This window comes from Bacillus sp. 03113, from assembly GCF_006546985.1.
Taxonomy (GTDB): domain Bacteria; phylum Bacillota; class Bacilli; order Bacillales; family Cytobacillaceae; genus VATK01.
Map to the genome: position 1 here is coordinate 1 of NZ_VATK01000026.1, position 43,785 is coordinate 43,785.

Sequence of the window (43,785 nt, forward strand, 5' to 3'; positions counted from 1 at the left end):
CCAAACCCCTTCAACGTAGTTCATCGTGCTATCTTTCTTTCGAGAGACTACACTCACTTAAGCTTGAGAGCAATCAAACCTCCACAACAAACCAACTGTTACGATTTGTTATGGTTTTATACCAGCTGTTGATAGCTCCTTGTATTATCGTTATTAAATAAACCTGCTTCTATAGTTTAAGAACATTCCTTCACAATCTCTACCTAATTTTAACATAATCTTCTTCATCGTTATGCCACAATCTGGCCCTAAAATGCAAAATGAGCGCCAATTCCTAAAGCGCCTTTTAATTGAAGATCGAGTAACACTCATTTTAGCTAAATAGCAGCATGTAATATTGCATAAAAGCTTTACGTTAGTTCAAGAAAAGTGTACCTTTCAGCAAAAATCCAAAGGGTACACTTTTGTGTGCAGTATTTTTCTTTTCTTAGATGGTAATGCGTAAGCATGTTACACGTTAGTTTGCTTATACTCTACGAATCACTTTTTTGTTTTTTTCATTTTAAATTATTTGATTGAGTGTTACCTGCAATCTAAAAAGGAGTTGGAATGAACGCAAAGTGAGGTAATATCTTAAAGTTTGATTAATTTATTTTCTTATCGAATGTTCTTGTGCGAGCCGTCGCAGTTGGGTTGCTTTTGAGATAGTCCACAAGTGCAATCATTTAATCCCTTTCCATTGAGAATTTGCTGCATATATTTTTCAACCCTTGACACTCGAGTTTTGGATTGTTTGGGTGCAGAAAAATGAAGAATGTATGCTCTTTGTCGTCCCGGTGTCAATGCTTCAAAAGCAGTTTTCAAGGCAGCGATTTCATCGAATTTATTTTGAAGTTCTTCAGGAATTGTGAATTCTGTATTCTTTTTAATATTCACTTCCAAACCGGCTTTTTCAACTTCAATGGCTTCATAAATATAGGCTTTTAAAATGGTTTCCATTTCAACTATTTCTTGAACATTGGTGAACCTAATCTGGCGCGCCGCCTGTACATTCTCCGTTTGTTGGACTAGAATCCCATGGGCATCCTGTAACAAGGCACCTTTGTGAAACAAAAGTGCACAATATTCTTTAAATCCATGTATTAAAACTATGTTTTTTTTCTCAAACGTGTAACAAGGATGCATCCACTTAAATTCTTCGGTCAGCTCACAGTCAAGAACGATATTTCTCAACTTCTCATATTCTTCCTTCCACTTTTTGGCTTTACTTAAAAATTCATCAACCTTAGGATTCAGTCTACTATTTGTCATCAAGCAACACCCCTCTTCAATTTTTCGATCAGCTGACAGTCAAGAATGATCATACTCGATTTTTCCAATTTCTTCTATCACTTTTTGGCTTTACTTGAAAATTCATAAATTATTTATGTTTATGCTACCACGTCTTGTTTAAGTAACCTGCCGTTTTCGTTTAAGTACATTTTTTCACAATCACTTCCTAATTTTATCATAAGAATGACAAACATCGTTGTTAAACCATATGGCCCTAAAATGAAAATAAGCGCTCATCCTTGTTACGAAGCGCCCGATTGTTGAATAATAGAATTAGAATATTTTTCTTATATCATTCCATCCATAAACAATTTCATTAGGCTGTTTCCCTAAGATTTCTATTATTATTTTGTCAATTTCTTTTGCCCCAAGCGTCTCATAAAACTGTCTAGATCTATTCGCTTCTAAAACTAAAACAATCATTGAAAAAATATCTTGTTTAGTTAACTCTTTAATAATAGGTACCAATAACAGCTTTCCAATACCATTTCTTTGGTATTCATTCAATATATAGATTACATATAATTCCCCCATATAAGTTGGATAGTTCCCGGTCCGTTCTATTCCACCATTTGAGAATCCAACGATTTTACCCTCATCGTTTTCAGCAACGATAACACCTGATTTCAAGATTATCGCTCTCCATTTTTGCTCTCTACTTTCATATGTCATCTTATTTAAATAAGCATCCGGAACGATATTTTTATAAGTCGTTTTCCAGCAATCGACCTGTACTAGAGAAACACCTTTAGCATCATTTGATACAGCTCTCCTTATGTTCATAGTTCACCTTGGTGTATTTGCTAACCTGTTCTTTAATTCAATTTAAAAGTGCACTTCTCCTTCTTGAAGAAATGCACCCTTTAAGTACGCTGGTGCAGAAAATGGTGCAATGCCTTGTCAGATTCCACAGCCTTAATTTGGTACTAATAGAACAGTTGTAACAATATTCTTATAAAAGAAAACAATAAGAAGGAGTGTAAAGTCAGATGATAAAAGTTAAAGTTAGTTTACGGCCCATTGTTAGTAAGATAAATTTACCCACTGTTTTGAAAACAACTATACCTCCGGGTGACTCAATTGAAAGATTATTTATTGCAACCCAGGTAGGAGAGATCTTTTACATAGGAAACGGAGTTATAAGGACTTTTTTAGATATTCGCCCGCGAATCATAAAGCTAGGTGTTTCTGGTGGTGGATATGATGAACGGGGATTGCTAGGGCTAGCGTTTCATCCCGAATTTTATGATAACGGTCTGTTTTATCTTCATTATTCAGTAGCTGGAACACAAGGTCCAGGTGCTCTTCCTAATTTAAAAGCTGCAAGACAAGGTCTAAATGCTCTTCCTGAATTTTTTAAGCCTAATCCGTGTGACCCCAGAACCTTAAACTTAAGGTGGATAAATAGAGAAATTCAATATGATCATATTGATACAGTTGAAGAATGGATTTTACAATCGAATGGTCAACCTCAAAAACGACGGACATTACTTAACTTAAGAAGACCATTTTTTAATCATAATGGTGTCAATAGTTTAAACTTTTCACCTGAAACAGGAAAACTTGTTTTAACAACCGGAGATGGTGGATCAGGCTATGATCCATTTAATTTAAGCCAGGATGATATGGAAATCGCCGGTAAAATAATTGAAATTGATGTAGTTAAGAATACATTTACCAATAATCCACCCATAGTCACACGTTTTAATGAACTTCCCGCACCTATTCAGGAAACGCTTACAGTAATTGCCAAAGGGGTACGCAATATACCTGGCATTTCATTTCAAAGGTTTTATAATCAGTATATCAAATATGTGGGAAATGTCGGACAGGATCTGGTAGAGTCAATTTTTTCATTCGTTCATTATAAACCAATACCGGTTACTCAGCTTATTCAAGCTTCTTTAATGAATTCTGAACCTGACCTAGAAGGATTTATTAACTTTGGCTGGCGAGGGTGGGAAGGTGCTTTTCCTACTTCGATTATAAGGGGCTGCTCTGCAAATCCGACTTTGGATGAGAAAACAATTGCTTATTACAATGAAGCGGTAAAAACTTCAGTGCGGCGTCTTCAGCCTCTAACTAGTTATTTTCATAAAGATCCCCGACCCGATAAGTTTGGAGGAACTGCACTTACAGGAGTCCAGTCATATATGGGAAATGGAATTCCCGATTTAACGGGAAGCGTTGTGTTTACCGATTTTGCCCGGGATGAAGAATCTCAACCTCCGGTTAGAGGGGCTCTAGCTTATACCAAGGTAAGAACAGATTGTAAACTAAATGATTTTAGTGTTGTTGAAACCGATTATAATTTTGGGTCTCAATCAGCTTTTTATTTTAGTTTGGGAACGAATCTGAATCAAACCAGACTATATTTAGGGGTTTATGGCTCTATGAATGTGACTGATTTTAACCAAGGTACTGTTTTTGAAATTGTTCCATGATTCATAACTATAAAATTCGACTTAATACCAGATAAATCTCTTTCTTGGATTTAATTGAATCGAAAAATAAAACAAACAAGAGAGCAATCATGCTCCCTCGTTTGTTTATTTTTCCGGGTATTTAAAAGCTAAACACCTTGATTTCATCCCAAATATTTGTATTTCTCTTACAATAGAACGGATATTATCTTGTTTGTCCTCGTGAGATAACTCTTCGTCATTGAAGAAGTTATATTCCTCCGGCTTTCTTGTACAAGGTTCTGCCGTATCTGGCTCTCACTAACTTGTTGAGCATTCAATCGCTCTTATATACCGGTTCACATATTCCTCTTATGGGAGAAAATTTTAAAACCTAAAATCTTTTATCTGAAACAGCAAATGCACAAACATGGACGGGTGCCATTCTCCCTTTGGCGTTCCTACTTATCGCGCGGAATTTATAAGAGATTTGGAGAGTCTAAGTTATAATGGTCTTTAATTTTTTAAAAAAGAATAAAGCCATCTCAACCCATAACCAGTTATAAAGGAAAGAAAATAAAAAAATACTTCCTGCTGTAAGGAGTGAAAAGGAATCGGATACGGCTGGACCAAGAACGGGAAAGTGGAAAACATATAGTAGACTCATAATTCCTATCGTTAAGAGAATGGCACCAATAGAAATAATGCTTAATCTCTTCTTGAAAAAGGAAAAAGCTGCGCCTATACCAATCCCTAACAACCCTGTTGTAAAAGGAAAAACGACTAGTTCACTTGGAAACAGAATAAATAGCAACAGGTTGGTAAGAAAATAAGACATCACTCCCATATGAAGGGAAAACATGGCACCAATCAGAATGGGTAAAGTGGCAAATGGGCTGATAAAATATCCGATCCCTGGTAAAAAGCCACCTGCTGCTTGAAGTACAGTAGCCATACAGGCGAGCAAAGATCCTAAAACAAGCCTCTTCACTTTTGTATGTTTACGAAATTCTAATTGGGCAAATCGAACATCATCTGAAATTGATTTAAAAAAATACATCGGTCCACCTCATTCAAAACGGTTTTTATACAATACAATATATTAACCATTGATTAGAGGTGGAACTACCCTATGATAATAAGTAGATGAAATAATTCCCTACTAATCTAACTATTTTTTGCTTCTAAACAAAAGTGCACACCTATTCATAAGGTTTATCATATTTCCAGTTAAGAATGTCTGTTGCCAATTTCTCATTCATATTTCTAATAACTAATATCATTCTATATCCCTCTTTTGACCTAAGGGCTTCATAAAACCGCCTTACCCCTTTTTTAACAAATCTTACGTTAGCTCAATTGCAGTTATTTCTCCAATTTCTAGAAGGTATAATAAATTCCCTGCAAAAACCGCCATCTTCTTAAAGAATGGCGCTCTCTAGTTTAAGTTCAGTTCTTCACAAACTTTCTTTTCAAATTAAATTTGGTCCGCCTTATAATCGTATAACATCATAAGGGATAACTACCTTTTTTGTTTAAATTATCCCATACTTTTTTAAAGCAAACTCAATACCGTCTTCACTAGATTTTTTTGTAACGAAATCTGCAACATTTTTCAATTTTTCATTTCCATTCCCCATGGCTATACCAAGTCCCACTAATTCCAACATGTCTATGTCATTCTCACCATCACCAAAAGCAATAGCCTCCGATTTATCAATACCAAAATACTGTAGAACCTTTACTATGGCTAAAGATTTAGATACCTCTTCTTGTAAGACATTCACCACAAAAGGATGCCATCTTTTAAATGTTAGCTGCGGAAATTTATGAATGTATTTCTCTATAGTTTTATCAGTTGCAAACAGGCACATTAGAAATACCTCTTCATTATAAATCAGTTGATTAATGGCAGGATATTCATGCAATGACAAAGTTTCTTTCAAAGCTTTTAATACACTATTATCTTTTATACCATTCATGCTAAAATCTTCAGTGTAGTATGACAGAGCGTGGTTCTCTGTGAGTGCAAATTCAACCACTTCTTGAACTATGCTTTTATCCATAGGTATTTTATGAATAACCTTTTGCTTGTGTTTCACATAGGCTCCGTTTGCTGTGATGAAGGTATCTATTCCCAATTCCCCAATTTCTTTGCACATAGATAACGGTCTTCCCGTTGCAGCTACAACCTTTATTTCTTTACTTTTTAATGATTTTATAGCTTCTTTAGTTTTCTTTGAAATACTACCATCCTCATGATGTGTAATAGTTCCATCAACATCGAAAAATACAATTTTGTTGTCCATAAACTCCCCTTCAAATCATTCATATGATGTAGCTAAAAAGTGCTTTTGGGATGGTTTTACTATTATCTATTCTACTTGAAAGCTTCAAACTCCTTGTTCAACCTGCTCTATTGCTTAAACCCAATTATTTCAAACTTGAGCGATCAACTCAATCTTTTTTCGCAAAAAAAGGAGCTTACCTTATTACAGATAAGCGCCCTTTTGCTGAAGATCGTTAATAAAATCATCCGTTAGTCATTTAACAAATTTCACACTAAAACCACACCTTATGCATCCCTTTTAGAAACAGTTCAGTGATGGGAAATCCAGAACTCTTCCCTATAACAGAATCAATTCCGCAATAAGGGCAAACTGCTGTATCCTCATCATCCCACCATTCATCAATTTCATTAGGGTTAAATATTTTCAAACAATAAAAACATCCGCATATGCTATCCTTTTCTAAGTCTTTCCTATTATGACTACTAAATCGATGTGCTTTTTCAAAGTTTTTTTCCATTACTATTTCTCCCTTTTATAATAAAAACAAAGAAAAAGATTTACCTTAGTAACTCGTTATTAAACTCTTGCGCCCGTTTGTTGATTGTTTTACTGTTTGTTGACTTCACTTTTTTCCTGAAAAGCAACCAACCTCTTGCCTTTGGGACAAAGGTTGACTTTGCCATCCGTGTTAGTTGGAACGACAATTTTCCGCCAAACTGCGCTCCTCTCAAGCATCAACTTTACGTTTCACTGCTTTAGATTGAAAAATCGGATGACCCGCCAACTCCTCCAAATGCTTATCCTTTTCTTCCTTTGGATAAATGTAGTTATTCTTCCCTACTCCTGCTAATAAGCCATTAATCCTTAAGCTCATCTCCACTTGATTGATGCTGTCGTTATCAAGTAAATCCCCAAAGTGATAAACATTTTCGCATACCTTGTTCATTCTAGATACAGATGTTCTATCTTTTGTTTTGGAAAAGGTAATATGAGGAGAGTGTTGCAAAAACTTCTCGATCACTTCATCCTTGATACACTCCGCTTCAAATGTTTCCCGGATGGCCTGTACGATTAACTTACCTATAGTTTTCATATCCTTTGCTTTTTTACTTAACAAATCCGGAGAATGATTTAACAACCCACGATTCTCAATGAGAACATCGTGGATTGTCTCAGTCGCAAAAGCTACCGAAAACATATGCTCTACTTCAGGTGCATATATATCATGCTCAGATGTCAATCTTTACACAATCATATTCTCACTGAGTTGCCATACCCTGCTAAGCCATTTCATTTTTTCTTTTTAGAATATATGAAATTTAATATATATTCTATAGTTACAAATTGTTGACATTGTAACTTCACGATGTATAATAACGATAGAGGTTACGAATATTATATTTTGTAACTTGCCGATATTAAAAGAAAGGACGATGCAATGCTTAACACAACGAATGGAACAAATGTAGCGCTTGTAACAGAAGGTTCTGAAAGGATTGGTCGGGCAGTTATAAGGAAATTGTCTGATGCAGGTTTTGCAGTTACCGTTCAATACGCTGGCAATTAAGTGAATTTGTAGAAAAAGTATATATGGAGGTTTTAAACTTATGTTATATAGAAAGCTTGGTCAAAACGACTCATCGATATCTGCATTAGGACTTGGTTGCATGGGGATGTCTGATCTTTATGGTACAGCGGATCGGAAAGAAAGCATCGCTACTATTCATGCTGCACTGGAAGCTGGAATTACCTTGTTCGATACTGGCGATTTTTATGGGGTCGGTCACAACGAACTTCTTTTAAATGAAGCGTTAAAAGGAACAAAACGTGATAAAGCATTCATTTCTGTTAAATTTGGTGCTATGAGATCCCCAGACGGAGGATGGGTAGGTGTGGATAATCGCCCCCAAGCTGTGAAAAACTTCTTATCTTACACATTACAGAGATTAGGTGTTGATTATATTGATCTATATGAACCATCACGAGTCGATCCAAATGTGCCAATTGAGGAAACAGTAGGAGCAATTGCCGATATGGTAAAAGAAGGCTACGTTAGGCATATAGGTCTTTCTGAGGCAAATGCAGACACGATCCGTCGTGCTCATTCAGTACATCCGATTAGTTGGTTACAAATCGAATATTCACTCTTTAGTCGTGGGATTGAAAAAGAAATCTTGCCAACTTTACGTGAACTTGGTATCACCCTTTCGGCATATGGTGTTCTTTCACGTGGATTGTTAAGTGGAAAGTGGTCCAAGGATCGTCAGGGCACACCTGATTTCCGTTCTTTTTCTCCTCGCTTTATGGGTGAAAACCTAGATAGAAACTTAGCTCTTGTAGAGGCTTTACGAGAAATTGCTGAGGAAAAGCAAACGACAGTGGCACAACTTGCCATAGCTTGGGTTCTTTCTAGAGGTGAGGATGTAATCCCATTAATTGGTGCTAGGAAACGTTCACATCTACAGGATGCTCTGGGAGCAGTTAGTCTTCAACTTAGCCAATCTGATATTGAAAAAATTGAAGCTGCTGTGCCTTCAGAAGCTGTTGCTGGGACACGTTATGCAGCTGAACAAATGGGATTGCTTGGAGTAGAATAAGGATAGCTAATCATTATTTAATGAAATAAACTATGAGATACGGCGGAGCATATGCTTCGCCGTTTTGATTCTCTTATGTAATATCTAATAATCCCTTGTAGTAATTGGAGTAAGTATAATTAAAAATCCTGTATTTATGGGTTTCTTTTGTGTTATTTTCAGCCTTTGGAAAACCCAGCAGCCTCTTACCGTTTCCATATTTAGATTTAATTAATTTGGTAGGTACCTCTTACCTCACTGGGTCATCATATATTAAATATTTTTATAGAACTTATGTAATAAGTTTTGTCTTTTTTTATTACTCATGTAATATCGACTTAAATCACGTCCCAAGTGAAGATTATTCACTTGGGACATTCCTCGCTTTTAGTATAAGGTAATCTCTAAATTGACTGTTAGTCTAGACTAATTAGTGCTATCTTTGCAAATCAAATGCCATACCTTTTCAAATAATTCTTGATAATTATCTTGATCCCAACGATCCGCAAAATAAGGATTATGAAAATAAACAAATGCAGTCAAGATAGCCTGTCCCTCTCCCTTGCGACCGCTAATGGCTTCTATTTTTTCCGCTAATTGTTTTAAATGACTATTGACTAACGTTTGTGTACCCTCCAAATAGTCAGTGTATAAAAGAAACATTCGTTTATCATTATGGTGAAGGTTTTTCTTTGTATTGGATAGAAGCCAAAGCCAATCATGGAGGGCAGATTCACCATCCAAATTTGTTGGAGCCTCCCATACTAATAAGTCTTCTGAAGTGGTGTTTAACCATCTTAATGCGAGTTGCTGCAAAAGATCCTCTTTGTTTTTGTAATGTTTATAGAAAGCCGCATGGGTTACACCCAAGGCTTTAGCTATTTCTGAAAGTGTAATTTTTTTTACACCCTTTTCCATGATCATTGCTTCTGCAACGTTAAATATCTTTTCCTCTGTGAGTATTGCCAATTTGATTTTCCTTTTCATTTTTCTTTTTAGTATACACGAAATTCAATATATATTCCATAGTTACAAACTGTTGACATTGTAACTTTATGATGTATAATAACGATAAAGGTTACAAACATTATATTTTGTAACTATAAATTTTAAGGGAAAAGGGCGATGTTATGCTTAACACAACGAATGGAACAAATGATCTAAGAGTAGCGCTTGTAACAGGAGGTTCTGGAGGAATTGGTCGGGCAGTTGTAAAGGAATTGTCTGATGCAGGTATTGCTGTTGCCGTTCATTATGCTGGCAATAAAGCGGGTGCAGATACTTTAGTTGCAGAAATAGTTGAGAAAGGCGGTAAAGCAATCAGTGTTGGTGGAGATGTAGCAGATGAACATGCCATGAAAACCGTTTTTGATACAATCGAAGCAGAATTCGGCGGTATCGATGTGGTAATCAACACTGCAGGAATTATGATTCTTAGTCCAATTGCGGAAATAAAATTAGATGATCTAGATAAAATGCATCGGACGAATATTCGTGGTACGTTTGTAATCTCACAGCTAGCTGCACAGCGCGTACGTGAAGGCGGTGCCATTATTAACTTTTCTACTTCAGTTACTCGTACACAGTTTCCTAATTATGGAGCATATACGGCAAGTAAAGCTGCAGTTGAAGCAATGACGATGATCCTAGCCCGCGAATTACGTGGAAAAGATATCACTGTTAATGCTGTGGCCCCTGGGCCAACAGCAACACCATTATTTTTGGCTGGAAAAGATGAACAAACAATCGACAAACTTTCTAAAGCAGTACCACTTGAACGTCTTGGTACACCAGAAGATATTGCCGAAACAGTAGTATATTTAGCGACATCAGGACGTTGGATTAATGGACAAATTATTTTTTCAAATGGCGGCCTTGCATAATTACAATTAGGAGGAATGGAAAATGTATAGTGAAGAAAAAAAAGTCATAGTTATAACAGGAGCTTCAAGTGGGTTCGGTGCACTTACCGCTCGGACACTTTCAAAAGCTGGACATATTGTCTATGCTGGTATGCGTGAAACAAGTGGACGTAATGCTCCTCAAGTAGAAGCTGTTAACAATTTTGCCTCGGAACATAGGGTAAATATTAAAGCGATTGAAATGGATGTGAATTCACAGAACTCTGTTGATTCAGCAGTTCGTGAAATTTTAGCAGAAAATGGTCATATTGATGTTTTAATCCATAATGCTGGACATATGGTCGTTGGTCCAGCAGAAGCGTTTACTCCTGAACAACTAGCCAAAATATACAATATCAATGTGTTATCGACTCAACGTGTTAATCGTTCTGTGCTTCCCCACATGCGGCATCGTGGAGATGGCTTGATTATTTGGGTGTCTAGCTCAAGTGTAAAAGGTGGAACACCACCTTACTTAGCGCCATATTTTGCCGCAAAAGCAGGTATGGACTCATTAGCGGTATCTTATGCGGCCGAACTGGCACGATTTGGAATAGAGACTTCAATCGTGGTGCCAGGTTCATTTACTAATGGAACGAATCATTTTCTTCACGCTGGTCATCCGCAAGACAAAGATGTACAACAAGAATATGATGCTAAGTACAATGGTTTAATGGACCAAGTAAGTAAAAAGCTCGCTGCACTTTCCCCAGAAAACGCTGATGTATCCATGGTATCAGATGAAATTGCACGCATTGTGTCTCTACCAAAAGGTGAACGACCATATCGAGTACACATTGATCCAGCGGACGACGGTTCAGAAGCAGTTTCCGTAGTTGCTGATCGAATTCGCACAGAATTCCTTACAAGGGTAGGCTTAGACGATCTAATTACTCTGAAAACAGGTAAGTAAACTCATCTCACATAGAGAAGAACCCCATCCGTTTTGAAAAAAGATTAATCAAAACGGATGGGGTTAATTATAGTTACTTTTATAAAAAAGTTTGATCATTTTCTATCTGTGTTGCTCCACAATCGCGCCCGATTCTGGAATAAGCAGTTACCTACTATTAGCTTGTTTTGATGAATAAGATTAACATATTTCTTTTAATGTCTATTTAACATAAGCCTCGTTATAGGAATTAAAAAGCCTATTGTAGATTTAAAATAAAGTCTGACTGTTTGTAATAAAGTGGCACCGTTTCATTCCTTTTCGATCAAAGAATTCTAAGTGAGTTTTAATCAAATTTTATTTTAAATCATCACTTTGCAAAAATTTTTTTGTCTCCTGAACAATATAATCGGATTTATAATAATGAATCATGTGACCGCAATCAAGTTGAATCAGTTTGATTTTATCCGATTGACTGGCAAAGTTGCGTTCAGACTGCACCCATTTATCTCCAAGGCCTGTACTATCGCCGTTTGATGAAAACAGTAACATCGGAATATTTGGCATACCGCCTTTCTGTACTTTTTTTGCGTTGCTACTGATAGCTCTTGACTCCGCAATTACATCGTCATTCAATGTCATCTTATATGTAAGATATTTATTCTGAGCAATTTCAGCTTTGGTTAATCCCCGTTCACTGACCGGATAAAAAATCGATATTCTATGCAAACCCATATAAGTCATTACCTTCAGAAATTCGGGCGAAGAAAGCAATTTGATTGGAAAAAGGTTATGAGGATTAATCTGATAGCACTCCGGTACAGACATATCCAAGCCAACGATAGCTGAAACTTCATCAGGATAATGCTGCGCCCAGTATAACGCCTCAAGACCGGACATGGAGTGTGGTAGCAATACATAAGGACCATTTTCTCCTGCAAGCTTCAGTGCCTCACGGTCTTCTTTTGCCATTGTAGAGATATCTCTGGGCAGACCGCTTACATCTGAATATCCATATCCGAATTTTTCGACAACAACAATACGGTATTCATCTGACAATTTAGAATACAACGTCTTATAATCATATACAGGTGCAGCAATACCATAGGCCGACATAATGATTAAAGTGGGCTTGTTTCCTTTTTCACCCTCAGCATAAACATGCATTTTATGCCCATCTACCGAAACAAAAGATCTATTTGGGTTAATTAGACTAGCTTCTTTGGACAGCATGACATGATGATAAATTGTCATGGTTAACAAAAATAAAGCAACAATGCCAATCACATATAAAAGTACTCTTACTATAGTTCTCCTGAATTTTTTCATACAGTTCTCCAACAATTTTTAGTAGATTCCCACTTCCAATATATCACAAAATGAAGGCTAACTACTGTTTTAAACTCCACTCAGTAGCCTACTATACTAATAAGGTACGGTCTATTTAGACATGTTCATAAAGCTTGTCATATCAACATTTAATTGCTTATCGTTGTATAATTGCTGCGATGTATAGTGTAATACGATACGACTTCCAAAGCACACCTTTATTACTAAACAAAGGTTTTAAAGTAAAAGAGCTTGCAGGCAGGATTATATTATTGAATTTGCATTTGATATTCATTTCTAGTTTGCATAATCACTCACTGTATGCAGTTAGCAAAAACGCCAAACTCAAGTTCAAAAGTTGGCGCTTGTTCATTTTTTATCGTTTATGCATGATTTTATACATCGTTGATTTTCAATGTTTTTAGCTTCTGAAGAAGCCTGGCATCTGTATAAAAAAGTGGGGTTATATACAACTTCTTATTCAAGATAATGGCCCTTATCTATAGTATCAGCTCAAAAAAGTTGAAAGAATGCACCTTTTATCATTAATTACATGTAGTCATAGATACACGTTTTAAGGGCTTGACTTGAGCCCCCTGTGGGTACAATTGATCCTGTGAAGGATGTAGGATGTAGCAGTTTTCCATCATGCAACGAGCCTATCTATCGTACCTACCGCGCTTTCGCTTACTGTCCTTGAAGTTTAGTCTGGAAGAAGACCACTTCCACACTAAACTTCAAGGTTGTTTCTTTCTCCAGTTACCCTAGTCCATTTCCCCATACCTTTGAATACGTTGAATACATAAAAAATAACTATATATAATGTTTCCACAAAGTTAGAAATCTGGTCATTTTTGTATCATTACATACGTTAAATACGGTAAAAAAACATACTATAGATAAGGGGCGCTTTAACGGAGCAACGAAAAAAGCCTAATTTCTCAACATTTATTGAGAAATTAGGCTTTTTAATATGGCTATTTCCTTAACGTTGTAAATCCGCATTTTCCTGACGCTACCCCATAATGAACAAGTCTCAGATGGTAGGATTGGCTTCAAACGTATTATTGCACCAAAATATTTCCTTGCGTTTATTTTGATTTTTATTGCCTCATTTAGTTTGGCAGCTTTTGAATCGTTCTTTAGTCTATTTGTGGACCACAAATTTCAATTTAAACCATCCGATATAGCCATTACTATCACAGGTGGTGCAATTTTTGGTGCAGTTTCACAAGACATATTATTTGATAGACTTATACGAATTTGGGGAGAAATTAAACTGATTCGATACAGCTTAATATTATCGGCATTACTTGTCTTTTTAATGACCGTTGTTCATTCATATTTCTCTATTTTACTTGTTACATTTATTGTTTTTGTAGGATTCGATTTATTCCGACCAGCAGTTACTTCTTACCTTTCAAATATCGCCGGGAACGAACAAGGTTTCGTTGGTGGAATGAACTCTATGTTTACAAGTTTAGCGAACATTAGTGGACCAATTCTAGGGGGTATATTATTTGATATAGATATTAACTACCCTTACTACCTTGCGACTGTGATACTAGCTCTGGGAATAGTTATAACATTGTTCTGGAAGAAGCCAGCAAATAATTCTTCTAACGAAGTGAGGGCTAATGTAGCTAATTAATCAAATTGAAATAAAGACGAAAATTGTGAAACATTGTACTTAAATTAAAGTTCAACAAGAAAAAGTAGTTAAGATCTTCAACAATCGGGCGCTTTTCCGGAGTAAAAAAAAGCCCAATTTCTTAATTTCAATGCTGAGAAATTGGGCTTTTTTATTTTTCCTTATAGTGCAAAATAACACTTAAAATAGAAGCAAAATACCTCCTAAAGTGACAACGATTTCAAAAAATGACAACAAGGTATACCCTGTTGTCATTCGAGTTACTTATATACACTTACACTTGTGCCTATAAGTATAAATGTAAGATGTCCCCATTAAGGGATTTCTCCACTTGATTAAGAACTTATGTTCTAATATAGTATTGTTTAAGATGTTTTTAATAAAAATGCGGGAGTGTATTTTATGGTGAAAATGAGTGCAGCAGATAGAGAAATTTTCGAACAATCTATTTATTTGCCAATGGTCTTGTCTGTTTTGGAATATGATCGAAAAGTGACGGAAAAAACTCCATTTAAACTTAGAATTATTTATTTAAACCTTATAGAACATACCATGAAATTAGTTCAGAGGGATTTAAAATTAATAAAAGATAACATGCGCTTAAATAAAATGAAAACGGTTAAAGGAAAAAATGATGGTATCTTTACTAAATATGAATTTTATTACAAGGGTTATCATGAAGTACATCGCTACTGGAATGCTAATTTGAGAAATAATACAGAAAAATTGTTAAGGGCATATTTTATAGAATATAAAAATAATTAATAAGTACAATAACTTTATGGATGCGTAAAATTTTCAAACTAAACAAAAGCTGCAGCTGCTGTCGGAGCTTTTTTATCAAGTTTTTTACCAGCTGCAGTATTTTCTATATTGGGGTCCTACCAACAAAACGCGGAAAATACGTTTTCCACGTTTTGTTGGTAGGACCCCTTATAGAAAGTGGTAAAGTTCATAAACCAACGATAGAATCGATTTATGGATGATCGATGTTGATTAATGGTAGAGTGGCTTATCCTTTTTGACCAGGTAGTCATAACTCCTTCATTTTCCATTCATTTGATTATGACTAGAATTCCATGAGTTAATCACCCAAAATACCATAATTCATCATAATCTTTAATAGAATACGACAAGTCCATTTAAAATCGTTGGTAACTATTTTTAACTTGACTCCAGAAAGTTTATTATCTAAACTAAAAATGCGCTTAGACGAATGACAGGGCTAAATTTTTTTGGTTATTTAGTTTAGTTATTAAACAAAATGGAGATGGGGAAATGAAGATACCATCTAGAAATTTGACCAGAATGATTCTGTATTCCGTTATGTAAATGATTCTATCAGCTATTCATCATTACTGTGCGCCCACTATTTATCAATCACCTTGGAGACTTCATGTTGTTCAAGTGAGTATCGTCGTGATTATTTATAGCTTGTGGTACTTGTTGTTTGCCGCAAATGGCAAAATACTTTATTTACAAAAATTGATTTCCATCTTTTTGGTCGTTAGTTTCAGTTGCCTGGATTGGCATTTTTGAAGGTGGTTACAATTATTTTGTCAAAAACATTGTTTTTTTGATTGGAGTGTCCGAAATATGAAACAGAAAAAAGTAGATCGTACAAAGTCAGGTAGCCAGCATCTAGGCCAATTAATTATGCTGCTCCAACGTTTAGAAAAACATCCACATACGTTTGGAGAGGCGGGTCCTTTGACACCGACTGAGATTCATACTATTGATGCGATTGGCGTGGAAAGAGGTGTGCTAATGAGTGAACTCGCCAATCGCCTTCAGGTAACCAAGGGAGCCGTTACGCAAATTATTATCCGTTTGGAAGACAAGAACTTAGTGGAACGAACTCCAAATCCAACCGATTCAAGAAGTGTGATTGTATCTTTGACCAAAAAAGGCAAAAGTGCCTTTCGAGCCCATGAAGAGGTGCACTTACATTTCTATCGAGAGTTACGTTCGCAATTAAATGATCAGGAGATTGAGATTTTTGAGAAGTGCATAGAGAAGCTGTGTACCCATTTACGAAAGTAATTTTTTTACCTTTTTAGTTTAGTTTCTAAATAAATTAGCGATGTAAAGATAGGTACTAATAGAAGTTAGGTGGGATTTGATTGAGAGAAAAAATCATTGTGGTCGGTGGGTATGGTCAGGTTGGCAAAGTGATCTGCGATGAATTAGGAAAGATTTATCCATATAAGGTGTACGCTGCTGGACGTAACTTCCAGAAGGCAGAACAGTTCTCGATTCATACAGGGAGGAAAGTTTTACCTCTACAACTTGACGTGAATGAACCGATAGCTGGCGATTTTTTCCGTGATGTTTCCATGGTTGTCATGTGCTTGGACTTACAAAATACCAACTTTGTTCAAGCGTGTGTTAAGCATCAGGTTGATTATATTGATATTACGGCTGATTATTCTGTGATGTCAAAAATTCAAGAGATTCGTCCTACGGAATCGACAGTTGTCCTAAGTGTCGGGTTGGCACCTGGAATAACCAACATGCTAGTGAAACAAGGAAAGAATCAATTGGATCAGGTCGATTCTGCAGATATTTATATTTTGTTAGGTTTAGGGGAGGTACATGGACGTGCAGCGATTGAATGGACAGTGGATAATCTGAGTGCTGATTATTCTGTCATCCACCAAGGAAGCAGAAAACAAGTGACCAGTTTCTCTGATGGAAAGAAGATGAATTTTCCAGCGAGATTAGGACAAAAAACAGCTTATCGGTTCAACTTTTCTGACCAACACGTTTTACCTCAGACGTTGGGTATTCCCTCTGTTTCCACTCGTCTATGTTTTGATTCAGCGATGATGACAAGTTTAATAGTGAGTTTAAAACGTACAGGGATTGTACGGTGGCTAGAGCAGCCCTTGATCCGAGAAAAGGTAGTGGATCTCTTTGAAAAATCGCAATGGGGATCACAAGTATATGTAGCAAAGGTAGATGTTACAGGGCAGTTGAACGGTCAGAATGTACGCTATCAAGGTTCGATTCACGGAGAAAAAGAGTTTGTTGCAACAGGAAAAGTTGCGGTCTATGTGGCGAAAAATATCTATGCAGGGCAACATCCACCTGGTGTATTTCATATGGAAGAGCTGTTCCAACCTACTGATTTATTTACTGATTTAAGAGACATGGTCACATTGGATGAAAAAATACTGGAGGTATAGACAAATGGAGATGAGAAAAATGGGGAAAACAGTCCCTGGACCTAAAGAGATCCCTTTTATCGGTAATCTGCTGGAAGTAGGTTCAAAGCCGCATGAATTTTTTAAAACTTGTGTAGAAAAGTATGGTCCGGTTGTTCGCGTACGGTTGGAAAAAGACCGCGATACGTATCTGTTAAGTCGTCCACAGGATATTCAGTATGTCCTTAAAAATTCACAGAAGTTATTTGCAAAAGGGTATCACCGGGATCGGATTCTTAGTATGGTGCTAGGCAATGGTCTGGTCACGAGCGAAGGAGATTTCTGGCTCAGACAACGGAGATTATCGCAGCCAGCGTTTCATAAACATCGTATTGAGAAATATGCGGACACTATGACTCACTATGCTAGCCGAATGCTTCGTAACTGGGAAAATGGCCAAATGCTTGATCTTCATAAAGAGATGATGCAATGTACCATGGAAATTGTTGCTAAAACACTTTTTGATATAGATCTGCAAGAAGCCGAGCATCAGGGGTCAAATCAAGTTGGTAAAGCGCATGATCAAGTTTTTCACGAATATGTTAATCAGTATACAAGCATTACTCGTATGTTGCTTGAAATGCTCCCTTTTTCTCTGCCTACTCCTGGAAATAAACGACTGAAGGAAGGTATTCGCCAATTGGATCAGGTAATCTATGAGATCATTGAGCACCGAAAAAAAGAGAATCGGGATCGGGGTGATCTTCTTTCTATGCTGATTGCAGCACAAGATGATGATGGAAAAGGGATGACTTCTACACAATTAAGGGATGAAGTGATGACGTTATTTCTTGCTGGTCATGAAACAACGGCTAATGTTTTATCGTGGACTATCTATCTACTTGCTCAACATGCAGATGCGGAAGAAAAGTTAGTTACAGAGTTAAAAAATGTGCTACAAGGGGTCCTACCAACTAAAAGCTAAAAACATACGCTAAGGAATTGTACAGAAAATGAAGAATTACTGAACACCCTATTAGTAAAGGATTTATAAGGGGTTATTCCTTTTTGAAATGTCCAATAACCCATTCCATAATCAATGTTCAACAACTGCAAAAATATTAAGTTTTTTAACACATTTGATGTCTTAGCGTATAAAAACATACTAAATTGCTTGTCGAATTTTGCTTAGCGTATATTATCAAGACCTAAATTGTATAAAGTCATAAAAAATAAAGGATGATACATATTAGTCATGTATAATATGTATCATCCTTTTACTTCTTGTTCAATAAATGCGCCCGATTACGGAATAAACCCATTTAACAGCGCTTGATTGCTAAAAGATACTATATCTGATCTTACTTTTGCTCCACTAACATCAGTTAATTCAAGGTACCCTGTTGTATTTGAAAAATCCTTCTCTCTAAATTCAGAGTACTCTTCTTCTCCTTCATATTTAAAACCCATATTTACTTTTAATATATCATTTGGAGGTATCTTAATATATTCATCATACTCTAATCGTCTCCATGAATTGTCTACAGTATTAAAAAAGCTATTGTGTTCGAACTTATAAGATTCACGTTCATTTTCAATTAATACTAATTTTGCTTCTTTTACCATGTTTATGTTTTGACCAGTATTTAATATATGAGCATTAAACCCTAAAGTTTTAATTCCTTTTTGACCAACAGCTGGAATTAATGTAAAAATTGTATTTTTTGATAAATGAATTGCTAATCTATACGGTGGAATCACTATTTTATCTCTTTCACTGTACATTAAATCTAAATCATATTTAGTCGCTGCATTTATACTAGTACCTTTACGTACAGGAATAAAATGATGTCTATTATTAAAAGATTTTATTACATGTGGTTTATTTTGTGATTTTGGGATATGGACAATAATAATATTCTTTCCTTCAACTTCTTCTTCATAAAACTCAACATCCATTGGCTCAATAACCTTTTTATATATTAAACCAATTATCTTAGAAGGGTCATCATAATTACTTTGCGGAAAAGGTGAATTAAAAAGGTCTCCATTTTTCCCATCTAATCCTATAATTATATACCCATCATCACCTTGTGTATTAGCCATAGCTGTTACATCCTTTATAAATTCTTCTTGTCCCTTATTTTGCGAAAAATCCCACCACTCTTTTTTTAATTCAATCTTTGGGTTTTCTACAGTCCCACCGTTTTTTTTATTATTCGACTATACATTTTAATTTCATCAACATATAGCATATTCTCACCCTTATAATCTATTTTTCATAGTTTTCCATTTCTGCATTTTGTGACAAATAACCTCTATTTTTACGGATGAAGAAATTATAAAATCACTTCTCCACTAGCTCCTTATTTCTTTCATAATCTGGACCGATTGTTGAAGTTCAGTGGCTGCTGAAGATGGCTCGCATTTATTGAAACCTAACACTCTTTAGTTGATTTATATAGGTAGAAACAAGTTAAATCCATTTCCTTAAAAGCCTTAGCATATAAGGTTCCTTTAAATATCTTGTAATATTAGTTTTATTATTTAGGTAATCCTTAATTTGAAGTTTCCTGTTCGGTATTAAAAATAAAGGCACTTTTTTTGGATAAAACCAAGCCAACTTTGAAGTCTCTGTTCCATTCTCAATTGCTTTTCCACCTACAATTTTAGCTATAAATAAATGCTGCGTGTCCTGGTATTGAGGACGATGGTACTCCCCAACTTTTTTTACTATACTAATCTTATATCCAGTTTCTTCTTGCGTCTCTCTGATTGCGCATTCTTCTAATGACTCTTCGTTTTCTAATCTACCACCTGGAAAATCCCAAATTGGGTAGTCTTTTCTTTTAACTAATAACAATTTATACTCTTTATTTACAATAATTGTAAAACAGCCTTGTGTATTCATTTCCCTCTCCCAAACGATAATTTACTTTATTTGTTAATTCTTCAAATCCCTTAACGATTCCTTTTTCTTCAGTAAACTAAACTGCCACTTTAATTTAAGTTTATTCCTTCGCATTCTTATACCAACATTATCATTAATATCCATTTTCGTTTAGATGTCTTACTCAATTAAATGGCCCTTATACGTAAAAGAGCGCTACCCTTTTTCAAGGATAGCGCCCTATTCTTGAATAATCAACATAACTTCTATTAGCTGATATTACAGAATAAGAAAAGCACATTTCTTTGTCTGGCTATTTTATTGTCTTATATATTTTGTTCATTTTTATTTTGAGAGAATACTTGCGAAACGTGTTAACGTTTCATCAATATTATTTACTGAAATATCTTTATGAGTAACAAACCGTAGCACACCTGGACTGAATTCAGATACAAGCACTCCTTCTTTTTTCAAATTATAAATTAGTTCTTGGGGAAGCTTTTTAGTTCCTTGTACGTTAACCATTACAATATTTGTTTGCACAGTTTGAAAATCAACGAGAACACCGGGCATTTCAGCAAGTCCTTGAGCTAATTGCTTTGCTTTTTCATGATCCTCAGACAATCGATCTATCATAGTTGTCAATGCCACTAAAGCAGGGGCAGCGATGATTCCAGCTTGCGGCATAGCTCCTCCTAGTCTTTGGCGCCAAATCCGTGCTCTAGCAATAAAATCGTCTGATCCCGCCAGAATAGCTCCAATTGGAGCTCCTAGACCTTTGCATAAGCAGATCTGCACGGTATCAGTATAGCGTGCGTATTCATGTACTGGAATGGAAGTCGCAACGACAGCATTGAATAATCTGGCTCCATCGAGGTGTATATTAGTTCCTGAATTTTGGCATATAGAATACAGATCCTTTATGTTTTCTAAGGGTACAATCGTGCCACCAGATCGATTGTGTGTATTTTCTAAGCAGACAAGACTTGTATGTGTCGCCTCGCCAGGCATTCTAATTGCTTTACGTACTATTTCAGGTTCCATGACACCCTTATCACTAGGGACAGGACGAGTCTGTACACCAGCAATAATCGAATGAGAGGCTGCTTCGTTTACAAAGATATGAGAAGTCTCCTCTACAAGAATTTCTGAACCAGGAGAGGATTGAGATAAAATAGCAAGTTGATTCCCCATTGTACCTGATGTAACAAGCAAAGCAGACTCTTTACCTAACATTTCTGCTGCTGTTTCCTCCAAACGATTAACGGAAGGATCTTCTCCAAAAACGTCATCCCCTACTTCCGCATAGTACATTGCTTTACGCATTTCTTCTGTTGGTCGCGTTCCAGCGTCAGTCCGATAATCTATATACATTTCTTTAACAGCCTCCTCTATGTATTAACTTTTAATCTACTTAATTAATCATTTTCTATGTGTTAACTGTTTTCATCAACAAATAAATTAGCTGAGATCAACGTTTACGTATACTCAAACACGCCTGATAGTTGCATGAAAAATGAGGTTTTATGCAACCTCGTATTCCATTAAAATGGCCAATTTAAAAAGGATGCTTTTAAGAATGGCGCCCGATTGCAGAAGAACATTTCAAAGACCTTATTGAAGAAACGCTCCAGTTAGTTGAATAAATAACCTGAAATTATCTCTTTTCAAAAGCTAATTTCATTCCTAGGGTTATCAACATAAATCCTGTTAATCGTTGAAATGCAGAAAGAAATGATGGTTTATTGAACCATACTCGAATGTAATGAATCAAATTAACATAGAAAAATAACCATATAAAAGTTATTAAAACTGGTGTTATCCCTATGATAATCATCTGTAATAAAGTATGCTCGTCAGGTACGATAAATTGAGGAAAAATGACATAAAGAAAATAATGGCTTTAGGGTTAAGTACATTCGAGAACATTCCTTGCAAGAAATAAGAACCTTTAGGTGTTTTCTCCGAAGTGGTGGTATCTGAGGTTAAATTTGGCTTCTTCGAAAAGAGTGTAAATATCCCCATCAAAATAAGAAATGCAGATCCAGCATATTTAATAATTTTAAAAAATAAAACAGAGTTAGCAATAATAGCAGATAAACCAAGAAGCGCAATTGCTATATGAATTGTAATACCTGCACAAACACCACCAACAGTTTTAAAACCTACTCCTTTTCCCTGAACGAGTGTATTTTTAGTGACTAATACTGTATCAGCACCAGGGGTAAGTGCAATCAGTAAGGTTGTTATTACAAATAAATAATAATGATCCATATTAGCTCTCTCCCTCCATTACACTTAATCATCCTAATATTACCATGAAAGAGGGTTACTTAATTAACCTGGCTCTTAAAAGGAAAGAACACTACCCTTGTTCAAGGATAGCGCCCGATTGTTGAAGATCGTTTTTCTTATTGAACTAACGCATCTGTTCGTTAAGTGTAACTTTTCACAATTACTTGATATTATATAGGTGAATAGAAAGATAAATTAAAATTTAGTTTAGTAGTTGTAAAAGTAGGTTATTTATATTATTCTATTATAATTTTCCAAAAAGGAGAGTTTATGAAAAAGATTATTGTTTTTGTATTAACGATATTTATATTATTCTCAGGATTCGCAACACAAAGTTATGCGTTGTCTGATTCGAAATCTGCGGCAATACAAGCGTTGCTAGATGATGCCTCTCGTATATCAGGTGTGCCGGGAATGTCAATCTCAATACTTGCTGATGATGAAGTGTTCTACTTTTCTTCAGGGTATGCTGACCGTGAAAAGGGGTTGTCTGCAAGTGAAAATACACTCTATGAGTTAGCCTCGGTCAGTAAAGCTTTTACCGGTATGGGTATTATGCTGTTGGAAGAGCAAGGGCTGCTCTCAATGACTGACCCTGTCCAAAAATATTTACCTTGGTTTACGTTAAAGTATCAAGGGAAACCTGTTGATATGCAAAGCCTTACACTAAATAACTTTCTTCACCATACCAGTGGTCTAACAAATATTAGGCATACTCAAAGTATTCCACAAGGCAATACACCGGATATGTTGCAAAAGACTGTGGAAATGCTCGTAGATGCTGAATTGGCGTTCCCTCCCGGTGAACAGTATAACTATGGAACCGTTAATTATGACGTATTGGGTTTGGTTATTGAGATTGTGTCGCGACAAAGCTATGAAGACTTTATGAGGGAACAGGTATTTCAGCCGTTAGGTCTTCACCAGACGTATGTTTATAAAGAAGATGCTCAAGCCACTGGACAGTTGGCACAGGGCTACCGTTCTTCCTTTTTTATGACAACTCCATTTAAAGCTCCGGATTATGCTGGGAATAAGCCCGCAGGCTACATCATTTCTAATACAAAAGATATGGCGCGTTGGATGGGCATACAGATGGGTATTGTGCAGGACATACCCGAAATATTTCACACGGTTATCGAAAAATCACATAGGGGTGATATGTCTGTTTCGGCTGTCAACGATATGTATTATGCGGCAGGCTGGTCGGTAAACGCCGACCAAACGATTATAGAACACACTGGGGGCAATCCAAATTTCAGAACCGAAGTAGTCATACTGCTAAATGAACGAACAGCCGTCTGCTTGCTGAGCAACGGCGCAAATACCAATATAAACCTGGTACTAAAAGTTAAAGATATATTAGACGGCAATCTAACTCAGTCATATGAAATAAGCGGCACACAGCTTTTGGATATCATTTTGTCGTCTATCACTATTATTCTTTGCCTATTGGCCGTTCTCCTATTTCTCTTAGGATTACGCAGAAGGAAAACGAATGAGCGGCAGCCAATGACAAAAAAGAGAATAATCGTAACAGTTATTTTCCTGATCGCTACGATTGCCCTGGGTATACTGTGCTGTGCTTTCGATTGGTCAACGATACTTATTTGGCAAACATATAGTGTTCTTACAGCTTTGATTTCGTCAGCATTATTAACAGCAAGCATTACATGGTTTGTATACATTCACCGATAAAATAACTCGCTCCCAAGATAAACATAATGTTAAGTAATTAAATTTCAATTTATCGGTATGCTTAATTTGAAAAACATAAGACACTTCGGTGTCTTTTTTAATATCATCGACAATTTTCCCAGTCAAACCTAATTACTATTGCTTCCACTAACCTGCTCCGTTCGGAATAAAGATTTTTAAACAACTAATATTATTTTTTAAATGACTTTATTGTAAATTAAACAACAATATTATTTTTGCACAAGCGTCGTTAGATAACATTTCTTAAAAGACTGTTATTATAGTGATAGGTAAGCTTTTGAAGTTATCGCCAGCTTTTCCCCCACTTCACACCGTACAGGCGAGTTTCCCAGCATACGGCGTTCCAACTAATCCAACTCATTCAATATTTTTATGTATATGCAAAAATGAAATATAGAATCAGATAGCTTCGTTCAGACATTGCTTGCGCAATTTATTAACTTCTATAAGTTGCTTTTCATTTAACTCAAGTGAGTTTAAAAGCACTTGTATTTTCTCTTGATCTCTCAAATGTATGAGAAGATGAACAGATTTGTGCAATATCGTTAAATTCCCGTATGAATCATCTTTTGTGAGATGGTACGGTGTCTTATGATGACAATGCCAATCATTCAGTCCTAATTCAATTCCTGTAACAGCACATTTCCCGTATTGTGCGATAAATCGGCTAATCCGGTTATCGTTATATTCGATGGACCGACTCGGTATAAATTGTTTCATCACATGAGCGAGTGTTTGTTTATTAATCGCTCGCAAGTTTTGATGAATTTTGTTTCTACCTTCGGTAGTATAGTTACAGATAGTTTGAGAGAAGTTAAAATTAACCTTACAGCGCTGGGCATGGATTGGGACAAGTACCATTTCTTTTATTTTGTGGAGCTTACAGTCATAGCCCTTATACCGTTTCTGTAAGGATTTCGTGAAGTCCTGAAATGTAGCTTCTTTTTTCAATTCTTTTAAACGATTGTATAATGCTTTATGAAGACGATTGTTCAGCTCACATAAGTCTATTGTGATGCGCGACGCTGCAGAATAATAATTCTGTATACCCATTATGACCAGATTAAATCGCCAAACGTTTTCGACTGTTTGGTGTTTCTGAATTGCCTTTATAGCTTGTTTTACCTTTATTTGCGCATTTCCAAGTGCCTTTTTTGTCATATGCGAACGAGCCACATAGAGTATTCTTTTATTCGTCTTTTTCCGATGTGCCTTAATACGAAAACCTAAAAACTCTGACGAGTTCTTCTTTAGGTTGACCACTTTCGATTTTTCTTCACTGATGTCAAGGCGAAGCCTTGTTTGAAGAAACTCCTTTACTGCATAATACATCTTAATCGCTTGTGAACGAGTGCGACAAAGGATTTTAAAGTCATCTGCGTATCGTACGATATAGCAATGTTTTAAATTCGATTGTTTCAGTGCATTATATCTACCAATCTGTGATTTATATAGCTTTCGAGTTTCAAAACTTTCCCATTGATTACTAACCAACCAATCTAGTTCATTTAATACAATGTTAGATAAAAGAGGTGATAAAATACCCCCTTGAGGTGTGCCTTTGGTTGGGAAGCCGTCCCCAATAATTTCAGCTTTTAAAAGACGTGAAATAATGGAAAGCAGTGCCTTATCACGAATGCCAAGTGACCACATTTGTTTTAGTAATTTGGCATGATCTACATTGTCAAAAAATCCTTTTATATCAACATCTACACAGTGATATAAGCACGCACGATTGATAAGCGTTTCAAACCTAGCTTTCGCATGATGTGTATTGCGATTTGGTCTAAAACCATAGCTATGTTTATAGAACCTTGCTTCACAAATCGGCTCAAGCACTTGCAAGATACACTGTTGAAACAATCTATCCCAAATAGTCGGAATCCCTAAAGGACGTGTTTTTCCATTTGCCTTAGGAATGAAGACCCGCCGAACGGCTTGGGGTGTGTAATGTTCAAACATTCGTTGTATCGTCGATATAACTTCTGATACAGATAATCGCTTTATATCTTCAATCGTTAGTCCATCATATCCAGCCGTTTTACTGCCGGTATTTCGTTTAATATTCCGATAAGCTAACCGAATATTTTCATCGGATTGCATTAAATCGAGTAATCCATAAAAATTTTGACCATTAGCACTTTGAGCATATAAAGAATCAAAATGATATTGCATATCATAATACTCATTGTGCCTCAGCTTCTTTCGTTTTAACAAGTCGGTGGCTCCTTTTGGAGCTGAACCTCTATTAGTCTTACAAGAACCTTATTAATCGTCTAAGACCTGTCTTGCATGGTTGAATGAATCTTTTATTAGTCTAGTGGCTATCCCTCCACGTTCATTACACGCTTCAACAGTACTGTGCCACCACTTTCACTGATATGACGAAAAGTTATACAGTCGCTATTCTCACGACTATTTTCCTTTCCAACGCTTCACCGAGAGTAAGCTCTCCACGTTATCAGCTTACAACGTTGAGTTACATCTATTATGAAACAAACTTAGGTGCTTCCTATGAGCCTGTTAGCATTGCATGTGCCTGTAACACAAGATGGATTTTTATATTGTTGATTCTTACTCACCCACAGCTAACCCTACATTTAGTAGTAAATACATTTCTGTATAACGCCAGTCTAGACCCGTACATTCAGAAGTTCGTCAGCAATATACTATCCTATTATATTTCATCACATTCTCACCCTATTTGTTCAACCCAAGCACCATGATTTACACCACCCCATCGGGTAGGCTTTCGTCAGCCGGACTGTTACGGTAAATTCTCACGCCTATTAGCCGAGCTCATAACACGCTTTTCCTTACTGAACAGCGTGCTATTCGACGCAGGGGGAGTCTTTCAGAGCGTTACCTCCTCATTCGACTCCTCGACATAACCCTTCAGTTTTAGAAATCTAAAACTGCCTGACCTTTACCGAAATTGTGTGACCACATTTCATTTAAGTCAGGAACATTTCGCACCAACAATCTGGCCCTTTAACAGAACAACTTATTGTCACTCAACAGTTCCTTAATCGATTTTTCAATTCTGATGTTCTTTTTCTTTTGGACATAAAAACCCCTTTAGATAATCATATCTAAAGGGGCAAAACGGTGATACTTTATTACAAACGGTTTAGCTTTTTATCAAATCTACACTTTATTGAAACTTTGTAATAAAGTTTGATTAAATTAATGCTATTAACCTTGATATGAGAGCAAATCTAAAGAGCATGGTTAAAAAAAAGTTTGATCAAAGCATCCTCTTATTTAATGTGGCAGGTTAACTTTGATGCTAGTATGGTTCCATGGACACAATTTAGTTAAGTGTTAAAATGATTAGTCCTTAATTTGACTAGGATTGAAATTAACTCAATTGTATCTATTTTATGAATGTATCGGACATCCATTTATAAAATTTTTCTTTCTCTTCAAATTGTGGATAATGAGCTGAATGCTCAAACGAAATAAATTCTTTTTGATTATCTTCAATCATATCAAAATATTTTTTTGCTGCATTAGAGGAAGTCATGTAGTCATATTTACCCATTACAAAATAGCATGGTAATTTAAGTTTTGTTACTATATTAGGTAATGGATTTTTTAATACTTCCTTTAACAAAATATTTTGAGAATAGGATAAACCATAGTTATAACGGATTACATCCAATAAGTTATACTCACTACTGAATAAAATACCTATGTTATCACCATCGGGGTTATCAATAAGTCTTGAAGCCCCACCATATTTCATAACATAATTTCGTGGGGTAAACGTATCACCATTTTTGATTTTTTCAGTTAACCCTTGTAAATATAAAACATCATCTTTATTGCCAGCCTTTTTAGCCTGATTAATCTTTGATCATAATTAACAACCGTAAAATTATTTTCTAATAAGTCTTGGTATTTATCGGCATATGGTATTTCTGGACATCCAGGTCCTCCATGTACAAAAATAATAACTGGATTATCCCTATCTTTGCCGCGTATCATAATTTCGTGACTACTTCCATTTATCTTTACTTGTTCTAATACACTAATACTGTTATTACCTTTAATATGCGGTGTCCATGTGGGAGAAAAAAGTGCTATTATTAGTAATATTATAACAATTACTCCAGTATATTTAAAAATTTTTATTAATTTTTTGATATTTTTCATTTAATTCTGTTCCTCCAAAATATTGCCACTGTAATGCTTTTATCTTTCATATTTTAGCCTGAAACTTAGTTATAAATGATTCTATATTATTGAAAAGTCTTGTAAGTTTTAAAATATCACTCTTTATAATATCTACATAATAATAATTCTTTGTACCTTCTCGAGTAACTCCAATTATATTTGCATCTTTTAGCACCTTTAGATGGTGTGAAACTACTGGACGAGATAAGTTAGTCTTTTTGGTAATTTCTCCAACCCTAATCCCTTTCTCACAGTCACATTCACCTTCAATCAGAGCAATAATAATAGATTGACGTGTTTCATTTCCAATCGCTGTTAATTCTTTTTGACAATCACTATATTCTTTCGCTAATTCTTTCAACCATTTTGAATATTTTTCCCTATTCATATTAACTCCTCTGTTTAATGATTTAATCTTACGAACCATAGTATCATAAATAAATCTAAAAATAATATTGGGAAAGAAAATCGAGACAATAAGAAGAGTTTAAAATAATAGAAATTCGGATGTAATAAAAAAACGTACTTAATGTAGTCGCAAAACAATAATGTACACTCCACCTTCCCTTGCCATTCTTGCATTTCTCCCATTTTCCAATTTCTGTAGGCAAACAAAAACGGTAAATACTTTTCACTCTTTTTCTCCTATTTTTTGTAAGAACCCTGATTTTTTAGGAAAATATAATTAGTAAATAGATTTACAGGAATTAGGATATTAAAAAGTAGGTGTTCCTGCTTTTTCTCCTGCCTTTTTTCTCTCTTTTCTTCTTGCTTTCTTTCTTCAAATCGTTGATTTTTCAAGCTTTATCAGACTTTCCCTCTGCTCTTCTTCTGCTTTTTTCAAGCTTTTTAGAAACAAAAAGCACGAGGAAAACTGGATGGAGAGTCCAATTTTCACTCGTGCTATTTACCGATTCTGTTTGACCATTTTACATTTAGTTTTGCTAATTACCGTTTTTGATTTGCGGTAACAACGTTATCGATTACTTTAATTGTGATCGATAACGTGTGCTTTTTAAACAGCTTTATTGTAAATTAAACGACTTTATTTGTAATTAAATAACTTTATTGTCACTCGGCAACAGGTGTAGCTTTAAAATAATGTTTGATCAAAAGTATCCCGCAAAACTTCATTTTAGGGCAAATAAAAAGAATCCGTTTTGAAAAAAGTTTGATCAAAATGGATTCTTTTCTTGTGAATTAGTATACATTTTTCATAAAAAAGTTTGATCATTTTATTGCCGTAACCTTCAACAATCGCGCCCGATCGTGGAAGATCGATATCAGTAAATAGTGAATTAAAATTCAATGGGAGTTTGCCTAATGGAATTGTCCATTTTTTTAAAATAATACAGCTTACGGTAAAACTATTTTAACTAATTTTTCCTTCAAAAACCAAATTAAACATTGTGATTAACTAATCTTTCAGTTATAATACCATTTGGTAATTTAATAATAAAATCTATTTGAAATTGTGGATTTTTCTAGAGGTAACTCTACTTTTCGCCACACGATTGTCTTATGACAGTTGTGTGGCTTTTTGTTTTTTAAATTCAATAAAAGAGGGTATTTATAGTGAAGAATTGGCATTATGCTTTAGTTGTATTTATCGGTGGATGCTGTCTTGGGATTCTATCTACGTTTGTGAAGCTTGCTTACTCTGCTGGTTATTCAATGGTCGAGGTAACTGGTATTCAAGTTTTGTTTGGTACATTGATTATTTGGATTGTGACTATTTTTGTAAAAAAGACAAGAACTAATTTGATTCAAGCCCTTAAAATTATATTAGCCGGGATACCGATGGGATTAACAGGGTTGCTTTATTATCAATCTTTACAAACGCTCGATGCCTCACTGGCCATAATTTTTTTATTTCAATTTATCTGGATTGGCACATTGATCGAATGGATTTTTTATAAAAAGAGGCCATCCTCAGGCAAGATTCTTTCAATTGTGATTCTTCTTTCAGGATCCACTTTAGCAGCCGGACTCTTTGTAGAAAGTGTAAAATCTGTATCTTTGGAAGGTGCCATTTGGGGAATACTTGCTGCTTCTACCTTTTCAATATTTATATTTTTCAGTAGCATAATCGGTAATAATGTGCCTGCTATTCAAAAAAGTGCTCTTCTTTCGACTGGGAGCATGATTGTTACTTTTTTATTATTCCCTCCAGTATTTCTGTTTGATTTACCCACCTTAATAGGTTTAACCCCTTATGGCTTGATTCTGGGTATATTCGGTGTCGTTTTGCCACCGTTATTCTTTTCGATTGGAATGCCACATGTTGGACCTGGACTTGGAACGATACTCACGGCTTCCGAACTCCCTGTTGCTGTTATCATGTCAGCATTTGTATTATCAGAAGATGTAAGTCTGTTACAGTGGATTGGAGTATCTCTTATTTTAGTAGGAATTATAATTGGTAATGCCACAAAACGGGTGATAGATACAGTTATTTTAAAAACTCAGGACAACATGACATAAATCATATCAACCTGAAATTTATGCAAAACGAGCCTTAGAAACGATTCTGGAGGCTCGTTTTTCTTTGACTATTTCTCATTTTTAAAAATTTTTACTTTTGCAGTTCCCTATACTCAAGAAAAGCGCCCGATAATGGAATAAGCATAGTGCCTAAATTTTTGTTTTAACAAATTAATGATGGAATAAGCGAATTCCTGAGAATGCCATTACAATACCATATTCGTTAGCCGCATCAATAACTTCCTTATCCCGTAATGATCCACCAGTTTGTAAAATATATTTTGCACCACTTTGTGCAACACGATCAATATTATCTCGAAAAGGTAAAAATGCGTCCGAAGTAAACGATATTTCTTTTAGTCCATTTAAATATTCTCTTTTTTCGTTATGAGAAAGCTTATAAGGTACTTCATCAAAACACTCTTCCCAAGCTTTTCTTTCTGGTAATGTAAGATCATCACAAAGCCACTTATCTATTGCATTATTTTGTACAGTATTTAAAACTCCTTCACGAAATTTCATTGTAAGAGCTATTGGGTGTTGCCTTAAGTACCAGTTTTCTGCTTTTGTTGCAGCTAGCCTTGTACAATGAATACGAGATTGTTGTCCTGCTCCTACACCAATCGTCTGCCCATCTTTCGCAAAGCATACAGAATTGGATTGCGTATACTTAAGTGTTATTACCGAAATTAATAGATCTCTCTTTGCTGAATAGGGCAAAAATTTGTTTTCAGTCACTATATTGTTTAATATCTTCTCTGTTATTAGCACATTGTTTCTTTCCTGAACAAGGTTAACCCCGAATAATGTTCTTTCTTCTAACGGCTCAGGTTCATAATCTGGATCAATCTCAATAATAAGGTACTTTCCTTTTTTCTTAGACTTTAGGATTTCCAAGGCATCATCATCAAAAGCAGGTGCCACAATCATATCAGAGACTTCTCTCTTTAAAATTTTAGCAACAGAAAGATCAACTTTATCACTTAATGCAGCACAATCACCAAATGAAGACATTCGATCTGTTCCTCTTGCCCTTGCATAAGCAATTGCAAGAGGTGATAAATCCATATCATCAACAAAATAAGACTTAGCTAGTTCCTTACTTAATGGATTATATACCGCTGCTCCTGAAGGACTTACGTGTTTAAAAGAGGCTGCCGCAGGTTCTCCTATTGCTAATTTTAGTTCCCTAACAAGTTGATAAGAATTAAAAGCATCAAGTAAGTTGATGTAGCTTGGCTCTCCATTAAGAATTTTAAAAGGTAACTTTTCAGGGGATTTAACCTTTGCATTACCTTGATTGGGATTAATACCATACCGCATTATTACTTCTTCCATCTATACCTTCACCCTTTCATACAAATAAAAAAAGCGTTTGATTATTTCAAACACTTTGCCCAGGCGAACGGCTTATAATATCAATGTGTTCCCTCGTGGTAACCCACGTTTAATCGCCAGTACACATTGTAAACTTATTTTGTATAAATTTTACCAAATTGACCTTCTAGCTTCAAGAAAGTAATATTTATTATTTGAATTATTTGAGACATAAGACTTTGTAACCTTGTTAAACTAAACTTCCAATACACGAAAAAAAGACGCGTTCCTAAATAAACGCGCCCGAATTGAATAACGACCACTATGATGTTTTTTTCATCATCCTTCTCCATCGTTATATGTAACCTGAACAACTTGTTGTTCACCAGTTTCTCAAAAAACTTATAAATCTTCATTCCGATTTTTTCTGCAACTTTTTGTGAAGGGATATTTTTTAGAGTCGTATAAGAAAATATTTTCGGGTATCCCAAGACATTAAATGCATATTCCTTACAAGCAGAAGCAGCTTCCGTTGCATATCCTTTATTCCAATATTCTTTAATAATGTGAAAACCGATTTCCGGTAATGTTTCACCTTCGATTTTTTGCATTGTTATCCCACAATCGCCAATAAATATATCACTTTCTTTTAAAATCACTGCCCACAGACCATGGTTATATCTCTTATAATTCTCCATATTCCATTGTATCCAATTTTTCACTTTCTCTTCGTTAAAAGGATGAGGATAGTATTGCATGGATTCCGGATCAGAGAGCACCCTCGATAATTCGTTTTTATCATCCATTACCAACTGCCTAAGGTATAATCGTTCCGTCTCGATTATCTTCAAAATGATTCCCCCCTGCTTTTGAGTAGTTAATTTCTTTTATTCGATTAAATGGCCCTAAAATGCAAAAGGAGCACCAATTCCTCAAGAATGGCGCCCTTTAATGGAATAACTATAATATGGCCTCAGCCTCAAAATCGATTAATTGTTCTTCTCCAATGTACCTACATAGTTTAAGCGCATTGTTTCACAAACTTGTTTTTAGAAGGATAAATGAGGTACTATATCATAATATACGAAAAATATGAAGTAACTAAACCAAACATTATGCTGTTTTGTTCAATCCGGCAAATTGGGATTTGTTAAACTCTAAATTATTCTTATTTATCATATAAAAATTATGTTACTCTTCATCTATTTTTACTCTTAACATTTTATTCTTAACTTTTACTGCATATTTTAATTCATATGCTGGTACACCATTATTAATTGCTTCTGCAATTTCATCCATTTCCTTTTTAATCTTTTCTTCATCAACATACCAACCAAGTACAATTGATTTTTCTCCCCAAAGCGCTCCGCTATTAACACCAATCAACCAATATTTAGGCTCATCGTTTTTTGCTTTATACATTACATGTGACGCTAAAACTTTATAGCAATTAACAATTGATTTTCCATCATATGATTTAATAGTAATTTTCCCTGTTGGTACAATTATATTATTGAATAAAGTTTTGTTGTTTTCAGTGGACTTTATCTCACCTAACATCAAATAATCTAAAGATACATTGAGTTCTTTAGATAAAACAAGCAATTTTTCCATTTCCGGATAGCCACTTCCCTGTTCCCATTTAGAAACTGCTTGACGACTTACACCAATTATTTCTGCTAACTCTTCCTGTGAAATATGTCTTTCTTGCCTAATTGATTTTAAATTATCTGCAAAACCCATGACTTTCTACCTCTTTTCTTTGTTATTTTGTGTAAATTATAATAGGTTTTACACTAAAATAACACCAACCTACAATTGCGAATCCGCAACTTGTATTTGCATTGTTCATAAACTGATGAAATAATCATTTATCACTTAATTTTTATCGAAATTATTGCATCACATACTATAAATAATTTTGAGGTTACTCCCGATAAATCTCTATCTGTCTGCAGGTTATAAAAATATCTTTACTTCGCAGTTTCTTACAAAAGTGCATTAGAAAAATACTATTTAATTAGATTTTAAAACAACCATGAGTTAATTGAAGATTACTTTTTAGTCCTTTTTATGACTGTCTCGTTATTCAGTTAAATGGCCCTTATACGTAAAAGAGCGCTACCCTTTTTCAAGGATAGCGCCCGATTGTTGAAGATTGTAATATTTAAAAAACTTACTTATGATACGGTTCAACTCACTTCATTTACTTATAAAGCAGATTCCATAAAGGAATCGTCTTCAGTAGATATTTCTAGATTTGCGAATGAAAGAAGGAGCGTGTCCTCAGGTGCATCCACCAAGAAATTCGTGTTTGTAAATCGTATGAATTCTTTCCAAAACGTTCTGCGCGTGATCTTCAAATTTTAAATCTGCAACCTGACCTTTCAGCAAAAACACACCGGTCTCATTACGGTGTTCCCCAAGAGCACCCTCATACAGCTGGTTAGCACCATAGGTAGGTGGTGAGAAAAACAGCTTCATTAGCAATTTAACCACTATGGGCAGTCCGGATTTTTTTCCTTTTCTTAACGTATTATTACTACCCGGGTCAACGCTGCGGATCTTAATGCCTTCCTTGGCAAGCTGCGCTGCGATAGCATGAGTCCACAGGGAAAGAGCCAGCTTTGAGGTGGCATAAGGACCGAGCAGTTTGCGGAAGGTTTTGGGGCGTTCCAGGATTTCGATATTAAACTCTTTTACATAGTTAAGTGCTGAAGATGAGGTATTGATCACCGTTTTTAAGACGCCTTTTTTTAAGAGTTCCTTCAATTCCATCAGAATGATATACGGAACGACTGTCATCAGTTCATAATGCTTCTCGCGCCCTTGTTTCGAATAACTGAGCTCGGAAAAGCTCCCGCCGGCGTTGTTGAACAAAATATCGATCCGCTGCTCCTTATCTTTAAAATCCGCCAAAGTCCGTCTCAAGCTGGCATAATCGGCGAGATCTGCTATTTTATAAATACGAAGCCATCCACTATTGACGGCTTTTTGGATTCTCATATCGTCAGCAGGAAAGTCGGAACGGTTCAAAGCAACTACCTGCCAGTTCGCCGACAGCAATTTCCGAGTTAATTCCAACCCAATCCCGCTGCTTGCGCCCGTAATCATTGCAATATTTTCACGTTGGTTCATGTTCATTGTACGTCTCCTCTCTAGATAATGGTCGGTATATTTCCACCGATAACTTATACTCTATATCTTGGAGCCGACTCCAAGTCAAGATGCGAAAACAAAGTTTTTGTTACAAGGATAAGAGACTTGATTTAGAGCCAACTCCAAGATGTATAATGAACAAAAAAGCAATCTCCGGGAGGGAATAGGATGAAAGCAGAGCAAACTTTTACGATAAATCAAACCGCCGAGCAAACCGGAATTTCAAAGGATACGATCCGTTATTACGAAAAGATCGCGCTGTTGCCACGGGCGGATCGGAAGGACAACGGGCACCGTATTTATCGGCAGGAGGACATCAATACGATTCGGCTGATATCCTGTATGAAAAAAACAGGAATGCCGCTGGAGGAAATACGGCCGTTTTTGGCGGTCACCGCCGGCACCGATCCCGCGGAATACCCCGAGCTGGTGGAGCTCTTAAAGAGCCACCGGGAAAATATCATCAACCAAATTTCCTCGCTGCAGCAGGTCGTCGATTTTATTGACATGAAGCTAGAGGAGGGAAGATATAGCCAAGACTGCTCAGATGGCGTGTCGGAGAAACTGAGGGGGGAACCGAAATCAAAGCTCGTCTCACCTGTTGAGATGAGTTATTTTTCCGTATCGGCCAAAACGAGAAAGCACCGGCTTCCGTAAAATAAGCTCGAAACATCATAAGAGAGAAAGTGCAGGAGACTTTGGTGGCCTTTAACATAATTTGGGCATAAATATTCAATACGAAGAAATATCTATGCTCTGAGTACCTTAATGAGTGCACAACATTGCAGTATCAACGTTCAGTTCGATTTTCTACTTTACCACTATTTGTGATATGGTTCCACACTATTAATGCTAAACTACATCCTCTGTAGGTTTGGAATAAAGTTTGATCAAAAATATCTCACAAACCGGCATATTACGATAAATTAAAAGAATCCATTTTGAAAAAAAGATTTATCTTTAGGTTAGGCAAGTAAAATCGTTGATAGTAAAAGGGTCTTACATATTATACATATATAATATGTAAGACCCTTTTTAATACTTATTCAAGAAATGCGCCCGTTTGTTTAAGTGTATTTCTTCACAAACTTAACCCTTAGTGACTAAGTTTATATCCCCTTTTCATATAAAAAAGCTGCCTATCGGAGCAAAAAATAAATGACTGTTTATATAGTTATAATAATATATTCGATATTTTCTGGGTTAAATATTCAATTTTAGGCACTATAAGGGAATCATCTACGATAGAAAGCATTTCCGACTTAAAAAGTTGTATCTTTCTTAACTTATAGAAATCTAATAATACTTGTTCAATGGTCCAATGGTTTTTCATTAAATATTTTAGATCTAGCATGTTATATAACATTTTATCCTGCAAGATTAAAAGTCTTCCGTTAACTTCATTAAAAACACCATTATGAATTCCTTCATTATAAAAAATCAGTAACTGTTTTTCGCGAAATTGTATCGTTTCCCAAAGCTTTTCGTACATGAATGGATATGTGTTTTGGAGTTCTTTGAGAAAATCATCCGTGATAAAAAGTGCAAGTGAGACTGATTGCTCAAACACTTGTTGAAACTTGGTTGCATACATTGATTTTTCATTAGGCAGATCTGTAGTCATTTCTTTAATATACTGTACAAACCCATCTGTAACTTTATGGAATATATCTTCCTTATTAGGAAAGTATTTATACAGTGTTGCTCTACTTATATCCATGATTTTTGCTATATCATCCATGCGTAATGTCTGAAACCCGCCATTTCTAACCGTTGGCATTAGTTTCAGGATTAGTTTATCTTGTGTTTGTCTAAACTTTTCAGTTGTCATATTGTCATGAGTCACTTTAATTCCTCCTCATTGATTACATTATACCAAAAAGCACTATTTACATATACAATTTATATAAAATAGACAAAAAACATCTTTTTTGTTTACTTTGTATAAACGTCATGATACACTAGCTATGCAGTTATATTTCCGCCCTTGAAAGAGAGGTTTTAATATGAAAACAAGAAAATTAGGTAATAGTGATTTAGAAGTTTCATCTATTGGATTAGGTCTTATGGGGATGTCTCCAGGAATTTACGGTGCTATAAATGACGAAGAATCGATTAAAACCATTCACCGAGCTATGGAGCTTGGAGTTACTTTGCTAGATACAGCTGACACTTATGGTAACGGGCATAATGAAGAACTGCTTGGTAAGGCATTAGCAGGGCGAAGAGAAAAGGCTGTTGTCGCTACCAAGTTTGGGTTCGGACCTAATTGGGAATTTGTTGGCGGACACCCAGAATACGTAAAAAAGGCAATCGACGAGAGCCTTCAGCGCCTAGGTCTTGATTATATTGATTTGTATTATCAACATCGAGTTGATCCGAATGTTCCAATTGAGGAAACGGTCGGGGCAATGGCTGATTTAGTGAAGGCAGGGAAGGTACGTTATCTTGGTCTTTCTGAAGCAGATGCACCTACCATTCGCCGGGCACACGCGGTACATCCCATTTCCGCATTACAAACGGAATACTCCCTTTGGAGCCGTGACGTTGAACAAGAAATCATTCCAACCGTCAATGAACTGGGAATCACTTTTGTGGCATACAGTCCGCTAAGCAGGGGCTTCATTACTGGAGAACTACGTAAGTTCGAGGATCTGAAAGAGGATGATATTCGTAGACAATTGCCACGATTCCAAGGTGAAAACTTCCAAAAAAATGTTGATATCGTGGACAAACTCGGTGAAATCGCGAAAGAAAAGAACTGCACGGTCGTACAACTGGCAATAGCCTGGACAATAGCTAAAGGAGCATTGCCGATACCTGGTACGAAACGCCGCAGATATCTGGAGGAAAATGTCAGGACAGTAGATATTGAACTTACTTCTGAGGATTTAGCACGTATTGATGCTGTTAGTCCAAAAGCATTTGGTGGACGTTATCCAGGTATGGAGTAACCGTTCAGATTGGTCCGGGCATTTCAGATCGAATGTATATGGCATACGTATAAGCAAAAAGGGAATTTTTCCTTAGCGTAAGTGTTTCACGTTTTGTTAGCAGTCTCCCCTTTTTGCAGCTGTTTTCCATTAGGAGCCCAACATGGAAGTGTATATAACAAAACGATAGGAAACGGATATACAAAGAGGAATCATTAACTTTGGTTATAGAAACGCCAGTATTCCCCTATAAAGACATCAAAACCCTAATTTTCTTTCTGTTAAGCGTAAGAAAATTAGGGTTTTATTTTCTAAAAATTGTCTTAGCGTATATTATCAAGACCTAAATTATAAAAATCCTTAAAAATAAAGAAGAGCACATATTAGTCATGTATAATATATGCTCTTCTTTTATTCAATTAAAGCGCCCGATTATGGAAGATCGACTATTTAATTAAAGGCTATTTAGCCTGCTAACGCTTATTGCTAAAGCGTTAGCCGAATAAGTAACTTACTATAAGTCAGCGAACTACTTCCGTACCAGCTATCCAGTCATAAACATTTCCTTATTGCAGATAAGCCCCTTTTCTAGAATAAATGATATTTTCTAAATATCCTTTTTTTAAAATTACAGCTTTACGAAATGAGAAGATTTTGGATAATTATTGTTCTTTTTAAATCCGTAGGAAGAATAAAATTTGTCTGCTGGTTTGGTATCTGTATAAAGAACTAATATATCAAAATAAGTTTTTGCATAATCGATAATATTGTCTAACAGAAGTTTCCCGAGACCTTTGTTTCGATATTCTTTTTTAACATAAAACCTTCTTAAACGGCCTACCTTTTCATCTTTAGAATAAGGATCAATATTAAGACCGCCAATAGCCAGTAAGTCATCCTTATGGTTAAAAACGCCATACAGAACCTCACCAAAATCGGAGAACTTATTAGAACCATCCTTAAACTCATTTAGCAATCGTTCTAAAAATCGAAATCCATCGGCCTTACTTTCCAAAACTAAATGGTTTAAATTAATATTATTCAAGTCTTCAATTCTTTTAACTTTAAATTGTGACATATGCTTTCCCCAATTCATACAAAACAATAAATAAAATGAACTAATATAATATAAAACCACTGCAAATTTACTGTTGTTAAAAGAGTGTCTCATTTAAGAATGGCGCCCGTTACTTGATGAACATTTTAATAATATTCAAGGAGTTTTTCATCGATTTCATCTATGTAACCGATTTTTCTTTCTCTATCCCATAAAGCAATTTGTTCTGCTTCTTCATTTTCCTTAAAAGGTTTTAATTCCTCTATTTCACCACTATACAATGCACCATATTCTATTCTATCATCAGGTTTTAATTTAAACTTCATTAACCCCCTTAAAAGATAATTGTTTAATTGATTGATTTGTTTCCTCAAATAATTCCCTTATTGCACATTCCCTTGGTGTTTCCCCTTCATCTATAATTCCACCAGCCAATTCCCAGTTCTGTCTCCACTTATTAAAAATTAAAAGATATTTTTCTTCATATTTAGCTACCACTAATGAATGAGTTAAGGGTGCATCAGTTACATAGTTGTTTATTTCCTCTTCGTTAATCTTAAGAAAATCCAAAAATACATTGCCTTTTTTGCTTACTAAAATCGACATAATCAACCCTCCAATTTATGGTTTTATAGTATATTTCTTTAATATACTTAAAAAATCCTTTTTAACTATCCTGCCCTTTAACTGATTAAAGACCAAGAAAAATGGACTGTTGAAAACAGTCCATCGTTGTTGTTCAATTCTTGCGCCCGTTTCTTGAATAACTATTAAGCTTTTTTTATTAATCCTCATCAATCTCATCTTCATATTCAGAATTTGATACAATAAATTCTTTTAAGTTAGAAGCTAATTCTTCTAATTCTTCCGTTTCGTGATACCAAATATAAACTTTATTATCCATTACAGTATCAGTAATTCGAAAACACAATTTGTCTCCTGCACCATCTTCACCAATAGATATTAATCATCAGCCATTCCTTCATCTCTCATCTCCTTATTTTGTCTTACAATATCATCCCAATTTCTCTTTAGGTTTTGGGGGTCTTTAATAGGAAATAGAGTCCATTCGCTAATCTGAGCATTGTTAGTTATTTTAAATAGATCTTTATATTGTTTTGGGAAGGAAACACCTAATTGTTCTTCTGCTGATTTTATATTTAAATCCGTATTTAAGACTATGCTGTTTATTTTTGCTTATACTATACTAGATTTAAAAAAAACAATTTACTGAATAAAAATAAAAAGAAGTTCCGTCCCTGTCCATTTATTGGTTTTTTGAACTTTTTAAGCCTTTTTGCGGTCTATGACAGCTACGCTGTAGCTAGGATAGCTAACACCGATATGATAAGAATAAATGAGATTGTAAACCAAAATGTATTTTTCCTATACTTTTTTTCATATTTAATTTTTTCGATTATTGAAATTAAATTTAAACAGAAGACTATTCCCCAGATTGGTAATGTAATGAATCCGATTAATATTAAAAATTTTAAAAACATATAAATAACCCCTTAAATTTGATGGGCATGTGACGGTACCCTATTGCAGAAATGCGCTCATTTACTTGAATAAGAAGTAGCTGGTTTCCCTCTCTAAATGGAAGCACCTCGGTTACAAAAAACTATTTATCATTTTTTAAGTTGTCTACCTTTTCTTCAATCCTTTTTAGACGGTCATTATGTTTTTTTGTATTCCGTACATATAAAACTATAAGAATAATAAAAACCACAGGTGCAAGGATTGTAAATAATTGATAAATGATGTCCCCAATATTCATGTTCATTCCTCCATTTTATTTATAATAACCATATTATACCATTTGTTTAATAACCATCTTAAATTAACCTCTTTTTAATTAAGAAAATGAGCTGAACTTAACTTTGAAATCCAACAAAAGTCCCCTAAAAGAAATGAAACGCTAATCCTTATAGAATACCAGCTAATATAAGTCAATACTTTTGGCTTAATATTAATTCATAAGTAATGTTACAATAAAAGAAGGCATGACAAAGAGACTTCAAAACAACAATTTGAAGTTTTTGTAATTAATGTAATTATCAGGTATTTGTTATGCCGTAAAACTCTCTTTATGCTTGAGAATGGCATAAATCCAATGTAATAGCTTGTTGGCGCAGGCTATTATCGCTACTTTGTGAGGTTTTCCCTCACTTCTTTTTTTGTCGTAAAACTCTCTCAGTTTGGTGTGGTGTTTCGATTATTCGTTAATCCACACTGAACGGCTGTATATAAAGCTTGTCGTAGCTTGGAAGAGCCTCTTTTCGTGATGCGGTTTATAGTAGCTGTAAACTTACCTGATTGATAGATCCTGGGATCAATTCCTGCATAGGCCACTAGCTTTTTAGGGTGACTAAACTGCTTGATTTCCCCAATTTCAGAGATAAGTGTAGCTGCAATCTTACATCCTACTCCCGGTATGGAACGGAGAATCTCATACTCTTCAAACTGCTTAGCTAATTCATCAATCTCTTGTTCTAGGATGGATAGAAACTCTTTTTGTTGAAGAAGCATTTGGACGTACATCTTTAAGGTCACTAAATGGCTCTGATATAGGGTTTTCTTAAAGGGATTTCGTTCTGCTGCTTCTTTAAGCTTATTCGCTTTATCCCAAAACCATTCATACGAACGTTTTCCTCCTAGACTATGCATCACACTCGCTAGTTCATCTGTTGTTTCCTTTAAAACGACGTCAGAAGTAGGATATAAAAGCAAGGTTTTTAAAGATACCTGTGAATACAAATTCCCAAAAACGCCTTTATATTCAGGAAAAACTTGATCTAGAATCGTTTGAAACTGTAGTTTTAACTGTACGTAATTACGAGTTAATGAATCATGTTGTCTAGATAAATTACGTAAGTTCATGGTTTGAACATTTTTTCGGTGGAATGTTTCTAGATCTTCCTTGTAGTAGAGTTCGCATAAATGTCGAGCATCAGCTGGATCTGACTTAACCTTTCGAAGGCTACTCTTTTTAGTTTCGTAAGAAACTACTGGATTCACTAAATAGTAGGTTATCCTCCTTTCCTCAAGATACTGAAGTACAGGTTCATGATAGTGTCCAGTTGACTCAAAAATGACCACAGGATCTGCTTCAGCGGTCAATTTGACCTCCTTGTAAAATATATAAAAATCATGTAAACCATTGGTATCATGCTTAAACTTAAAGGTTTTTCCAAAAGGTTGCTTTCTTGCCAAAAAAGCTTGGACTTGACTTTCTCCTTTTGCGACATCCAGACCAATAACTGGATCCATACTTTATCTCATCTCCTTTTACTTATTTGCCGGCAGCTCCTATCTATCTTGTAGTTTCATAGCTTCGCTTGTTATTCGGGATCAAAGCCCCAACCAGCCTCAAACATGTTTCTACAAGTAGGAGGTGGACAATATTCTGGACGGGATCAAGTCCCACGCGCCCGATCGTCCTACCCCGACTACCTAAAGCATAACCCATATAAAATAGGCCAACCAGTAATCACTACTAGTTGACCTTATAATACGAAGCGCCCTTTTGTTGAAGATCAAAGGCTGTTGAACCTGGCTCGCACTTAATGAACTCTAGCATCCGTTATCTTCCTAGTATATGCAGAAACACTCACCGTTAGCTGATTACGACTAAATATAATATTGTGTTTCTCTTACAGCAATAATTTCAATATCAGTACAATAAAAGTGAAGGGTTTCTTGTTCATAATCAATCACTTCATATTTCTTTTTTTCCCAACCTCTATCCTTTATGTCCTGAATATCTATTGATATTTGATGATACTGACCTCCACTTTCAAAGTTGATACTCTCAGGATTGTAGAACCGAAAGTGGGCAATATATTGTTTTTCCTCAACCTCAATAATAAACTCAATATCAAGTAAAGAGTTGCCTTCAAAATATTCACTTTGAAACCTGATAAAAAAACCAACAATATACTTTATATTTTCCAATGAAAAGTCTTTCGTTGTATCCGTTATTAGGTTAATATTTTTAATCAATTAAATCACTCCACATAACCAATTACACTATAATTCCACTTAGAAAACATGTTATCCTTTTTCAAATTCTTGTAATTATTGCTAAATACCAATTATTTCAAATCCAAGCGATCGACTCAATCTTTTTTTTCGCAAAAATCAAAACCACCAGTGTGAACTGGTGGTTTGCTCTGCGGCTGAAAGCCTCTTTTACCGGCCTTGGCCTAAAATGCCCGCTGATAGGGTTTCCCGCCTGCACCACATTCACTCACTAATTCTAAAGAATTTCTTTATTTCTTCCGATTTTT

Annotated in this window: 36 protein-coding genes, 5 pseudogenes and 1 riboswitch; of the genes and pseudogenes, 14 read left to right on the top strand and 27 right to left on the bottom strand. The window is 35.5% G+C overall.

What is annotated here, in order from left to right; all coding sequences use genetic code 11:
- Window positions 1-597 precede the first annotated feature (597 nt).
- Both FDO66_RS19090 and FDO66_RS19095 read right to left on the bottom strand, forming a co-directional pair.
- Window positions 598-1,251 carry a DUF1801 domain-containing protein gene (locus FDO66_RS19090; protein WP_141434261.1) on the bottom strand — a complete coding sequence of 218 codons (654 nt, stop codon included), beginning with the start codon at window positions 1,249-1,251 and terminating at the stop codon, window positions 598-600.
- 294 nt (window positions 1,252-1,545) lie between these two features.
- Window positions 1,546-2,055 carry a GNAT family N-acetyltransferase gene (locus FDO66_RS19095; protein WP_141434262.1) on the bottom strand — a complete coding sequence of 170 codons (510 nt, stop codon included), beginning with the start codon at window positions 2,053-2,055 and terminating at the stop codon, window positions 1,546-1,548.
- 206 nt (window positions 2,056-2,261) lie between these two features.
- Here FDO66_RS19095 and FDO66_RS19100 point away from each other — a divergent pair, with 206 nt between their 5' ends.
- A complete protein-coding gene (locus FDO66_RS19100) occupies window positions 2,262-3,716 on the top strand; it encodes a PQQ-dependent sugar dehydrogenase (protein ID WP_141434263.1) in 1,455 nt (484 codons plus the stop codon).
- A 457-nt stretch (window positions 3,717-4,173) separates the two neighbouring features.
- Here the strand turns inward: FDO66_RS19100 and FDO66_RS19105 are convergent, their stop codons facing one another.
- The 4 genes from FDO66_RS19105 to FDO66_RS19120 form a co-directional block, all read right to left on the bottom strand.
- On the bottom strand, window positions 4,174-4,734 hold the full coding sequence (locus FDO66_RS19105; protein ID WP_141434264.1) for a YybS family protein: 561 nt from the start codon (window positions 4,732-4,734) through the stop codon (window positions 4,174-4,176).
- Window positions 4,735-5,209: 475 nt separating this feature from the next.
- Window positions 5,210-5,983, bottom strand: coding sequence for a Cof-type HAD-IIB family hydrolase (locus FDO66_RS19110; protein WP_141434265.1), 774 nt, complete (start codon window positions 5,981-5,983; stop codon window positions 5,210-5,212).
- Window positions 5,984-6,236: 253 nt separating this feature from the next.
- A complete protein-coding gene (locus tag FDO66_RS19115) occupies window positions 6,237-6,482 on the bottom strand; it encodes a cytoplasmic protein (protein ID WP_141434266.1) in 246 nt (81 codons plus the stop codon).
- Between the two features lie 210 nt (window positions 6,483-6,692).
- The gene (locus tag FDO66_RS19120) at window positions 6,693-7,205 is read right to left on the bottom strand and encodes a DUF6933 domain-containing protein (RefSeq protein WP_181444662.1); all 513 of its coding nucleotides are present in this window, start codon (window positions 7,203-7,205) and stop codon (window positions 6,693-6,695) included.
- Between the two features lie 198 nt (window positions 7,206-7,403).
- Between FDO66_RS19120 and FDO66_RS21355 the strand changes: the two genes are divergently transcribed.
- Both FDO66_RS21355 and FDO66_RS19125 read left to right on the top strand, forming a co-directional pair.
- A complete protein-coding gene (locus tag FDO66_RS21355; RefSeq protein WP_258535795.1) occupies window positions 7,404-7,532 on the top strand; it encodes a hypothetical protein in 129 nt (42 codons plus the stop codon).
- A 40-nt stretch (window positions 7,533-7,572) separates the two neighbouring features.
- Window positions 7,573-8,562 carry an aldo/keto reductase gene (locus FDO66_RS19125; RefSeq protein ID WP_141434268.1) on the top strand — a complete coding sequence of 330 codons (990 nt, stop codon included), beginning with the start codon at window positions 7,573-7,575 and terminating at the stop codon, window positions 8,560-8,562.
- A gap of 405 nt (window positions 8,563-8,967) precedes the next feature.
- Here FDO66_RS19125 and FDO66_RS19130 read toward each other — a convergent pair whose 3' ends face one another.
- A complete protein-coding gene (locus tag FDO66_RS19130; protein ID WP_141434269.1) occupies window positions 8,968-9,510 on the bottom strand; it encodes a TetR/AcrR family transcriptional regulator in 543 nt (180 codons plus the stop codon).
- 161 nt (window positions 9,511-9,671) lie between these two features.
- On the opposite strand from FDO66_RS19130, the gene FDO66_RS19135 reads away from it, so the two are divergent.
- The gene (locus tag FDO66_RS19135; protein ID WP_141434270.1) at window positions 9,672-10,424 is read left to right on the top strand and encodes an SDR family oxidoreductase; all 753 of its coding nucleotides are present in this window, start codon (window positions 9,672-9,674) and stop codon (window positions 10,422-10,424) included.
- A 22-nt stretch (window positions 10,425-10,446) separates the two neighbouring features.
- Complete coding sequence (locus tag FDO66_RS19140; RefSeq protein ID WP_141434271.1) at window positions 10,447-11,355, top strand: SDR family oxidoreductase; 909 nt, start codon at window positions 10,447-10,449, stop codon at window positions 11,353-11,355.
- A 336-nt stretch (window positions 11,356-11,691) separates the two neighbouring features.
- On the opposite strand, the gene FDO66_RS19145 is transcribed toward FDO66_RS19140, so the two are convergent.
- A complete protein-coding gene (locus tag FDO66_RS19145) occupies window positions 11,692-12,663 on the bottom strand; it encodes an alpha/beta hydrolase (protein WP_141434272.1) in 972 nt (323 codons plus the stop codon).
- A gap of 1,048 nt (window positions 12,664-13,711) precedes the next feature.
- Here FDO66_RS19145 and FDO66_RS19150 point away from each other — a divergent pair.
- From FDO66_RS19150 to FDO66_RS19170, 5 genes and pseudogenes are all read left to right on the top strand, one after another.
- A pseudogene (locus FDO66_RS19150) lies at window positions 13,712-14,314 on the top strand (MFS transporter); the annotation flags it as partial.
- A 402-nt stretch (window positions 14,315-14,716) separates the two neighbouring features.
- Window positions 14,717-15,079: a YhjD family protein gene (locus FDO66_RS19155; RefSeq protein WP_141434273.1), complete on the top strand. Its 363-nt coding sequence runs from the start codon at window positions 14,717-14,719 to the stop codon at window positions 15,077-15,079.
- 831 nt (window positions 15,080-15,910) lie between these two features.
- Window positions 15,911-16,357 (top strand): MarR family winged helix-turn-helix transcriptional regulator, encoded by a 447-nt coding sequence (locus FDO66_RS19160; protein ID WP_258535796.1) that lies wholly within the window; start codon window positions 15,911-15,913, stop codon window positions 16,355-16,357.
- Between the two features lie 98 nt (window positions 16,358-16,455).
- Window positions 16,456-17,502 carry a saccharopine dehydrogenase family protein gene (locus FDO66_RS19165; protein WP_258535797.1) on the top strand — a complete coding sequence of 349 codons (1,047 nt, stop codon included), beginning with the start codon at window positions 16,456-16,458 and terminating at the stop codon, window positions 17,500-17,502.
- A 4-nt stretch (window positions 17,503-17,506) separates the two neighbouring features.
- Complete coding sequence (locus FDO66_RS19170; RefSeq protein WP_258535799.1) at window positions 17,507-18,445, top strand: cytochrome P450; 939 nt, start codon at window positions 17,507-17,509, stop codon at window positions 18,443-18,445.
- Between the two features lie 320 nt (window positions 18,446-18,765).
- On the opposite strand, the gene FDO66_RS19175 is transcribed toward FDO66_RS19170, so the two are convergent.
- The 4 genes and pseudogenes from FDO66_RS19175 to FDO66_RS19195 form a co-directional block, all read right to left on the bottom strand.
- Window positions 18,766-19,641, bottom strand: coding sequence for an AlbA family DNA-binding domain-containing protein (locus FDO66_RS19175; protein WP_141434275.1), 876 nt, complete (start codon window positions 19,639-19,641; stop codon window positions 18,766-18,768).
- A gap of 295 nt (window positions 19,642-19,936) precedes the next feature.
- Window positions 19,937-20,371, bottom strand: coding sequence for an NUDIX hydrolase (locus FDO66_RS19180; RefSeq protein ID WP_141434276.1), 435 nt, complete (start codon window positions 20,369-20,371; stop codon window positions 19,937-19,939).
- Window positions 20,372-20,695: 324 nt separating this feature from the next.
- Window positions 20,696-21,724 carry a threonine aldolase family protein gene (locus FDO66_RS19185; protein ID WP_141434277.1) on the bottom strand — a complete coding sequence of 343 codons (1,029 nt, stop codon included), beginning with the start codon at window positions 21,722-21,724 and terminating at the stop codon, window positions 20,696-20,698.
- A gap of 283 nt (window positions 21,725-22,007) precedes the next feature.
- Window positions 22,008-22,624 (bottom strand): annotated as a pseudogene (locus FDO66_RS19195) (LysE family translocator).
- A gap of 291 nt (window positions 22,625-22,915) precedes the next feature.
- Between FDO66_RS19195 and FDO66_RS19200 the strand changes: the two are divergent.
- Entirely contained in the window at window positions 22,916-24,343 is a 1,428-nt protein-coding gene (locus tag FDO66_RS19200) for a serine hydrolase domain-containing protein (protein WP_141434279.1), read from the top strand.
- Between the two features lie 420 nt (window positions 24,344-24,763).
- On the opposite strand, the gene ltrA is transcribed toward FDO66_RS19200, so the two are convergent.
- From ltrA to FDO66_RS19215, 3 genes and pseudogenes are all read right to left on the bottom strand, one after another.
- Window positions 24,764-26,581, bottom strand: coding sequence for a group II intron reverse transcriptase/maturase (gene ltrA, locus FDO66_RS19205; RefSeq protein ID WP_141434280.1), 1,818 nt, complete (start codon window positions 26,579-26,581; stop codon window positions 24,764-24,766).
- Window positions 26,582-27,740: 1,159 nt separating this feature from the next.
- Window positions 27,741-28,513 (bottom strand): annotated as a pseudogene (locus FDO66_RS19210) (alpha/beta hydrolase).
- Window positions 28,514-28,568: 55 nt separating this feature from the next.
- A complete protein-coding gene (locus FDO66_RS19215) occupies window positions 28,569-28,931 on the bottom strand; it encodes an ArsR/SmtB family transcription factor (protein ID WP_141434281.1) in 363 nt (120 codons plus the stop codon).
- Window positions 28,932-30,118: 1,187 nt separating this feature from the next.
- On the opposite strand from FDO66_RS19215, the gene FDO66_RS19220 reads away from it, so the two are divergent.
- Window positions 30,119-31,027, top strand: a complete 909-nt coding sequence (locus tag FDO66_RS19220) for an EamA family transporter (RefSeq protein ID WP_141434282.1) — start codon at window positions 30,119-30,121, stop codon at window positions 31,025-31,027.
- Between the two features lie 171 nt (window positions 31,028-31,198).
- Here the strand turns inward: FDO66_RS19220 and FDO66_RS19225 are convergent, their stop codons facing one another.
- The 4 genes from FDO66_RS19225 to FDO66_RS19240 form a co-directional block, all read right to left on the bottom strand.
- Complete coding sequence (locus FDO66_RS19225; RefSeq protein WP_141434283.1) at window positions 31,199-32,365, bottom strand: phosphoribosylaminoimidazolecarboxamide formyltransferase; 1,167 nt, start codon at window positions 32,363-32,365, stop codon at window positions 31,199-31,201.
- A 50-nt stretch (window positions 32,366-32,415) separates the two neighbouring features.
- Window positions 32,416-32,498, bottom strand: a riboswitch (ZMP/ZTP riboswitch).
- A 1-nt stretch (window position 32,499) separates the two neighbouring features.
- Complete coding sequence (locus FDO66_RS19230) at window positions 32,500-33,195, bottom strand: GNAT family N-acetyltransferase (RefSeq protein WP_258535801.1); 696 nt, start codon at window positions 33,193-33,195, stop codon at window positions 32,500-32,502.
- Between the two features lie 340 nt (window positions 33,196-33,535).
- On the bottom strand, window positions 33,536-34,087 hold the full coding sequence (locus FDO66_RS19235; RefSeq protein WP_141434284.1) for a helix-turn-helix domain-containing protein: 552 nt from the start codon (window positions 34,085-34,087) through the stop codon (window positions 33,536-33,538).
- A 543-nt stretch (window positions 34,088-34,630) separates the two neighbouring features.
- On the bottom strand, window positions 34,631-35,488 hold the full coding sequence (locus tag FDO66_RS19240) for an SDR family NAD(P)-dependent oxidoreductase (protein WP_141434285.1): 858 nt from the start codon (window positions 35,486-35,488) through the stop codon (window positions 34,631-34,633).
- A 183-nt stretch (window positions 35,489-35,671) separates the two neighbouring features.
- On the opposite strand from FDO66_RS19240, the gene FDO66_RS19245 reads away from it, so the two are divergent.
- On the top strand, window positions 35,672-36,160 hold the full coding sequence (locus tag FDO66_RS19245; protein ID WP_097850462.1) for a MerR family transcriptional regulator: 489 nt from the start codon (window positions 35,672-35,674) through the stop codon (window positions 36,158-36,160).
- 517 nt (window positions 36,161-36,677) lie between these two features.
- Here FDO66_RS19245 and FDO66_RS19255 read toward each other — a convergent pair.
- Entirely contained in the window at window positions 36,678-37,349 is a 672-nt protein-coding gene (locus FDO66_RS19255) for a TetR/AcrR family transcriptional regulator (protein ID WP_258535802.1), read from the bottom strand.
- Between the two features lie 160 nt (window positions 37,350-37,509).
- Here FDO66_RS19255 and FDO66_RS19260 point away from each other — a divergent pair, with 160 nt between their 5' ends.
- Window positions 37,510-38,457, top strand: a complete 948-nt coding sequence (locus FDO66_RS19260; protein WP_141434286.1) for an aldo/keto reductase — start codon at window positions 37,510-37,512, stop codon at window positions 38,455-38,457.
- Window positions 38,458-39,064: 607 nt separating this feature from the next.
- Here FDO66_RS19260 and FDO66_RS19265 read toward each other — a convergent pair.
- The 7 genes and pseudogenes from FDO66_RS19265 to FDO66_RS19290 form a co-directional block, all read right to left on the bottom strand.
- Window positions 39,065-39,514: a GNAT family N-acetyltransferase gene (locus FDO66_RS19265; protein WP_141434287.1), complete on the bottom strand. Its 450-nt coding sequence runs from the start codon at window positions 39,512-39,514 to the stop codon at window positions 39,065-39,067.
- A gap of 125 nt (window positions 39,515-39,639) precedes the next feature.
- Complete coding sequence (locus tag FDO66_RS19270; protein WP_141434288.1) at window positions 39,640-39,819, bottom strand: hypothetical protein; 180 nt, start codon at window positions 39,817-39,819, stop codon at window positions 39,640-39,642.
- On the bottom strand, window positions 39,809-40,099 hold the full coding sequence (locus FDO66_RS19275; RefSeq protein ID WP_141434289.1) for an NUDIX domain-containing protein: 291 nt from the start codon (window positions 40,097-40,099) through the stop codon (window positions 39,809-39,811). The genes FDO66_RS19270 and FDO66_RS19275 overlap by 11 nt, the downstream gene beginning before the upstream one ends.
- A 178-nt stretch (window positions 40,100-40,277) precedes the next feature.
- Window positions 40,278-40,684, bottom strand: a pseudogene (locus FDO66_RS19280) (SMI1/KNR4 family protein).
- Window positions 40,685-41,117: 433 nt separating this feature from the next.
- Complete coding sequence (locus FDO66_RS21005; protein ID WP_181444664.1) at window positions 41,118-41,273, bottom strand: hypothetical protein; 156 nt, start codon at window positions 41,271-41,273, stop codon at window positions 41,118-41,120.
- 291 nt (window positions 41,274-41,564) lie between these two features.
- Window positions 41,565-42,766 (bottom strand): annotated as a pseudogene (locus FDO66_RS19285) (IS110 family RNA-guided transposase).
- Between the two features lie 360 nt (window positions 42,767-43,126).
- Window positions 43,127-43,498 carry a hypothetical protein gene (locus FDO66_RS19290; RefSeq protein WP_141434290.1) on the bottom strand — a complete coding sequence of 124 codons (372 nt, stop codon included), beginning with the start codon at window positions 43,496-43,498 and terminating at the stop codon, window positions 43,127-43,129.
- Between the last annotated feature and the right edge of the window lie 287 nt (window positions 43,499-43,785).

Bases quoted from the DNA above. Each gene is read 5' to 3' on its own strand.
- FDO66_RS19265 (WP_141434287.1), bottom strand. From the start codon at position 39,514: ATGTCACAATTTAAAGTTAAAAGAATTGAAGACTTGAATAATATTAAT.
- FDO66_RS19180 (WP_141434276.1), bottom strand. From the start codon at position 20,371: ATGAATACACAAGGCTGTTTTACAATTATTGTAAATAAAGAGTATAAA.
- FDO66_RS19155 (WP_141434273.1), top strand. From the start codon at position 14,717: ATGGTGAAAATGAGTGCAGCAGATAGAGAAATTTTCGAACAATCTATT.
- FDO66_RS19170 (WP_258535799.1), top strand. From the start codon at position 17,507: ATGGAGATGAGAAAAATGGGGAAAACAGTCCCTGGACCTAAAGAGATC.
- FDO66_RS19245 (WP_097850462.1), top strand. From the start codon at position 35,672: ATGAAAGCAGAGCAAACTTTTACGATAAATCAAACCGCCGAGCAAACC.
- FDO66_RS19215 (WP_141434281.1), bottom strand. From the start codon at position 28,931: ATGAATAGGGAAAAATATTCAAAATGGTTGAAAGAATTAGCGAAAGAA.
- FDO66_RS19260 (WP_141434286.1), top strand. From the start codon at position 37,510: ATGAAAACAAGAAAATTAGGTAATAGTGATTTAGAAGTTTCATCTATT.
- FDO66_RS19105 (WP_141434264.1), bottom strand. From the start codon at position 4,734: ATGTATTTTTTTAAATCAATTTCAGATGATGTTCGATTTGCCCAATTA.
- FDO66_RS19225 (WP_141434283.1), bottom strand. From the start codon at position 32,365: ATGGAAGAAGTAATAATGCGGTATGGTATTAATCCCAATCAAGGTAAT.
- FDO66_RS19135 (WP_141434270.1), top strand. From the start codon at position 9,672: ATGCTTAACACAACGAATGGAACAAATGATCTAAGAGTAGCGCTTGTA.
- FDO66_RS19240 (WP_141434285.1), bottom strand. From the start codon at position 35,488: ATGAACATGAACCAACGTGAAAATATTGCAATGATTACGGGCGCAAGC.
- FDO66_RS19275 (WP_141434289.1), bottom strand. From the start codon at position 40,099: ATGTCGATTTTAGTAAGCAAAAAAGGCAATGTATTTTTGGATTTTCTT.
- FDO66_RS19125 (WP_141434268.1), top strand. From the start codon at position 7,573: ATGTTATATAGAAAGCTTGGTCAAAACGACTCATCGATATCTGCATTA.
- FDO66_RS19140 (WP_141434271.1), top strand. From the start codon at position 10,447: ATGTATAGTGAAGAAAAAAAAGTCATAGTTATAACAGGAGCTTCAAGT.
- FDO66_RS19185 (WP_141434277.1), bottom strand. From the start codon at position 21,724: ATGTATATAGATTATCGGACTGACGCTGGAACGCGACCAACAGAAGAA.
- FDO66_RS19160 (WP_258535796.1), top strand. From the start codon at position 15,911: ATGAAACAGAAAAAAGTAGATCGTACAAAGTCAGGTAGCCAGCATCTA.
- FDO66_RS19200 (WP_141434279.1), top strand. From the start codon at position 22,916: ATGAAAAAGATTATTGTTTTTGTATTAACGATATTTATATTATTCTCA.
- FDO66_RS21355 (WP_258535795.1), top strand. From the start codon at position 7,404: ATGCTTAACACAACGAATGGAACAAATGTAGCGCTTGTAACAGAAGGT.
- FDO66_RS19090 (WP_141434261.1), bottom strand. From the start codon at position 1,251: ATGACAAATAGTAGACTGAATCCTAAGGTTGATGAATTTTTAAGTAAA.
- FDO66_RS19115 (WP_141434266.1), bottom strand. From the start codon at position 6,482: ATGGAAAAAAACTTTGAAAAAGCACATCGATTTAGTAGTCATAATAGG.
- FDO66_RS19270 (WP_141434288.1), bottom strand. From the start codon at position 39,819: ATGAAGTTTAAATTAAAACCTGATGATAGAATAGAATATGGTGCATTG.
- FDO66_RS21005 (WP_181444664.1), bottom strand. From the start codon at position 41,273: ATGAATATTGGGGACATCATTTATCAATTATTTACAATCCTTGCACCT.
- FDO66_RS19095 (WP_141434262.1), bottom strand. From the start codon at position 2,055: ATGAACATAAGGAGAGCTGTATCAAATGATGCTAAAGGTGTTTCTCTA.
- FDO66_RS19145 (WP_141434272.1), bottom strand. From the start codon at position 12,663: ATGAAAAAATTCAGGAGAACTATAGTAAGAGTACTTTTATATGTGATT.
- FDO66_RS19100 (WP_141434263.1), top strand. From the start codon at position 2,262: ATGATAAAAGTTAAAGTTAGTTTACGGCCCATTGTTAGTAAGATAAAT.
- FDO66_RS19235 (WP_141434284.1), bottom strand. From the start codon at position 34,087: ATGGGTTTTGCAGATAATTTAAAATCAATTAGGCAAGAAAGACATATT.
- FDO66_RS19110 (WP_141434265.1), bottom strand. From the start codon at position 5,983: ATGGACAACAAAATTGTATTTTTCGATGTTGATGGAACTATTACACAT.